The 55,756-nt window shown below is 71.8% G+C and carries 55 protein-coding genes, 2 tRNA genes, 1 other RNA gene and 2 pseudogenes (2 of these 60 running past the window's edge); 34 read left to right on the top strand and 26 right to left on the bottom strand.

Annotated elements, in window-relative coordinates; genetic code table 11:
- The 4 genes from ACIP67_RS16625 to ACIP67_RS16640 all read right to left on the bottom strand — a co-directional run.
- Positions 1-464: the 5' portion of a PPOX class F420-dependent oxidoreductase gene (locus ACIP67_RS16625; protein ID WP_401692390.1), read on the bottom strand. Its footprint begins 7 nt before the window's first position; the window shows 464 of its 471 coding nt (coding positions 1-464); its start codon is at positions 462-464; the stop codon falls past the left edge of the window.
- 49 nt (positions 465-513) lie between these two features.
- Positions 514-1,335: a YceI family protein gene (locus ACIP67_RS16630; protein WP_401692391.1), complete on the bottom strand. Its 822-nt coding sequence runs from the start codon at positions 1,333-1,335 to the stop codon at positions 514-516.
- Positions 1,336-1,439: 104 nt separating this feature from the next.
- Positions 1,440-3,977, bottom strand: a complete 2,538-nt coding sequence (locus tag ACIP67_RS16635; RefSeq protein WP_401692392.1) for an MFS transporter — start codon at positions 3,975-3,977, stop codon at positions 1,440-1,442.
- Between the two features lie 13 nt (positions 3,978-3,990).
- Entirely contained in the window at positions 3,991-4,509 is a 519-nt protein-coding gene (locus ACIP67_RS16640) for a MarR family winged helix-turn-helix transcriptional regulator (protein WP_401692521.1), read from the bottom strand.
- A 227-nt stretch (positions 4,510-4,736) separates the two neighbouring features.
- On the opposite strand from ACIP67_RS16640, the gene ACIP67_RS16645 reads away from it, so the two are divergent.
- Entirely contained in the window at positions 4,737-4,934 is a 198-nt protein-coding gene (locus ACIP67_RS16645) for a hypothetical protein (protein WP_401692394.1), read from the top strand.
- Between the two features lie 248 nt (positions 4,935-5,182).
- On the opposite strand, the gene ACIP67_RS16650 is transcribed toward ACIP67_RS16645, so the two are convergent.
- The 8 genes from ACIP67_RS16650 to ACIP67_RS16685 all read right to left on the bottom strand — a co-directional run bounded on the left by ACIP67_RS16650 (position 5,183) and on the right by ACIP67_RS16685 (position 10,245).
- Complete coding sequence (locus ACIP67_RS16650) at positions 5,183-6,097, bottom strand: RNA polymerase sigma factor SigF (protein ID WP_401692395.1); 915 nt, start codon at positions 6,095-6,097, stop codon at positions 5,183-5,185.
- A gap of 315 nt (positions 6,098-6,412) precedes the next feature.
- Complete coding sequence (locus ACIP67_RS16655) at positions 6,413-7,270, bottom strand: RNA polymerase sigma factor SigF (RefSeq protein ID WP_401692397.1); 858 nt, start codon at positions 7,268-7,270, stop codon at positions 6,413-6,415.
- Positions 7,271-7,779: 509 nt separating this feature from the next.
- Positions 7,780-8,073, bottom strand: coding sequence for a Dabb family protein (locus tag ACIP67_RS16660; protein WP_401692398.1), 294 nt, complete (start codon positions 8,071-8,073; stop codon positions 7,780-7,782).
- Between the two features lie 43 nt (positions 8,074-8,116).
- A complete protein-coding gene (locus ACIP67_RS16665) occupies positions 8,117-8,293 on the bottom strand; it encodes a hypothetical protein (protein WP_385076999.1) in 177 nt (58 codons plus the stop codon).
- Positions 8,294-8,435: 142 nt separating this feature from the next.
- Positions 8,436-8,520, bottom strand: a tRNA-Ser gene (locus ACIP67_RS16670).
- Between the two features lie 45 nt (positions 8,521-8,565).
- Entirely contained in the window at positions 8,566-8,997 is a 432-nt protein-coding gene (gene tadA, locus ACIP67_RS16675) for a tRNA adenosine(34) deaminase TadA (RefSeq protein WP_401692523.1), read from the bottom strand.
- A 209-nt stretch (positions 8,998-9,206) separates the two neighbouring features.
- A complete protein-coding gene (locus ACIP67_RS16680) occupies positions 9,207-9,725 on the bottom strand; it encodes a hypothetical protein (RefSeq protein ID WP_401692525.1) in 519 nt (172 codons plus the stop codon).
- 325 nt (positions 9,726-10,050) lie between these two features.
- Complete coding sequence (locus ACIP67_RS16685) at positions 10,051-10,245, bottom strand: hypothetical protein (protein WP_389518895.1); 195 nt, start codon at positions 10,243-10,245, stop codon at positions 10,051-10,053.
- Positions 10,246-10,382: 137 nt separating this feature from the next.
- Here ACIP67_RS16685 and upp point away from each other — a divergent pair, with 137 nt between their 5' ends.
- The gene (upp, locus tag ACIP67_RS16690) at positions 10,383-11,018 is read left to right on the top strand and encodes a uracil phosphoribosyltransferase (protein WP_401692400.1); all 636 of its coding nucleotides are present in this window, start codon (positions 10,383-10,385) and stop codon (positions 11,016-11,018) included.
- A gap of 206 nt (positions 11,019-11,224) precedes the next feature.
- On the opposite strand, the gene ACIP67_RS16695 is transcribed toward upp, so the two are convergent.
- Both ACIP67_RS16695 and ACIP67_RS16700 read right to left on the bottom strand, forming a co-directional pair.
- Positions 11,225-11,863 carry a LytR C-terminal domain-containing protein gene (locus ACIP67_RS16695; RefSeq protein WP_401692402.1) on the bottom strand — a complete coding sequence of 213 codons (639 nt, stop codon included), beginning with the start codon at positions 11,861-11,863 and terminating at the stop codon, positions 11,225-11,227.
- Positions 11,864-12,031: 168 nt separating this feature from the next.
- Positions 12,032-12,328 carry a type II toxin-antitoxin system VapB family antitoxin gene (locus ACIP67_RS16700; RefSeq protein ID WP_004943146.1) on the bottom strand — a complete coding sequence of 99 codons (297 nt, stop codon included), beginning with the start codon at positions 12,326-12,328 and terminating at the stop codon, positions 12,032-12,034.
- A gap of 229 nt (positions 12,329-12,557) precedes the next feature.
- Here ACIP67_RS16700 and ACIP67_RS16705 point away from each other — a divergent pair.
- Positions 12,558-12,962: pseudogene (locus tag ACIP67_RS16705) on the top strand (helicase HerA-like domain-containing protein); the annotation flags it as partial.
- An 18-nt stretch (positions 12,963-12,980) separates the two neighbouring features.
- On the opposite strand, the gene ACIP67_RS16710 reads toward ACIP67_RS16705, so the two are convergent.
- The 4 genes from ACIP67_RS16710 to ACIP67_RS16725 form a co-directional block, all read right to left on the bottom strand.
- Positions 12,981-13,115, bottom strand: coding sequence for a hypothetical protein (locus ACIP67_RS16710; RefSeq protein WP_401692403.1), 135 nt, complete (start codon positions 13,113-13,115; stop codon positions 12,981-12,983).
- Between the two features lie 75 nt (positions 13,116-13,190).
- A complete protein-coding gene (locus tag ACIP67_RS16715; protein ID WP_401692404.1) occupies positions 13,191-13,523 on the bottom strand; it encodes a hypothetical protein in 333 nt (110 codons plus the stop codon).
- Positions 13,524-13,763: 240 nt separating this feature from the next.
- Positions 13,764-14,360, bottom strand: a complete 597-nt coding sequence (locus ACIP67_RS16720) for an HhH-GPD-type base excision DNA repair protein (protein WP_401692405.1) — start codon at positions 14,358-14,360, stop codon at positions 13,764-13,766.
- Between the two features lie 124 nt (positions 14,361-14,484).
- Positions 14,485-15,207 (bottom strand): siderophore-interacting protein, encoded by a 723-nt coding sequence (locus ACIP67_RS16725; protein ID WP_401692527.1) that lies wholly within the window; start codon positions 15,205-15,207, stop codon positions 14,485-14,487.
- 95 nt (positions 15,208-15,302) lie between these two features.
- Between ACIP67_RS16725 and ACIP67_RS16730 the strand changes: the two genes are divergently transcribed.
- The 5 genes from ACIP67_RS16730 (at position 15,303) to ACIP67_RS16750 (ending at position 21,695) form a co-directional block, all read left to right on the top strand.
- Positions 15,303-17,498: a penicillin acylase family protein gene (locus ACIP67_RS16730; protein ID WP_401692528.1), complete on the top strand. Its 2,196-nt coding sequence runs from the start codon at positions 15,303-15,305 to the stop codon at positions 17,496-17,498.
- 142 nt (positions 17,499-17,640) lie between these two features.
- On the top strand, positions 17,641-18,219 hold the full coding sequence (locus tag ACIP67_RS16735; RefSeq protein WP_401692530.1) for a GNAT family N-acetyltransferase: 579 nt from the start codon (positions 17,641-17,643) through the stop codon (positions 18,217-18,219).
- A 47-nt stretch (positions 18,220-18,266) separates the two neighbouring features.
- The gene (locus ACIP67_RS16740; RefSeq protein ID WP_401692531.1) at positions 18,267-18,707 is read left to right on the top strand and encodes a cupin domain-containing protein; all 441 of its coding nucleotides are present in this window, start codon (positions 18,267-18,269) and stop codon (positions 18,705-18,707) included.
- Positions 18,704-19,468, top strand: a complete 765-nt coding sequence (locus tag ACIP67_RS16745; protein WP_401692406.1) for an SDR family NAD(P)-dependent oxidoreductase — start codon at positions 18,704-18,706, stop codon at positions 19,466-19,468. The genes ACIP67_RS16740 and ACIP67_RS16745 overlap by 4 nt, the downstream gene beginning before the upstream one ends.
- Before the next feature lie 292 nt (positions 19,469-19,760).
- Complete coding sequence (locus ACIP67_RS16750) at positions 19,761-21,695, top strand: copper resistance protein CopC (RefSeq protein ID WP_401692407.1); 1,935 nt, start codon at positions 19,761-19,763, stop codon at positions 21,693-21,695.
- A 45-nt stretch (positions 21,696-21,740) separates the two neighbouring features.
- Here the strand turns inward: ACIP67_RS16750 and ACIP67_RS16755 are convergent, their stop codons facing one another.
- Both ACIP67_RS16755 and ACIP67_RS16760 read right to left on the bottom strand, forming a co-directional pair.
- Positions 21,741-22,622, bottom strand: coding sequence for a hypothetical protein (locus tag ACIP67_RS16755; protein ID WP_401692408.1), 882 nt, complete (start codon positions 22,620-22,622; stop codon positions 21,741-21,743).
- 299 nt (positions 22,623-22,921) lie between these two features.
- Positions 22,922-23,443, bottom strand: a complete 522-nt coding sequence (locus ACIP67_RS16760) for a hypothetical protein (RefSeq protein WP_401692409.1) — start codon at positions 23,441-23,443, stop codon at positions 22,922-22,924.
- A 155-nt stretch (positions 23,444-23,598) separates the two neighbouring features.
- On the opposite strand from ACIP67_RS16760, the gene ACIP67_RS16765 reads away from it, so the two are divergent.
- Positions 23,599-23,856, top strand: coding sequence for a hypothetical protein (locus ACIP67_RS16765; RefSeq protein ID WP_401692411.1), 258 nt, complete (start codon positions 23,599-23,601; stop codon positions 23,854-23,856).
- A gap of 203 nt (positions 23,857-24,059) precedes the next feature.
- Here ACIP67_RS16765 and ACIP67_RS16770 read toward each other — a convergent pair whose 3' ends face one another.
- The 3 genes and pseudogenes from ACIP67_RS16770 to ACIP67_RS16780 all read right to left on the bottom strand — a co-directional run bounded on the left by ACIP67_RS16770 (position 24,060) and on the right by ACIP67_RS16780 (position 28,765).
- Positions 24,060-24,368: a hypothetical protein gene (locus ACIP67_RS16770; protein WP_401692412.1), complete on the bottom strand. Its 309-nt coding sequence runs from the start codon at positions 24,366-24,368 to the stop codon at positions 24,060-24,062.
- Between the two features lie 373 nt (positions 24,369-24,741).
- Complete coding sequence (locus ACIP67_RS16775; RefSeq protein ID WP_401692414.1) at positions 24,742-25,977, bottom strand: SWIM zinc finger family protein; 1,236 nt, start codon at positions 25,975-25,977, stop codon at positions 24,742-24,744.
- Positions 25,974-28,765, bottom strand: a pseudogene (locus ACIP67_RS16780) (DEAD/DEAH box helicase). The gene ACIP67_RS16775 and the pseudogene ACIP67_RS16780 overlap by 4 nt, the downstream one beginning before the upstream one ends.
- A 437-nt stretch (positions 28,766-29,202) precedes the next feature.
- Between ACIP67_RS16780 and ACIP67_RS16785 the strand changes: the two are divergent.
- From ACIP67_RS16785 to ACIP67_RS16800, 4 genes are all read left to right on the top strand, one after another.
- Complete coding sequence (locus ACIP67_RS16785) at positions 29,203-29,451, top strand: hypothetical protein (protein WP_401692415.1); 249 nt, start codon at positions 29,203-29,205, stop codon at positions 29,449-29,451.
- Entirely contained in the window at positions 29,448-29,849 is a 402-nt protein-coding gene (locus ACIP67_RS16790; protein WP_401692416.1) for a DNA-binding protein, read from the top strand. Before ACIP67_RS16785 ends, ACIP67_RS16790 begins: the two co-directional genes overlap by 4 nt.
- 644 nt (positions 29,850-30,493) lie before the next feature.
- Entirely contained in the window at positions 30,494-31,132 is a 639-nt protein-coding gene (locus tag ACIP67_RS16795) for a hypothetical protein (RefSeq protein WP_401692417.1), read from the top strand.
- Complete coding sequence (locus ACIP67_RS16800) at positions 31,101-32,294, top strand: helix-turn-helix domain-containing protein (protein ID WP_401692418.1); 1,194 nt, start codon at positions 31,101-31,103, stop codon at positions 32,292-32,294. Before ACIP67_RS16795 ends, ACIP67_RS16800 begins: the two co-directional genes overlap by 32 nt.
- Positions 32,295-32,429: 135 nt before the next feature.
- Here ACIP67_RS16800 and ACIP67_RS16805 read toward each other — a convergent pair whose 3' ends face one another.
- Both ACIP67_RS16805 and ACIP67_RS16810 read right to left on the bottom strand, forming a co-directional pair.
- Positions 32,430-33,236: a hypothetical protein gene (locus ACIP67_RS16805; protein ID WP_401692419.1), complete on the bottom strand. Its 807-nt coding sequence runs from the start codon at positions 33,234-33,236 to the stop codon at positions 32,430-32,432.
- A 2-nt stretch (positions 33,237-33,238) separates the two neighbouring features.
- Positions 33,239-34,084 carry a sigma factor-like helix-turn-helix DNA-binding protein gene (locus tag ACIP67_RS16810; protein ID WP_401692420.1) on the bottom strand — a complete coding sequence of 282 codons (846 nt, stop codon included), beginning with the start codon at positions 34,082-34,084 and terminating at the stop codon, positions 33,239-33,241.
- A gap of 410 nt (positions 34,085-34,494) precedes the next feature.
- Between ACIP67_RS16810 and ACIP67_RS16815 the strand changes: the two genes are divergently transcribed.
- From ACIP67_RS16815 to ACIP67_RS16885, 15 genes are all read left to right on the top strand, one after another.
- On the top strand, positions 34,495-34,674 hold the full coding sequence (locus tag ACIP67_RS16815) for a hypothetical protein (protein WP_401692421.1): 180 nt from the start codon (positions 34,495-34,497) through the stop codon (positions 34,672-34,674).
- Between the two features lie 107 nt (positions 34,675-34,781).
- Positions 34,782-35,051, top strand: coding sequence for a DUF6284 family protein (locus ACIP67_RS16820; RefSeq protein WP_401692422.1), 270 nt, complete (start codon positions 34,782-34,784; stop codon positions 35,049-35,051).
- Complete coding sequence (locus ACIP67_RS16825) at positions 35,048-35,497, top strand: Pycsar system effector family protein (protein ID WP_401692423.1); 450 nt, start codon at positions 35,048-35,050, stop codon at positions 35,495-35,497. The genes ACIP67_RS16820 and ACIP67_RS16825 overlap by 4 nt, the downstream gene beginning before the upstream one ends.
- Positions 35,494-36,351: a protein spdB gene (locus ACIP67_RS16830; protein WP_401692424.1), complete on the top strand. Its 858-nt coding sequence runs from the start codon at positions 35,494-35,496 to the stop codon at positions 36,349-36,351. The genes ACIP67_RS16825 and ACIP67_RS16830 overlap by 4 nt, the downstream gene beginning before the upstream one ends.
- Complete coding sequence (locus tag ACIP67_RS16835; protein WP_401692425.1) at positions 36,348-37,172, top strand: phosphoadenosine phosphosulfate reductase; 825 nt, start codon at positions 36,348-36,350, stop codon at positions 37,170-37,172. Before ACIP67_RS16830 ends, ACIP67_RS16835 begins: the two co-directional genes overlap by 4 nt.
- A 38-nt stretch (positions 37,173-37,210) precedes the next feature.
- A complete protein-coding gene (locus tag ACIP67_RS16840; protein WP_401692427.1) occupies positions 37,211-37,528 on the top strand; it encodes a hypothetical protein in 318 nt (105 codons plus the stop codon).
- A gap of 116 nt (positions 37,529-37,644) precedes the next feature.
- Positions 37,645-39,774, top strand: coding sequence for an FtsK/SpoIIIE domain-containing protein (locus tag ACIP67_RS16845; RefSeq protein WP_401692428.1), 2,130 nt, complete (start codon positions 37,645-37,647; stop codon positions 39,772-39,774).
- A 249-nt stretch (positions 39,775-40,023) separates the two neighbouring features.
- Entirely contained in the window at positions 40,024-40,329 is a 306-nt protein-coding gene (locus ACIP67_RS16850; protein ID WP_401692430.1) for a hypothetical protein, read from the top strand.
- 10 nt (positions 40,330-40,339) lie between these two features.
- Positions 40,340-40,570 (top strand): hypothetical protein, encoded by a 231-nt coding sequence (locus tag ACIP67_RS16855; RefSeq protein WP_401692432.1) that lies wholly within the window; start codon positions 40,340-40,342, stop codon positions 40,568-40,570.
- An 89-nt stretch (positions 40,571-40,659) separates the two neighbouring features.
- Positions 40,660-41,391: a DNA methylase gene (locus ACIP67_RS16860; RefSeq protein WP_401692433.1), complete on the top strand. Its 732-nt coding sequence runs from the start codon at positions 40,660-40,662 to the stop codon at positions 41,389-41,391.
- Positions 41,388-42,266 carry a DNA primase gene (locus ACIP67_RS16865; protein ID WP_401692434.1) on the top strand — a complete coding sequence of 293 codons (879 nt, stop codon included), beginning with the start codon at positions 41,388-41,390 and terminating at the stop codon, positions 42,264-42,266. The genes ACIP67_RS16860 and ACIP67_RS16865 overlap by 4 nt, the downstream gene beginning before the upstream one ends.
- A 65-nt stretch (positions 42,267-42,331) precedes the next feature.
- Entirely contained in the window at positions 42,332-42,589 is a 258-nt protein-coding gene (locus tag ACIP67_RS16870; protein WP_401692435.1) for a hypothetical protein, read from the top strand.
- Positions 42,586-44,142 (top strand): YfjI family protein, encoded by a 1,557-nt coding sequence (locus tag ACIP67_RS16875; protein ID WP_401692437.1) that lies wholly within the window; start codon positions 42,586-42,588, stop codon positions 44,140-44,142. Before ACIP67_RS16870 ends, ACIP67_RS16875 begins: the two co-directional genes overlap by 4 nt.
- Before the next feature lie 342 nt (positions 44,143-44,484).
- Entirely contained in the window at positions 44,485-44,712 is a 228-nt protein-coding gene (locus tag ACIP67_RS16880) for an excisionase family DNA-binding protein (protein WP_401692439.1), read from the top strand.
- An 84-nt stretch (positions 44,713-44,796) separates the two neighbouring features.
- The gene (locus tag ACIP67_RS16885; RefSeq protein WP_401692440.1) at positions 44,797-46,077 is read left to right on the top strand and encodes a tyrosine-type recombinase/integrase; all 1,281 of its coding nucleotides are present in this window, start codon (positions 44,797-44,799) and stop codon (positions 46,075-46,077) included.
- A 62-nt stretch (positions 46,078-46,139) separates the two neighbouring features.
- On the opposite strand, the gene ACIP67_RS16890 is transcribed toward ACIP67_RS16885, so the two are convergent.
- A tRNA-Ser gene (locus tag ACIP67_RS16890) sits at positions 46,140-46,227 on the bottom strand.
- 72 nt (positions 46,228-46,299) lie between these two features.
- Here ACIP67_RS16890 and ffs point away from each other — a divergent pair.
- The 6 genes from ffs to ACIP67_RS16920 form a co-directional block, all read left to right on the top strand.
- An RNA gene (gene ffs / locus ACIP67_RS16895) (signal recognition particle sRNA small type) lies at positions 46,300-46,398 on the top strand.
- Positions 46,399-46,631: 233 nt separating this feature from the next.
- Positions 46,632-49,013, top strand: coding sequence for a DNA polymerase III subunit gamma and tau (locus ACIP67_RS16900; RefSeq protein WP_401692441.1), 2,382 nt, complete (start codon positions 46,632-46,634; stop codon positions 49,011-49,013).
- A 624-nt stretch (positions 49,014-49,637) separates the two neighbouring features.
- Positions 49,638-50,903, top strand: coding sequence for a phosphoribosylamine--glycine ligase (purD, locus tag ACIP67_RS16905; protein ID WP_401692443.1), 1,266 nt, complete (start codon positions 49,638-49,640; stop codon positions 50,901-50,903).
- Positions 50,904-51,213: 310 nt separating this feature from the next.
- Positions 51,214-53,046 carry a hypothetical protein gene (locus tag ACIP67_RS16910; protein WP_401692533.1) on the top strand — a complete coding sequence of 611 codons (1,833 nt, stop codon included), beginning with the start codon at positions 51,214-51,216 and terminating at the stop codon, positions 53,044-53,046.
- A 428-nt stretch (positions 53,047-53,474) separates the two neighbouring features.
- Entirely contained in the window at positions 53,475-54,974 is a 1,500-nt protein-coding gene (locus tag ACIP67_RS16915) for a N,N-dimethylformamidase beta subunit family domain-containing protein (protein WP_401692445.1), read from the top strand.
- Positions 54,975-55,190: 216 nt separating this feature from the next.
- Positions 55,191-55,756: the 5' portion of a phosphoribosylaminoimidazolesuccinocarboxamide synthase gene (locus tag ACIP67_RS16920; protein ID WP_401692446.1), read on the top strand. It continues 334 nt past the right edge of the window; the window shows 566 of its 900 coding nt (coding positions 1-566); the start codon lies at positions 55,191-55,193; the stop codon falls past the right edge of the window.

Genomic DNA, 55,756 nt, shown 5'->3' on the forward strand with positions numbered 1-55,756 from the left:
TGCGGAGCCAGCCGCGCCGGGAAGCCGCCCGTCGCCACCGGGCCCCACCGCTCCGGCGTGATCCGGAGGAGCGACTTCCCCTGCTTCAGCATCGCCGCCCGGTACTCGTCCCAGTCCGGGTGCTCACCGGCGATGTTGCGGTAGTACTCCACCAGCGGCTCGACGGAGTCCGGCGCGTCGACGACCTCGGCCGTGCCGTCGACCTGCACCCACGGTCCGTTCCAGTCGTCACTCAGGACGATCACGCTGACCCGCTCGTCCCGACGGGCGTTGCGGGTCTTGGCGCGCTCCGGGTACGTGGACACCACGATCCGGCCCGAGTCGTCGACCCCGCAGGTCAGCGGCGAACCCTGGGGGCTGCCGTCGGCCCGCCGGGTGAGCAGGATCGCGCGGTGGCGGGGGCGGACGAAGTCCAGCAGCTCGTCGAGGGTGACGGAGGTGTTGGTCGCGATGTTCGGTGCCATGGGGCCAGCGTAGGCGCGAGGCCGGCCGGTGGTCCTGACCCTGTCCGTCCTACGCCTGGGGAAGCGCGTCCCCCTGCACCGCCTGGATGTCCAGCTCCACCTTCAGCGTCGTGCCGATGGCGGCGATGCCCGCCTGGACGACCTGGTTGTAGTTCATGGCGAAGTCCTCGCGGTGCAGTTCCGCGGTCGCGCGGAAGGCGGCGCGGACGCCGCCCCACGGATCGGCGCCGGTGCCGAGGTAGGCGAGGTCCAGGTCGACCGGGCGGACGACGCCGCGCATCCCCAGCTCCCCGTGGACGGTCCACCGGTCGGGGCCCGCCGCCGTCAGCCCCGCCGAACGGAAGGTGATCTCCGGGTACGTCTCGACGTCGAGGAAGTCGGCGGAACGCAGGTGGGTGTCGCGCATGCCGTTGCCGGTGTCGATGGAGGCGGCCCCGATGACCGCCTCCACCCGGGACTTGGTGACGTCGTCGGGGGCGATCTCGACGCTCGCCGAGAACTCCGTGAACCGGCCGCGCACGCTGGAGATGCCCAGGTGCTGGGCGACCGCGCCCACCGTGGAGTGGGCCGGGTCGACGGTCCACACGCCGGGCGGCGGCAGTTCGGTGCCGCCCTGCCGGGCCAGCGTCACCGTGCCGACCTCGGCGCGTCCGCTCGCGGTGACGAGCGCGCTGGAGGCGGCGGGCGCGTAGCCCACGGCCGTGACGATCACGACGTACGCGCCCGGCGCCAGGGCCGTCGTGTCGCGGACGGCGCCCTCCGTGTCGGCCTCGGCGCGCAGCACCTGCGTGCCCGTCATGTCGGTGACGGTGACGACCGCGTGCGACACGGCCCATCCGTCCCGGGTGCGGATCCTGGCGGTCAGTGCCATCTCGGGTAACTCCTAGGAGAAGGACCGGCCCGTGGCGGACGCGCCTCCGCTCAGTGCGCGCCCGGCACGGGCCGGGGTTCAGTGCTGCCGGTACTGTCGGCCGGTCACTCGCCGGGGTGGGCGAGCTGGATGTCGTGGCCGTCGACGCCGGTGCCGGCGACGGTCAGCGCGGTGGCCACCGGCGGGTAGCCGGTCGCGATGACGGTGTACTCGCCGCCGTCGAGGTCGGCGAAGGCGTACGCGCCGTCCGCGCCGGTCGTGGCGGTGCCGACCACGTTGCCCGCCGCGTCCACCAGCGTGACCCGGGCGTCGGCCAGCGGGCCGTGCGGTGCCCGGACGACGCCCTGGAGCTGCGCGCCCGCGTCGAGGACGGCCTCCACCCGGGTCACACCGGTCGCGCCGATCTCCACGGGCAGCGCCCGCGGCCGGAACCCGGCGGCGTTCACCGCGACGGTCACGGCACCCGGCACCAGTTCCGCGAAGGAGAACGCGCCCTGTTCGTCGGAGGTTCCGGTGGCCAGCAGGTCGCCGCGCACATCGGTGACGATGACCATGGCGTCCTTGACGGGATCGCCCGACTGCGCCGCCCGCACCACACCGAGGAGTCCGCTGGTGCCGCTGAGCAGGATGTCGTAGGCGACCGGCTCGCCGTTCACCACGATCGTGGACGCCTGCGGCTGGAACCCGTCGGCGGAGGCGATCAGGACGTACGAGCCCGTGCCCGGCGCGTCCAGCAGGTAGGAGCCGTCGGCCTGCGCGACCGACCGGCCGAGCTGCCGCCCCGCGAGGGAGATCAGGGTGACGGCGGCCTGCGGGACGGGCGTGTTCTCCGCGCCGCGGACGAAGCCGTGGACGGGGATGCCGCCGTTGCCGGTGGACGCCGTGGGCGCGTCGAGGGTGGCGACGGCCGCGAGCCGCTGCGTGCCCGAGGGACTCGCTTCGGTGCCCGCCTCGGTGGCGGAGGCGACGACGAACCGGTCGGAGGACTGCTCTTCGGCGGAGGCCGGCGCCGCGGCGGCGGCCGGGGCCTCCTGGGCGGCCGTGGCCGCCTGCGCCATCGCGCCCGCGGTCCGCAGCGGGACCTCCTTGATGAACAGCGTGATGACGAAGGCGAGCAGCGCCATCACCGACGCGATCAGGAAGACGTCCGCGATGCCGTGGCCGTACGCGCTCTCCATGACCGTGCGCAGCGGCGCGGGCAGCGCGTCCATGTCCGGGATGGACCCGGTGGAGCCGGAGCCCGAGGCCAGGGAGGCGTACTCCGGGCCGAGGCCGGCGATGCCGTCCTTGGCGTAGTCGGTGATCCGGTTGGCCATGACGGCGCCGAGCGCCGAGACACCCATCGCACCGCCGAGGGAGCGGAAGAAGGTGACGGTCGAGCTGGCCGAGCCGAGGTCCTTCGGTTCCACCTGGTTCTGTGTGGAGAGCACCAGGTTCTGCATCATCATGCCGACGCCGAGGCCCAGCAGGGCCATGAAGACCGCGGTCTTCCAGTAGTCGGTGTCGTAGCGGATGGTGCCCAGCAGCCCGAGGCCGGCCGTGATGAGCACACCGCCGCTGACCAGCCAGGCCTTCCACTTTCCGGTGCGGGTGATGAACTGCCCGGAGACCGTGGAGGAGACGAACAGACCACCGATCATCGGGATGGTCAGCACACCCGACATGGTCGGGGACTCGTCGCGGGCCAGCTGGAAGTACTGGGCGAAGAAGACCGTGCCGGAGAACATCGCCACGCCCACGAAGAGGGAGGCGATCGACGACAGGGTGATGGTCCGGTTGCGGAACAGCCGCAGCGGGATGATCGGCTCGCTCGCCCGGGACTCGACGAACACGAAGAGCAGGGCGAGCGCGACCGAGCCGGCCACCATCGTGTACGTCTGCCAGGACAGCCAGTCGTACTTGTCACCGGCGAAGGTGACCCAGAGCAGCAGCAGCGAGACGGCGGCGGAGATGAAGAGCGCGCCGGCCCAGTCGACCTTCACGTCGCGCTTCACGACGGGCAGGTGCAGGGTCTTCTGGAGCACGATCAGGGCGATGACGGCGAAGGGCACGCCGACGTAGAAGCACCAGCGCCAGCCCAGCCACTCGGTGTCGGTGATGACACCGCCGAGCAGCGGACCGCCGACGGTCGCGACCGCGAACGTGGCGCCGAGGTAGCCGGAGTAACGGCCGCGCTCGCGCGGGGAGATCATCGCCGCCATCACGATCTGGGCGAGGGCGGAGAGACCGCCGACGCCGATGCCCTGCACCACGCGGCAGGCGATCAGCATGCCGGCGTTCTGCGACAGGCCGGCGGCCATCGAGCCCAGGACGTAGATGACCAGGGCTATCTGGACGAGCGCCTTCTTGTTGTAGAGGTCGGCGAGCTTGCCCCACAGGGGGGTGGCCGCCGTCATCGCCAGCAGGGTGGAGGTGACGACCCAGGTGTAGGCGGACTGGCCGCCGCCGAGGTCGCCGATGATCTCGGGGAGGGCGTTGGAGACGATCGTGGACGACAGGAGCGCCACGAACATGCCGAGCAGCAGCCCGGACAGGGCCTCCATGATCTCCCGGTGGGTCATCGGCGCGTCGCCGGAGCGCCCGGAGGAGCCTCCCCCGTGCTTGGCGTGGGCCCGCACACCGGCTGGTGTGGTCGTTGCCATGGGCTTCCTTCTCTTACGTAGCTTGTGCGGGTGTACGGGTGGTCGATTCGCGTACGGGAACGTGGGGCGGGGGCTGGGCCCGGTGCGGGGCCGAGCGGCAGTCGCCGAAACTGGCGCGCAGCCGGGTCATCAGCCGGATCAGCTGTCCGACCTCCTCCTCGGTCCAGTCGCCCAGTCGCTCCGCCAGCAGGTCGGTGCTGCGACGGGAGAGTTCGAGGAGCATCGCCCGGCCCTCGGGGGTGAGGCGCAGGATGCGGGAGCGCTTGTCCGCCGGGTCGGGGGACCGGTCGATCCAGCCCCGCTCCGCGAGGTGCGCGGCGTGCCGGCTGGTCACCGACATGTCCACGGAGAGCAGCTCGGACAGGGCGCTCATACGGAGGTCGCCGTGGCGGCCGAGCAGCGTCAGCACCGCCGCCGAGCCTGCCGAGCAGTCGGGCGGAAGGATCCGCCCGAGGTCTCGCTTCACGGCCCCGACGGCGCTGAGCTGGCGCACCAGTTCCTCGTACTGCTCGTACTGCGCCTGCCCGGCCATCACACCTCCCACGTTTTGTTGCTTAGGGCAACCATAGAAGAGCTTGGTTGCTACAGGCAAATAAAACGGTGGTGAGCCTCGCAAAAAGTTGGCAAAGGCAAGTATTGCGGGAGTAAATGCGCTGGTGGGGCGGGGTGGAGCGGACGGTCCCCTGCGGGGCGTGGGGAACGGGGCTGTGGCGACCCCCACTTGGGCCGTCCCCGCCGTTTTCGCTAGTGTCTCGGGGCATGGCTAACACGCAGGGCCCCCAGGGCACCCACGACCCCGCAGGCAGCACCCAGATGTTCCGCGCGTTCGTCGACGAGGGCGCCCCTCAGTCCTCCCGCCCGGCCCCCGCGTCGGCCGGTCCCCGCACCGGTCTGATCGTGGGCGTCGTCGTCGCGGTGGTGGTCGTGGCGGTGGTGGCCTGGCTGGCGCTGAAGTAGCACACCGGCGGCGAGCCGGGCTCGCCGCTTCTCCTCCCCGCCGCACCGGCACGTCCCCGCCCCACCGCACGACGAAGGCCGCCGGCGCGCCCGGTACGGCGCGTCGGCGGCCCTTTTTCGTGCCGTCCGTCTCGGCGAAACTCCCTCAGGCTCCGCGGCGGAGGTTCACCCCGGCGTCCTGTCGCCGGGGCTTCTCCTCGGTGTCCTGCCGGCGGAGGTTGCGTCGCTGTCGACGGCGGTTCCGTCGTCTAGTCGGAGATCAGGCCCTCGCGGAGCTGGGCCAGCGTGCGGGTCAGCAGCCGGGAGACGTGCATCTGGGAGATGCCGACCTCCTCGCCGATCTGCGACTGGGTCATGTTGGCGAAGAAGCGCAGCATGATGATGCGGCGCTCGCGGGGCGGGAGCTTGGCCAGCAGAGGCTTCAGCGACTCCCGGTACTCGACGCCCTCCAGGGCGGTGTCCTCGTAGCCGAGACGGTCGGCCAGGGAGCCCTCGCCGCCGTCGTCCTCGGGGGCCGGGGAGTCCAGGGACGAGGCCGTGTAGGCGTTGCCGACGGCCAGGCCGTCCACCACGTCCTCCTCCGACACGCCCAGCACCGCGGCGAGTTCGGCGACCGTCGGGGAGCGGTCCAGCTTCTGGGAGAGCTCGTCGCTGGCCTTCGTCAGGGCCAGGCGGAGCTCCTGGAGGCGGCGCGGCACGCGCACCGACCACGAGGTGTCGCGGAAGAACCGCTTGATCTCGCCCACGACCGTCGGCATCGCGAACGTCGGGAACTCCACGCCCCGTTCGCAGTCGAAGCGGTCGATCGCCTTGATCAGGCCGATGGTGCCGACCTGGACGATGTCCTCCATCGGCTCGTTGCGCGAGCGGAACCGGGCCGCGGCGTAGCGCACGAGCGGGAGGTTGAGCTCGATGAGCGTGTCCCGGACGTAGGCACGCTCGGGGCTGTCCTCGTCGAGGGCGGCCAGCCGCAGGAACAGGGAGCGGGACAGGGTGCGGGTGTCGATGGCCCCCGTGGTGGCCGGGAGGGCCGGGGCCGGCGCGGCCTCGAGGGCCGTGACGTCGTCGAGCAGGTCGGGCTCGACGGGCGTGACGGGCTCGACGGGCGCGGACTCGCTCTTCGTGAGCGTGAGCACCTTCGAGCTGCCCTGGTCTGCGGACATGCCACCCCCTTTGGGTCGCGGGACGGTCGCGGCGGACTCTTCCGGGGAGGAAGGTCAGCCTTCACCTGAATACCGGAGCCGAAGCCTCGGCAAACGCGCTTCCCGCAGAATGTCACATGTCGGCAACACGCTGTAGTGACATGTCGACATCCAGGTCATGAATCGGCCCTGGAAAGAGGGGGTGTGACGGTGTTTCAGCACGGATCTGTCGGGATCCGCCGAGGTGAGCGATTCGCCCGCACCGGTGATCACTCGATCCGGCGTTCGGTTACGGATCACCACCCGGACGGAGCACGTGCCGCGGCCGCCGGCCGGTCAGGCGTCGATCCGGTTCGCCGAGCGCAGCCGCTGGAAGCTGCGCGCCAGGAGCCGTGAGACGTGCATCTGGGAGACGCCGAGCTCCGCGCTGATCTGTGACTGGGTCAGGTTGCTGTAGTAGCGCAGCAGCAGGATCCGCTGTTCCCGCTCCGGGAGCTGGACCAGCAGGTGGCGTACCAGGTCGCGGTGCTCCACCCCGTCCAGTGCCGGGTCCTCGTAGCCGAGGCGGTCCAGCAGGCCGGGCAGCCCGTCGCCCTCCTGGGCGGCCTCCAGGGAGGTGGCGTGGTACGACCGGCCCGCCTCGATACAGGAGAGCACCTCCTCCTCGCTGATCCGCAGCCGCTCGGCGATCTCGGCCGTGGTCGGGGTACGGCCGAAGCAGGTGGTGAGGTCCTCGGTCGCGCTGTTGACCTGCACCCACAGTTCGTGCAGCCGGCGCGGTACGTGGACCGTGCGGACGTTGTCACGGAAGTACCGCTTGATCTCGCCGACGACGGTCGGCATCGCGAACGTCGGGAACTGCACGCCCCGGTCCGGGTCGAAGCGGTCGATGGCGTTGATCAGGCCGATGGTGCCGACCTGGACGACGTCCTCCATCGGCTCGTTGCGGGAGCGGAAGCGGGCGGCCGCGTAGCGCACGAGCGGGAGGTTGGCCTCGATGAGCGCCCCGCGCACCCGGTCGTGCTCCGGCGTGCCCGGCTGGAGCTCCTTGAGCTGGGCGAAGAGCACCTGGGTCAGTGCCCGGGTGTCTGCGCCGCGACGCTTCTCCGGGACGGGGGGAGGCGGGGGTGCCTCCTCCTGGGGCGGCGCAGTACTGGCCGACACGGTCAACGCCACCTCTTCATCGGTCCTCATCGGTCTTTGTCGGGCTGCATCGAACGTCGTCGGCCCACTCATCCATCAAAAGCGGTCATAGCATCACAAGACATGTGCACTGTGTGCAAGCACCCCATAAGTCCGTGTTGAGGGACAAGTTGAGGGGGGCCGGGGAGGCGTGTGGGGGCGCCGGGAGGGGGGTGGAGGAGGAGGCGGAAGGGATGGGCGGCGTGCAAGGGGGAGCAAGGGGCGGAAGGGATGAAAGGTGCGCAAGGGGAGAAGGGGGCAGAAGGTATGGAAGGGGCCCAAGGGGAGGAAGAGGTGGAAGTGATAGAAGCGATGGAAGCGATGAAGCGATGGAAGGGGCGTGTGGGGGCGGAGGGGCGCGGGCAGGCGAAAGCCCCCCGCCGTTTCCGGTGGAGGGCTCGGGGTGCGCCCTGAGGGGCGCTGAGCGGCGCCTGGGGGCGGTGGGCGGCGGCACGTGCGCGCCGGGTGCGCGCCCTGGGCGGGCGGCGCGTGGGCGGGCGGTGTGCGTGGTGCGGTGCGGTCTAGAACTCGTAGTCCGCGACCACCCAGGTGGCGAACTCGCGCCACAGGGCGACGCCCGCCTGGTGGGCCGGGTGCTCGAGGTACCGCTTCAGGGCGTCGGCGTCGTCGACCGCCGAGTTGATCGCGAAGTCGTAGGCGATGGGGCGGTCGCTGATGTTCCAGCCCAGCTCCCAGAAGCGCAGCTCCTCGATCTGGTCGCCCAGGGCCCGGAAGGCCGCCTCGCCCTGCACGACCCGGGGGTCGTCGCGCTCGACGCCCTCGTTGAGCTTGAAGAGGACCAGGTGGCGGATCATGGGCACTCCCAGCGTTGTGCGAGGGTTGCGGCCGCCCCTTCCGCTACTGCGCCCCGTCGGCGAGCCAGGTGAAGAAGTCGCCGATGGCCTTCGCGGCGTCCGATATGCCCTCGAACCCTATCTGGACGTAGTCCGCGGCCTTGGCCGGGTCCGTGATGATCACGTAGAGCACGAAGACCACGAGTAGGTAGACGGCGATCTTCTTTGCGTTCACCGCCACCGCGGCCTCCCCTGTGAGTGCTGCCTGCGGGGCGTTGCGTGCTGGTGCTGCGGGCCCCCTGTTGCCGGGCGCGAGTGTAACCGTCATGACGTCCGAAAACGATGAAGGACCCGGTCCGATGGACCGAGCCCTTCACTTCGAGCGGTAGCGGAGGGATTTGAACCCTCGGTGACTTGCGCCACACTCGCTTTCGAGGCGAGCTCCTTCGGCCGCTCGGACACGCTACCGAGGGAGACCTTACAGTACGGCGGGCACTGCTTCGAAATCGCTTCTCAGCGGGAGCGGAAGAACTCGGTGAGCAGCCCCGCGCACGCGTCCGCGAGGACGCCTTCGATCACTTCGGGCCGGTGGTTGAGCCGGCGGTCGCGGACGACGTCCCAGAGGGAGCCGGCGGCGCCCGCCTTGTCGTCGCGGGCGCCGTAGACGACCCGGTCCACGCGGGACTGGACGAGGGCGCCCGCGCACATCGTGCAGGGTTCCAGCGTGACGACGAGGGTGCAGCCGGTCAGGCGCCACTCGCCCACGCGCGCGGCGGCCCGCCGCAGGGCGAGGACCTCGGCGTGGGCCGTCGGGTCGCCGCCGGCCTCCCGCTCGTTGCGGCCGGTCGCGAGGACGGTCGTGCCGTCGGCGGCCAGCACGACGGCACCGACGGGAACGTCACCGCCCCGGCCGGCCCGGACGGCCTCCTCCAGGGCGAGCCGCATCGCGGCCCGCCAGGGGTCGCGCACGGGGTCGCGCACGGGGTCGGAGACGGGGTTCCGTCCCTGTCCGGTGTCGCGTGCGGGGTCACCGGCGTGTGCCGGACCGGGGTCCCGTACGAGGTCGGCGTCGTGTACGGGACCGGAGGCCACGGAGGTGCCGTCGGCCTCGGTGGCCCTGTCGGTCTCGGTTCCCCGACGCGGGTCGGGTGCGGTCAGCGGACGGTCTCCAGGACCTCCGAGGCGCCCAGGGCCTCGGCGATCTCGGTGAGCGCGTCCTCCGACAGCGACTTCAGCTCCTTCTCGCTGACGCCGAGGTCGTCGAGGACGGCGGCGTCACCGACCGGGCCGTGCGGTACGGCCTCGGCGGCGGAACCGTCGTCCTCGCCGTCGTCCTCGCCGTCCTCGGTGCCGTCGAGGTCGAGGGAGTCGAGGTCGTCACCGGACTCCGTGTCCCGGCCGAGCAGTTCGTCGGTGAGCAGGATCTCGCCGTACGAGCTGCGGGCGGCAGCTGCGGCGTCGGAGACGTAGATGCGAGGGTCGTCCTCGCCGTCGATGCGGACGACCCCGAACCACGAGTCCTCCTGCTCGATGAGCACGAGCACCGTGTCCTCGTCGGGAGAGGCTTCCCGAGCCAGGTCGGCCAGATCCGACAGGGTCTCCACATCGTCGAGCTCTGTGTCGCTCGCTTCCCACCCGTCTTCGGTGCGCGCGAGCAGTGCGGCGAAGTACACCGTGACTCTCCCACTGGTCATAGGCGTGCCGGTTGGGGGTCCCCCCGGCGGAGGTTACGGGCGGAGAGAGCTGCGCTCCGAGCCCCACCCACTCGGAATCGTGGCAGAAACAAGGCGTCCAGGGGACGTCTTCGGCTCCCTGTGTCCGGCTGTTTTGATCGCGGGCCGGCGCGTACGTCGGTGCGCACGTCCGCAAGCAACCCACCAGCGCACTCGTTGCCGCCACGTGCGGATCGTACGCGGCTTTCGGATGCGTCCACGCACGCCCACCCCCGCGACGCCCATGGCATCGGCGATCTTTCCCGTGCGGGCAACGGGCGGGCGGCTACCAGCGGAACGTTCGCATGCGCATCGCGTGTCGCAGGCGGGCGGTCTTGGCGCGGCGGGGCTGGACCCGGTCGCGCAGCGCGCGGGCCTCGGCGAGTTCGCGCAGGAACCGGGCGCGTCGTCGGCGGCGCTCGGCGTCCGTCTCCGGCGGCTCGCCCGCGTCGTGCGCCGCGCGGTCTGGCAGGTCAGGCATAGGTCCACCACCCTGGTCCGTCCCCACCACCTTCCCCCGCTCGGGGGGATTGATGCCGACGAACGGCCCCACCAGGGGGGAGAGGGGCACCGTGCGTGCGGACGCCGGGCCGGTGGGGCCCGGTTAATGTTGTGGACATGCGTCTCCACGTCGTCGACCACCCCCTGGTCGCCCACAAGCTCACCACGCTGCGCGACCAGCGCACGGACTCCGCGACCTTCCGCCGTCTCGCCGACGAGCTGGTCACCCTGCTCGCCTACGAGGCCACCCGCGACGTGCGGACCGAACAGGTCGACATCACCACCCCGGTCGCCACGACCACCGGCGTCAAGCTCTCCCACCCGCGTCCGCTGGTCGTACCGATCCTGCGGGCCGGCCTCGGCATGCTGGACGGCATGGTCAGGCTGCTGCCGACCGCCGAGGTGGGCTTCCTGGGCATGATCCGCAACGAGGAGACGCTGGAGGCGTCCACGTACGCCACGCGCATGCCGGAGGACCTCTCCGCCCGCCAGGTGTACGTCCTGGACCCGATGCTGGCCACCGGCGGCACGCTGGTCGCGGCGATCCGCGAGCTGATACGGCGCGGCGCCGACGACGTCACCGCCGTGGTGCTGCTGGCCGCGCCGGAGGGCGTGGAGCTGATGGAGCGCGAGCTGGCGGGCGCCCCGGTCACCGTCGTCACGGCGGCCGTCGACGACCACCTCAACGAGTTCGGCTACATCGTCCCCGGTCTGGGCGACGCGGGGGACCGGCTGTACGGGGCCGCGGAGTAGCTTCCGGATAGAAAGCAGCTTCCGGCCGGGACGAGTTTCCGGCCGGGAGGAGCTTCCGGCCGGGAGGAGCTTCCGGCCGGGAGGAGCTTCGGGCCGGGGACGGTCAAGGGCTGCTGGAGGTAGCTGGGGGCTGCCGGGGCTGCCGGAGGTAGCTGGGGGCTGCCGGGGGCTGCCGGGGATCGGTCCGTCCGGTGGGCGGCTGTGCGTCAGCAGTGCTTGGTCGGGGTCGCCGTGGGCTGCGGCGAGGCCAGGGCGGTCAGTGCCCGGGTGGCCTGCGCCTGGCCGGTCAGGGCCTTGAAGCCGTTGCCCAGGATCAGATCGATCGCGGTGCCCGTGCGGGCGGCGTCGGTGCGGCGCTCGGCGGTCGTGAGCTGGGTGGCGAGGACGGGCAGCGAGGTGTTCAGCGAGGACGCCGGGCCGAGCAGTACGCCGGTGCCGGCGACCTTCTTGTCGTACTCCTTGCCGGCGTTGCCGACCTCGCCGATGACGAAGCCACGCTTCTTCAGCTCGTCGGCGGTGGTCTTGGCGAGGCCGCTGCGGGTGGTGGCGTTGAAGACGTTCACGGTGATCTGCGCGGGCCGGGGCAGTGCGGCGGGGGAAGCGGTGGCCGCGGATCCGGACCTGACCGGGCAGGCGGTCCCCGAGCCGGCCGCCGAGGCCTCGCTGCCGCCGGAGAAGACGTCGATGAGCTGCACCGTGCCCCACCCGGCCACGCCGAGCACGGCTCCGCAGCCGACGACCACGCCGACCAGCCGCCCGCGCCGCCGGTGGGGCCGCATCCTGGGGTACTTGTCCCCCGTGATCCGGTACTTGCCGCCCATGCCGGGGGGAGTCAGCATGCTCATGAGCGCAGCGTAGTGGGCCTGGACCGCCGTGCCTACTAGATGATCATTCGACACCGCGCAGGACGACCCGAAAGGGTCAACCGGGAAACGGCTGAGGGCCGCCCGGGAGTCGGCCGGGGGTCGGCTGAGGGTTCCCTGGGCGTGGGCTGAGGAGGGGCGGCCGGAGGCTCAGTCCAGTTCGAGGACGCGTGCGTGCAGCACCTGGCGCTGCTGGAGGGCGGCACGCACCGCGCGGTGCAGGCCGTCCTCGAGGTAGAGGTCGCCCTGCCACTTGACGACGTGGGCGAAGAGGTCGCCGTAGAACGTCGAGTCCTCGGCGAGGAGCGTCTCCAGGTCGAGCTGCTGCTTGGTGGTCACCAGTTGATCGAGGCGGACCGGGCGCGGCGCGACGTCCGCCCACTGGCGGGTGCTTTCCCGGCCGTGGTCGGGGTACGGCCGGCCGTTTCCGATGCGCTTGAAGATCACACGGAAAGCCTACCGGGCCCGACGTTCCGGGCGCAGCCATGGCGACCGAGTGCGGCGCTGGAAAAGACGTGGCGAACGGGGGCAAAAGGAGCGAGGGGTCCTCGATGTACGCGCCGACCAGTGCCGCCGGGATCGCTGCCGGGTACGCCTTCACCGGCCCGGTCCTCGAACTGGGCGCCCTTCTGCGGGACGCGGTGTGCGAGCCCGGCGCGCGCGTCCGCGTGCCCCTGCCCGGACTTCCGTCGCCGCGACCCGTCTGCGCGCCCCCGAGTCCCTGGTGGGCCCGGTCGACGGGACGGCCCTCGACCGGGCGGTGAGGGCGTCCCCGCTGTACGGACGGTATGCACAGGCTGTGGACGGAGAGTCGGCTTGCGAGGGGCTGGCGGACCGCGCCGGCGCCCGCGAGCCGGAGCCTGAACCGGCGCCGCGGCACGAGCCTGCACCGAAGTCCGGCTCGCGGTCGGAGCCGGGGGCGCGGTCGCCGTCCGAGCGGGACGATCCCTCTGTCGTCGAACAGGTCGTCGAACAGGTCGTCGGCAGCGGTGTGTTCCGGTCGCTCGCACGGTCCATCGGCACGCAGATCGGCCGGGAGATCAGCCGCTCGCTCTTCGGCACCGCGCGGCGGAGGCGGTAGCCCGCCTCCGCCGGAGTGTCAGCGGCCCCGGTCGCTCTTCGGGGCCTGCTGCGGCTTCTCCTGGTCGGTGACCTTCAGCTGCGGCTTCGGCGTACTGCGCACGGCCTCGGCGCGCAGCAGGGCGCGCAGGACCGCGTAGGGGTCGGTGGGCATGGCTGGGTTCCCTCGCATGTTTCCTCGCATAGTGCTGGCTGGTCCCTGCCCGGCCGGGTGGCGGGCGGAGGCCGGTCAGCAGCGCAGGACGACGGTGCGCAGGGCGTCCAGGGCGTCGGGGGCGTACGGCGCCCCGTGCGGCGGGGGGACACGGCGGCCCGGGAGGACGGCGGGCGTCGGCGTCCGCCCGGGCGTGGAGCGCGGCGGCGGGGCGACCGTGCGGTGGAAGCCGCCCACGGTGGGGCGCAGCGCCGTGTCCAGGGCGTCGAACTCGAAGGTCTCCGCGGCCGCCACGGCCGGTGCCGTGGCCGTCCCGGTGGGGGTGCCCGGCACCACCAGGACGACGAGCAGCAGCACGACGATCCGTAGCCAGGCGGGGCCGAACGGGAGGCTTCGTGTGCTGCTCATGGGAGGTGGTCTCCCCGCGACACGCCGACCGTTCAGCATGGTGGGGGCGAGAACCACCCGTTCGGATCACAAGGGGGCGAAGGGGTGGGAAGGGCGGTGAAGAGGAGTGAATGGGGTGAGAGAGTGAAGTGCCGTGAAGTGCCGTGAAGTGCGGTGAAGTGCGGTGAAGTGCCGTGAAGTGCAGTGAAGTGGGGTGAAGTGTGGTGAAGGAGGTGCAGGCGTGGGACGGCCTGGCCGCCGTCAGCTGCCCGAGGCCTGCTTCCTCGCCTTGGCCGCCGCCTTCATCTCCTGCTTGTGCGCCCGCACCTTGGCCAGCGACTCCGGTCCGGTGATGTCGGCGACGGAGCGGAAGGAGCCGGACTCGCCGTAGGCGCCGGCCGCCTGCTGCCAGCCCGTCGGCCGCACGCCGAGCTGCTTGCCGAGGAGCGCGAGGAAGATCTGGGCCTTCTGCTTGCCGAAGCCGGGCAGTTCCTCCAGCCGCGCGAGCAGCTCCGTGCCGGTGCCGATGCCTTCCCAGACGGCGCTCGCGTCACCGTCGTGGTGTTCGACGAGGTACTGGCACAGCTGCTGGATGCGCTTGGCCATGGAGCCCGGGTAGCGGTGCACCGCCGGCTTCTCGGAGAGCAGGGCGGCGAAGGCCTCCGGGTCCTGGGCGGCGATCTCGTGGGCGTCGAGATCGTCGGCGCCGAGCCGGTCGGCGATCGTCCGGGGCCCCTTGAACGCCCACTCCATGGGCACTTGCTGGTCCAGCAGCATCCCGACCAGCGCGGCGAGCGGCGAGCGCCCGAGCAGCGCGTCGGCCTCGGGGTCCTGGGCGAGGTGAAGAGTGACGTCCATGGTCCGATCATCCCGCGCGCGAGGGCGGCGTGCCCGCCGGCGCCTCGGTGGCCGACCTGGTGGCGCCTCGGAAGTCGACCTGGTCGACCTGGTGGTCTGGTGGGTCTGGTGGGTCTCGCCGGCCTCAGCCCGCCCGCCAGTACCCCAGCGCGTGCGTCCGCTCCTTGGGCACGCCCAGGTCCCTGCGCACGTGGGCCGAGAGCGTGCGGGTGGTGCGCGTGTCGCAGGCGATCCAGACGTACGGGTGCGGGGTGGCCGTCAGGAGGTCCGGGAGTTCCGCCTTCACCCGGTCCACCAGCGCGGCCCCCGCCTCCCGCCGGGGCACGCGCCGCACCTCGTGCCGTACGGGGTCGACCCGGAGGGGGAGGTCGTCGGCGCCGCCCTCGAACCAGACGGTCGCCGGGGCGGAGCCGAGGGCGCCGAGCAGGGAGTTGATCGCGGGGAGCGAGGCCGGGCCGCCGACCGCCAGAACGTGGGACGGCGCGGGCGCGGGCTGTTCGAAGCCGGTGCCCTGGACGGTCGCCTCGATGGTGTCACCGGGCTTCGCGGTCCGCGCCCAGTCGCTCGCGGCGCCGGCGTGCAGGGCGAACTCCAGACGGAAGGTGCCGGCCGCCGGATCGGGGTCGACCAGCGTGTACGCCCGTTGGTGCGGCTTCCCGGCGTCGGCGAACCACAGCCGCACCCACATCGTGGGATGGACGCCGGTCGCGGCGAGCAGGCCGCCGTCGGTGAGGTGCAGCCTGCGATAGTGCGGGGTGACGTCCTCGGCGCCCGTGACGGTGAGGGTGAAGTCCTTCGCCCGCATCAACTTGAGGACCGCGCCTTCCCAACCCCGCCCCTGCGCCATGGCGTCTTCACCCCTCACGTACGATTCCTCCACGAATTGTTAGGTAAGGCTAACCTAAAGATGCGAGGAGCTGCAGGGTGACGAGCGAGACCGACATGCCTGACGGCGTCTTCCGGGACCCCTGGGGCATTCCGCACCTGCGTGCCGGCAGCGCCCGGGACCTCGCCCGCCTCCAGGGACGGGTGACCGCGCGCGACCGCGCCTGGCAGCTGGAGGTCGAACGCCACCGCGCCCGCGGCACCTCGGCGTCCTTCCTCGGCCCCGAGGCGCTCTCCTGGGACCGCTTCGTGCGCCGCGCCCGCCTCGACGACACGGCCCGGCGCTGCTTCACCACCCTGGAGGAGCGGGACCCGGAGACCGCCGACTGGGTGCGCGCCTACGTCGACGGCGTCAACGAAGGCCTCGAAGGTGTCCGCGCAGCCCTCGACGGCGTCGGCGCGGGCCTGGACGGTTTCCGCGCAGCCCGGGACGGTGTCGGGACAGGCCTGGACGGTGTCCGCGCAGGGCTGGACGGTGCCCGCGCGGGCCTGGACCGCGTCGGCGGCCCGGCGCCCGAGTTCGCGCGCGTCGGCCTCGCACCCGGCCGCTGGGAGCCGTGGACCCCGCTCGCCGTCTGGCTGTCCACCCACATCCTCTTCGCCGGCTTCCCGGCCAAGCTCTGGCGCGAGGAGGCCGTCCGCCACCTCGGCCCGGACGCCGTCGGCCTGTTCGCCACCGACGGACCCGGCACCTCCGGGAGCAACGGCTGGCTGGTCGCCGGCGAGCGCACCCGCACCGGACGGGCCGTCATCGCCGGCGACCCGCACCGCTTCATCGAGGATCCCGGTGTCTACCAGCAGATCCGGCTGGCCTGCGACGAGTTCGACGTCGTCGGGCTCGCCGTGCCGGGCGTCCCCGGCATCGCCCACTTCGGGCACACCGGTACGGTCGCCTGGGCCATCACCAACGCCATGGCCGACTACCAGGACCTCTACCGCGAACGGCTGCGCCGCACCGGCGCCGGCGTCGAGGCCCTCGGCCCGGACGGCGTCTGGCGGCGCGTCGCCCGGCACACCGAACTGGTCCGCGTGGCGGGCGAGGAGACCGTCGAGGTGGAGGTCCTGGAGACCGAGCGCGGCCCGGTGATCGCCGGCGGCCCGGAGGGCCTCGACGACGGCACCCCGCTCGCCCTCGCCCTGCGCTACCCGCCCCGTGTCACCGGCGACCTGGGCTTCGGCGCCCTGCTGCCCCTGCTGCGCGCCCGCCGGGTCGCCGACGTGGACCGCGCCTTCGACGTCTGGGCGGAGCCCGTCAACGTCGTCCAGGCCGCCGACACCGAGGGCGGGCTCCTGCACCGGGTCGCGGGCCGCGTCCCGGTCCGCTCCGAGGCCAACCGCACCCGGCTCGTGGCCGCCTGGGAACCCGGCCACGAGTGGACCGGCTGGCACGAGACCCCCCGCGCCGGACTCACCGACGGCATCGCCGTCATGGCCAACCAGCGCGGCCCCGCCGGCCCGCTCGGCGTCGAGTTCGCCCCGCCCCACCGCGCCGACCGCATCCGGGCACTGCTGGACCGGCGCCGCGACTGGTCCGCGGCCGACATGCCCGAGATCCACACGGACACCCACCTGGCGTCCGCGGCCCCCCTGCTGGACCGCCTCGCCGCCCTCGACGACCTGACCGGCCCGGCGGCCGACCTGCGCGAGTGCCTCCTGCGCTGGGACCGCCGCATGGACGCCGGCAGCCAGGACGCCGCACGGTTCGCGGCCCTGCGCGGCGCACTCGTCCGCCGCCTCGCCGCCCAGCCGGCCTTCGCCCCGCTGACCGCCCCGCCCGCCTACCCCGAGGTCTTCCTGCCCTGGCTGGCCCTGCTCCCCCGGGTCGGCTTCGCCCTCGAACACCTCCTGCGCGCCGAGGAGCTGTACGGCATCGACCGGACCGCCCTGCTCCGGGAGGCCGTCGAGGAGGTCGCCGGGCGGCCGGCCGCCCGCTGGGGCGACACGCACCGCCTCGCGCCCTGGCGGGCCCTGCCCGACCCCGCGCAGGAGGCCCCGGCCCTCTCCGGCGACCACGACTGCGTGCTGTGCACCTCCGCCGTGCCCGGCTGGACCGACCTCGCCGCCCGCGGCCCGGCCGCCCGCTACGTCTGGGACCTGGCCCGCCGCGAGGACAGCTCCTGGATCGTGCCCTACGGTGCCGACGGCCACCCCGACAGCCCCCACCACCACGACCAGCTGCCCCTGTGGCTCACGGGCGAGCTGGCCCCGGTCGTCACCGACTGGGCGCAGCTGAAGAAGGAGAGCGATGTCTGACCGCCCCGGGACCGGGACCACGTCCGAACACCCGTCCGAACACTCGTCAGGACAGACCCCGTCCGAACACTTGTCGGTACAGACCCCGTCCGGGCAGCCGTCCGGGCACCCCGAGAGGGAGTCCGAGCACCCGCCCGCCTACCTGTTCGAGCGGAGGGCCGACGGCTTCGGCACCGTCGGCATCCGGTCCCTCGACGCCGAGGGCGACGCGGACGTCGTCCACGGCTGGGTGCGCGAGGAGCGGGCCGCGTTCTGGGGCATGACCGGCCTGACGCGCGACCAGGTCGCCGAGACCTACGCCCACATGGCCGGCCTGGACACCCACCACGCCTTCCTCGTCGAGCTGGACGGCACCCCGGTGGCCCTGCTCCAGACGTACGAGCCCACGGAGGACCGGGTCAGCGAGTGCTACGACGTCGCGCCCGGGGACATCGGCATCCACCTGCTCCTCGCGCCGGCCGGCGGCGACGGCCCGCGGCCGGGCTGGACGTCGGCGCTGCTGGACGCCTGCACGGCGTACGCGCTGCTCGGGCTGGACCGGCGGCGGATCGTGGTGGACCCCGACGTGCGCAACGAGAAGGCGGTCGGCCGTTTCCTGCGGCACGGATTCGAGGCCGGGCCGCTCGTCACGCTGCCGGAGATCGACCTGCCGGACGTGTACCTGCCGGAGAAGAAGGCGCAACTGGCCTTCCTCCGCCGGGAGGTAGCCTTCCCCGGGTGACCTCCCCAGGCCCGGTGACCCCCGAAGACCTCGTCGCCCACTACGGGATGGAGCCGATCCCCCGTGAGGGGGGACTGTTCCGCCGTACCTGGACGGGCCCCGAGGGGCCGGACGGCCGGACCGCCGGTTCCGCGATCGTCGCCCTGCTCACCGCGGACGACTTCTCGGCCCTGCACCGCCTGCCCGCCGACGAGGTCTGGCACCACTACCTGGGCGACCCGCTGGAGCTGCTGCTCCTCGCCCCCGACGGCACCTCCCGGACGGCCGTGCTCGGCCCGGACGTCCTCGGCGGCCAGCATCCGCAGCTCACCGTCCCCGCGCGCACCTGGATGGGCGCGCGGGTCACGGCGGACGGCGCCTGGACGTTCTTCGGCTGCACCATGGCCCCCGGGTTCACCTACGGGGACTACGAGCACGGCGACGCGGCCGGCCTCACGGCGCGCCACCCGGACCGGGCGGCCCTGATCGCGCGACTCTGCCGTCCATGACGTTGCTGACGGGCCGTCTGGCCCTGATCACGGGAGCGAGCGGCGGACTCGGCCGGGGAATCGCGCTGCGGTTCGCCCAGGAGGGCGCGGACGTGGCGCTCCACTGCCACCGGGGCGTGGAGGCGGCGCGTGACGTCGCCCGCGCGGTCGCCGGGACGGGCCGCCGGGCGGTCGTCCTCCAGGCCGACCTGTCCCGCCCCGAGGACTGCCGGCGGCTCGTGCGGGAGGCCGCCGAGTGGGGCGGCGGACGGCTGACCGCCCTGGTCAACAACGCGGGCGTACAGCCCGTCCAGGCGCTGGCGGACATGTCCGACGCCGACTGGCGGGCCGTTCTCGACACCAACCTGACCAGTGTCTTCTCCTGCACCCAGGCCGCCGCCGAGGTCATGCGCGGACAGGACGGCGGCGGCACCGTCACCCACATCGCCTCGGTCGAGGCCGGACGGCCCGCCGAGCACCACGCCCACTACGCCGCCTCGAAGGCGGCGGTCGTGATGCACGCCCGCGCGGCGGCGCGGGAGTACGGCTCCTGGGGCATCCGCGTCAACACCGTCTCGCCCGGCCTGATCGAACGGGAGGGCCTCGCCGAGGTCTGGCCCGAGGGCGTGCGGCGGTGGCGCGAGGCGGTCGCCGTCGGCCGGCTGGGCCGCCCGGAGGACGTCGGCGACGCCTGCGTCTTCCTCGCGTCCCCGCTCGCCTCCTGGATCACCGGCCACGACCTGGTGGTGGACGGCGGGGTCTCGGCCCGGCCGTCGTGGTGAGCAGGACCGCCCCGCCGTCCGTACGTATCCCCGAGCACACGAGTCCGAGGTACGGAGCGGTTGCGTGAGCGAAGGGCACGACGACGGACGACGGGACGGGACGACGGCGACCGCGGGAACCCCGGGAGCCCGAGGAGCAGCCCGAGGAGCAGCCCGAGGAGCAGCCCGAGGAGCCGCACGGACGACCGGCAGGCGGTGCGGAGCCGGCCGGAGCGGCACGGGGACCGGGGCGGCGGGTCCACGAGGCCGACGGGGTCCACGGGGTCCACGGGGCCGACGGCTTCAGGGGCTGGTGCTGCTGGGCGCCCTGCTGGTCCTGCTCCTCCTCCCGGGCGCGGGCCGGGCATCCGCCCACGCCGCCCTCCGCGACGCCGATCCCGCCGACGGATCCGTCGTCCGGTCCGCGCCCCGCGCCGTCACCCTGACCTTCACCGAGTCCGTCGGCCTGCTCGACGACTCCTTCCGCGTCCTCGACCCCGACAACCGGCGCGTCGGGACGGGCCCGGCACGACACGCGCGGGACCGGGCGGACACCGCGCGGATCACCCTGCCCGCCACGCTCGGCGACGGCACCTACACGGTGGTCTGGCGGGTGGTGTCCGCCGACAGCCACCCGATCGGCGGCGCCTTCACCTTCTCCGTCGGCGCACCGTCCGCGACCCGCGCCACCCCGCCCGCCGGCCCCGCCGAGGACCCGGCCACCGCCGGCCTCTTCAAGATCGGCCGCTATCTGGCGTACGGCGCGGCGGCCGTCCTCATCGGTACCGCGGCGTTCCTCGCCGTCTGCCGCCCGCCGGACCCCCGTCCCCTGCGCCGGCCCCTGCTGGCGGGCTGGGCCGTCCTCACCGGCTCGACGGTCCTGCTGCTCCTGCTGCGCGCCCCCTACGAGACGGGCGCGGGCCCGGCGCGGGCCCTGGACCCGTCCGGCCTGACCCGCACCCTGACCGGCCGCCCCGGCCTCGCCCTGGCGGTACGGCTGGCCCTGCTGGCCCTGGCCGCCGTCCTGTTCGTACGGCAGCGCGGGCACACGCGGATCCCCCGGACGACCCTCGCCGCCGGCGCCGTCCTCGCCGTGGCCCTCGCCCTGACCTGGGCGGCCGCCGAACACGCGTCGGCCGGCATCCAGGTCCCGGCGGCGATGGCGTCGTCGGTGCTTCACCTGCTGGCGACGGCGGCCTGGCTCGGTGGCCTGACGGCCCTGCTGACCCTGCTCCGCCGGGACGCCCTCCCGGCCCGCGTGGCGGCCCGCTTCTCCCGACTGGCCGCCGCCTCGGTCGCCGTCCTGGCGGTCACCGGCGTCTACCAGTCCTGGCGCGGCCTCGGCTCCCTCGGCGCGCTGACGGACTCCCCCTACGGCCGGCTCCTGCTCGCCAAGCTGGCCGCGGTGGCACTGCTCCTCACGGCGGGCGCACTGTCCCGACGATGGACCGCACGGCTGGCGGAGGCGGAGGCGGTCGCGGAGACCGACACGCCGCCGACGGACCGGAGAACGGCACCGGCGGAGACGGAGAGGCCTGCGGCGATGGCGGCGATGGTGAAGGCACCGGCGACGGCGACAGCGACAGCGACATCGACAGCGCACGCAGGCACGAGCCTTCGGGCACAGGTGCGGGACGGTGTCCCGCAGCCCGCCGACGACCCCCCCTCGGGCAGCCGGCCCTCCCCGCCGGACACGCTTCCGCCGGCCGAGCCGCCGCTCACGCCGCCCGGCGAGCCGCCGCTCATGCCGGTGGAGGACGCCCACCGGCGTGCCCTGCGCCGTTCGGTCCTGGCCGAGGTCGTCGTCTCCGTGGTGGTGCTCGGGCTCACCACGGTGCTGACGGGCACCCTGCCGGCCCGCGCGGAAGCGGAGGCGGCCACCGCAGGGCGGTCCACCGGCCTGCCCGTCGCCTCCGTCACCACCGTTCCCTTCGACGCCGGAGCCACCGGCGGCCGCGGCACGGTCCAGCTCACCCTCGATCCCGGCCGTGTCGGCGGCAACTCCGTCCAGGCCGTGGTCTACGGCCCCGACGGCGGCTTCGCGGCCGTCCCCGAACTCCGCGTCTCGTTCACCCTCCCCGGTCAGGACGTCGGCCCCCTCGACGCCAGGCTCACCGACCGCGGCGGCTACTGGACCGCGCCGTCCTTCAATCTGCCCGTCCCCGGCACCTGGGAGATGAAGGTGACGGTACGGACGTCGGAGGTCGACCAGGTGAGCGAGACGGCGAGGGTGCGGATCGTACGGTGAACGGACCCCCCGCCCGACCCCGCGCGCCGACAGGCCCCGTACGGGTCAGGAGGCGCCGACCGGCGTGTGGTCCTCCACGAACACCTTCAGCGCCCCGCGGTGTTCCTCGGCGTGGGCCGTGGCCGTACCACCCAGCTTCCGGACCCGGAGCAGGGTGCGGTCGAAGAAGTCCCGGCCGGCGGGCACGAGGACGGACAGTTCCAGGTCCTCGTAGAACGCGGTGAGCGTGTCGCCCTCGGCGCGGAGGGTGACGGGGAACGCCTTCCGGCCGGTCCGGCGGAGCAGTTCGTCGTGAGCGCCCTCGCTGTACGACGTCCAGTGGCCGGTGAACGGCAGGATCAGCTCCGGCCGGATCCTCCGCGCGTACGCGACCGTCATGGCCTGGAGGTCCTCCCACCAGGGCAGCCGCAGCCGCAGGGAGCCCACCGAGTACGTCCGCCCGGCACTCCGGACCCGCAGGAAATGGCCGGACTCCTCGCCCTCCTCCTGCTGCTCCTGCTCGTCCCGGCGATCGTGGTCGTCGACCTCCCCGACCTCATCAACCTCATCGACCTCGACGATGCCGTAGCAGCCGACCGGACGGTCGCCGAGGGCGGCCAGAGCCCGGACGGGGCCCCCGAGAGACACCAGGTTCCGCTCGTACAGGTAGCCCATGTGCCGTTCGTGGTCCGTCCCGCCCAGCGTCGGGGGAGCGGCCACGCTGATCGCCGCGGGGTTGTAGTCGTTGTCCGGCCGGGGGACGAGCTGCACCAGCACGGGCAGCAGCGTCTGCCGGTGGCCGCGCCCGGCCACGGACGCCCGGAAGACGTCCTTCTCCCAGCCCTCCGTGAGCCTGCCGCGAAGAAACGACCGGTACGCGGCGTCCGCGTCGTCCCACAGCGCCACCCCGATGGAGAACTTGGCCTCGGCGGCGGGGATCAGCACCATCCCGCTCCCGGGGTCCTCGGCTATCGAGCCGCCCCTCACATCCACTGCGCCCGCCGTTCTCTCGTACCTGTTCACCGCCCCCTCCCCACCCCTGCTGACCAGGGAGAACGGGCGGCAGCGACGTTATCGGACGGCCTGACGGCCGCAGTGACGGGCCGGGGCCGCACGCCCACCGCCTCCGCGGCCGCGCGGTACGGTCGGCGGGCGGTTGCCCTGGGCTGCGACTACGACTGCGACTGCGACTGCGACTGCGACTACGACTGAGACTGCGACTGCGGCCGGGCCGCGGGCCGGTGCGTTCACCCGTGTCCGACCCGGTCGCCGTCGTGACTGGGCGCCAGGGGGACGAACGGCAGCTCCGCGATCCCGAGCTCCTCACGCATGGCGGCCGCCGTGTCCTGGACGGCCACGAAGTACGTGTGCTGCGCGGTCTGGAAGGTGCCGCCCGTCACCTGCTCGCCGTCCGCCAGCAGGTCCCGCATCGTGCGGACCGTGCGGAACGCCTCGACGCCCAGCTCGACCACGCGGGGCGGAGCGAGCATCGTCAGCGCGAAGCGCTGCTCGAACAGACCGGATTCGGAGAACGCCGCACGGACCGCGCGCCTGCGCTCCTCGGACGTCTCGTAGGTGGCCTCCGCGGCGAAGCGCATGCCTTCGGTGGCACGGGCCAGGTGGGCGAGATAGCTCACGAAGGCCTCCCGCAGAACGATCTGTGCCTCCGCCTTCTGCGCCCGCCTCCAGCGGTCCCGGTCCACGACGAACGTGGCGACGATGCCGGCGAGCGCACCGGCTATGGCGCTGAGGGGCGCGGTCCAGTCCATGCGGGGACTGTAGGGGGCACGCGCCGGCCGGCGCACACCACCCGACCTGGACGCCGCCCACCGCTCTCGTGCGTGAACCGATCGGAGGGGCTCGTGCGATGAGGGAGTGAACGCCGCTCCGAGACGGAGCCCGAGTCCGAGCAAGGAGAAGACGGATGCTGCACATGATGGACCTGCCGACCCTCGTGCTGATCGCCCTCTCGGCCGCCATCTCGCTGTGGGCGCTGATCGACTGCGCCCGCACCCCCGCGGACCGCGTCCGCTTCGTACCGAAGCTGCTGTGGCTGTTCTGCCTGCTCAGCGGCTCGCTCTTCGCCGCCCTCGTCTGGTTCTACCTCGGCAAGAAGCCGATAGCGGACACCGCGAAGGGCCCGGCGGCCCAGCGGACCGAGCCCTCCGCCCACGTGCGGTAGCGGAGGGAGCGTGGCTTCGACCTTGCGGACCTGATCCTCGGCGTTCCCGATGCCGTGATCGAATCGATCACGGGTTGGGAGCCCGGGGGAGCGGCGCGGATGCGCGCCCGGTACTGCACGTGACGGGGACCATGCTCCGCAAGGTCGCGCCCCAGGTCGGCGACGCGCTCCGGGGCGATGTCTTACGCCCCCTGGGGGGCGACTCAGTGGGTCGCGAGGATCAGGCTCAGTGCCAGCAGGGCAAGTCCTGCCACGGCTACGACACTGCCGATGAGCTTGAAGAATCCGGGGCCGAGGCTGTCGGTCTCTGCGAGGCTCAGATCGCCCGTCCGCTGGCCCCTCAGCTCCAGAGCGGCTCGTCGGCGCGCCAGCGTCGCATCAACGGCACCGCGCAAGTTGAAAGCCAACCTGGCTCCCATGAAGACGGCTGCGGCACCCAGGGCTGCGAGGAAGATCAGGACTCCCGTTGGGTCGGATGAGGTTGCGGCCGACGTCGTGGCGATCATGAACATGGCACGCAGCATTGCATCCGGCTGAACCGGATGTCGGCAGATCGGTGAACTGAGACGGAAACTGAGACGGACAACGTCGAAGGACCCCACCGCGAACGGTGGGGCCCTTCGACATCGTGCCCGGTGAGGCACTGGCGGAGGATACGAGATTCGAACTCGTGAGGGGTTGCCCCCAACACGCTTTCCACATGTTCGTCTGGGGGTCCTGGGGCGTGCGGGGGCGTTCTGACCTGCGGTGCAGCTGGTCCGGGCGGGGGTTCTGAACGGTGCTGTACGCCGGTGAATGCGACCAGAACTGCAACTACGGACGTGGGAGCAGCGTGAGTGTGTCCAGCTTCTGCTCGTGGTTCCTGGCCAGCGGGGAATCGCCTCCTTACTCCCCGTTCTGCGACCAGGCCGCGGTGAGCGCGGTGACCGGGTCACTGTCGGCTGGTGCCGTGGGCCACCATTCGCCGTCGTCGTCCCGGAGGTAGGGGTACCAGCGGGCGTCAGGGCCCAGACGCAGCTGGATGCCGTGGTGGGTGAGGGTGAGGCGGTTGCGCCAGGTTCTGAGGTGTGTGGGGGAGTCGGTCATCTCGGCGAGGGCCGCGTCCACGGCGGTACGGGCGGTCCTCATCACCGTCGGATCGGGGGCGTAGGGCTGTTCGGCGACGGTGATGCCCGTGGGACCGCCGTGGCGCCAGGCGCGGGTGAGACGTGCGAAGGCAGTGGGTTTGGCGCCGGTGTTCTGGATCAGGTGGTGGAACCACTCAGGTCCGGGGTTGCTTGCGGCGATGCGGACGGCGTCCTGGTGCTGGGTCAGGTGCAGGTCGGCGGTGTCGCCCGCGAGGAGCCGGGCGGCGCGCGCGGTGGCATCGGCCATGAGGCGTGCCAGGTCCGCGGCGGCCAGGCCGGTGCCGGGGGGCGGGGCGACGGGCAATGCTGTGGTGTAAGCGGCGGGTTCCGGGAGTTCGGGCAGTGCGGGGGGCTCTTCGGCCCAGTGGGCGTACGCGGCGGCGGCCGGGGTGCCGGCAGGTGCCGGTGGGGCGGCGGTCTCCTGCGCTGCCGTACGGCGTGCGCGTAGCTGGGCGAAGACCTCCTCGCGACCGCGGCCGCGCAGCGTGAAGAGAACGAATGGGTCGGTGTCGATGGTGGCGGCGATGGCGTAGCAGAGCGCGGCGGCGTGCTTGCAGGGGTGTCCCCAGTCGGGGCAGGAGCACTCCGGATCGAGCTCGGTGGGCAGTGGGAGCAGTGGGACGCCTGCGTGCCGGGCGTCGTCTACGAGTTCGGCGGACATCTCGTCGTCGAGAAGTGCCGCGAGATGTCCGGCGCGGGCCGCGATCGTGTCGAACAGGGCGTCCCACTGAGGGTCAGTGAGGACGGGCAGGTGGACGGCGCAGCGGTAGGGGCGGGGCCTGCTGCCCTGGACGGCGGCTTTGACCTGGCCGGGGGCGATGGTGACGGCGCCGACCATGCCCTGGCGTGCGTAGGTGCGTCCGCGGGACAGGCGTCCCGAGTCCAGGGTGGAGTCCTCCAGGGCCGTCACCCATGCCCGGCCCCACCAGGTCGCGGCGAAGGCATGCCTGCCGCGGGCGGGCGCGCGGCGCTGGCCGGGAAACGAAGGGCTCATGTCTGCCTCCCCAAGGCGACGAGTTCGGCGAGGTCGGCATCGGACAGTTCGGTCAGGGCAGCCTCACCGGAGCCGACGACGGCGTCGGCGAGCGCGCGCTTGGACTCGAGAAGCTTCGCCACCTTGTCCTCCACGGTGCCCTCCGCGAGGAGTTTGTGGACCTGTACGGGCTTGTCCTGGCCGATGCGGTAGGCGCGGTCGGTGGCCTGGTCCTCGACGGCCGGGTTCCACCAGCGGTCGTAGTGCACGACGTGGGTGGCGCGGGTGAGGTTGAGGCCGGTGCCCGCGGCCTTGAGGGAGAGCAGGAACACCGGCACCTCGCCGCGCTGGAAGCGGTCCACCATCTCCTCGCGCGCGGCGACGTGGGTACCGCCGTGCAGGAAGAGGGTGGGGACTCCTCGCTCTGCGAGGTGCTTCTCCAGCAGGGTCGCCATCTGCTTGTACTGGGTGAAGACCAGCACCGACTCGCCCTCGGCGGTGATGGTGTCGATCAGTTCGTCGAGCAGGTCGAGCTTGCCGGACCGGCCGCGCAGCGGTGTCGACTGGCTCAGGTACTGGGCGGGGTGGTTGCAGATCTGCTTCAGCGCGGTGAGGAGCTTCAGAACCAGACCGCGGCGGGCGATGCCCTCGGCTTCGGCGATCTTCGCCATGGTTTCGCGGACCACTGCCTCGTACAGGCTTGCCTGCTCGGCGGTCAGAGGTACGACGCGGTCGGTTTCGGTCTTGGCGGGCAGTTCGGGTGCGATGCCCGGGTCGGACTTCCTGCGGCGCAGCAGGAACGGGCGGACAAGACGGGACAGCCGGTCGGCAGCCTGTGGGTCCTCGCCCGACTCGATCGCTCGGGCGTGCCGGTCGCGGAAGGCCGTGAGCGGGCCGAGGAGTCCGGGGGTGGTCCAGTCGAGGAGCGCCCACAGTTCGGAAAGATTGTTCTCCACGGGGGTGCCGGTGAGGGCGACGCGGGCGCGGGCGGGCAGGGCGCGCAGCTCACGGGCGGTGACGGCGTAGGGGTTCTTGACGTGCTGTGCCTCGTCGGCGGCGATCAGCGACCATGCGTGCTCGGTGAGGGTCTCCCGGTCGCGGCGCAGGACGCCGTAGGTGACCAGGACGATCTCGTCATCGGCGAGGTCCTTCAGGTGGCGGTCGCCGCCGTGGTAGCGGCGCACGGGGATGGAAGGCGCGAACCTGGCCGCCTCGCGCTGCCAGTTGCCGAGCAGGGAGGTGGGGCAGACGACGAGCGTGGGGCCGGCGGTGGCGGGGTCGGTCTGGCGGTGCAGGTGCAGAGCGAGCAGGGTGATGGTCTTGCCCAGGCCCATGTCGTCGGCGAGGCAGCCGCCGAGGCCGAGTGCGCACATCTCGGCCAGCCAGGCCAGGCCCCGCTTCTGGTATGCGCGCAACGTGGCCCTGAGTGCGGTGGGCTGGGGCACGGGGTGCGGGACTCGGGATCGCGGATACGAGCGACCAAGTCGCCGAGCGCACCAACCGCCGCACAGGGGACCCGGTCACCGTCCTGCTCGGCCTCGCCGGTCAGCGCGGCGCTCAACGCCTCCATGGGGGTGAGCGGTTCCATCCGGCGTCGCTTGGCACGGGCCACGAGCTTCGGGTCGGCGACCACCCACTGGTCGCGAAGCCGGACGAGGGGACGGCGTGACTCTGCGAGAGCGTCCATCTCGGCCTCGGTGAGCGGCTCGCCGCCAAGGGAGATTTGCCAGCGGAAGTCGAGGAGGGCCTCGGTGTCCAGCAGGCCGCCCGCGGTGGAACCGGGGGCGGTGCGCTGCCCGATCTCCGCGGTCGCGGTGAGCGCCTTGACCAGGTCACGCGGCCAGTGCACGTCGACACCGGCCGCGCGCAGCGCGTTCGTGGCGTCCCCGAGGAGATCGAAGGCTTCGTCGTCGGTCAACCGGAGCTGATCGGGAGCGGCATCGTTGAGCAGCCTCCGCAGCGGGTGCCAGGCGCGGGCGCCGCGGCGCAGGGCGAGAAGGGTCTCGGTCTCGGCGCGTGGGCCGAGCAGCCGCTCTACTTCGGTCGGCTCGCTCCAGAGTCGTGCGGCCTCGATGACGAGCGCCGGGTCCGCCGCGGTGTGCAGTTGCAGGACGGCACGGAACTGCCGTCGGCGTCCTACAGGTACATCGACGCGCAGGGAGACACCGACCTCGGCGGTGAGCGCCGCCTGGGTTTCCTCGGCCCATTCACGCAAGGTGGGCACGGCGCGGGTCTCGCGCCAGGCGTACGGCAGCGCTCCCATGGCGAGCGGCGCGGCCGGCGTACGGACCAGATCATCGGCGACCGCGTCGCAGAACTGGCGTACCAGCGCAGCCGGTTCGGCGATCCGTACCGGAGCAGGGCCAGGCTCGGGCAGGCAGTGGGCGTGTGGCGGGAAGGCGGCGGCCAGGGCGTCCAGCGCCTGGCGCTGGGCGGCGGTGCAGGGACCCACCCGCCAGGTGTCGTAACCGGCGGGGGTGAGCGCCGGGTGGAGGCGGCCGTCGGCGAGCAGCCGCAGCGCGAAGCGAGTGGCGGCCTGCCAGGCGGCGCCGGAGGGATGCGTCGGCTCCGCATTGGCCAGGGCGGAGACAGCGACGGCGACAGGCAGCGCATAACCCTCGACCCTGCGCCGCCTGACCGAGCGGCCGTGCGGCAGAACCAGCTCCACCGCCTCGGTCTCAAGGCCAGTGGGCGCCATACTGTCTCCGGCTGCTGCCCCGGTCGGCTTCCACAGCAGCAGCCGCCCAAGGCGGGCGGGCTCACCGGGCAGGAACACCGCCGCCCAGCCTGCGCCGAGCAGCTCCCTCACGAAGGCGGACGTTTCCTGCCGGGCCAGCGGCGGTGCGCTCTTCGAGCCCGTACTCGGCTCTTGTACGACGACTCGTGCCACTCTCTTCCGCCCTGTCGCTTGCCGGACCCTCCCCTGGCCCGCTCACTACCGAACCCCACCAGGCAACGTCACACGCTGGCAACCGTGGGCCTTGGCTTGACTGCTGGCGACAGCGCCACGACGGATACGCCGCTGCTGAACACACTGGTCCTCAACCGTACGGTGCGGCGCTACGGCGAGGCCATGAGCACCTGGGACCCAGCCGCGCTGAGAGGCGTTGATCGAAGAGGCCACCGTCGACGCCTACGGCGAGGATGAGCCCAGCTCACCGGCTTCTGGACCGGCCGCTGCCTGTTCCCGCCCCGAGGGCTGGAACTGGCAGCACGTAGCGCGCATACCGCAGTATGCTTGCGGCTATGGCAGACACCACGCGCATCACGGTGACACTCCCCACCGAGCAGGTGGCGGAGCTGAAGAAGATCACGGACAACATCTCCGGCTACGTGGCCGAAGCGGTCGCCAGGCAGATCCGGCACCAGCTCCTGGGGGCCGACCTGCGCAACCATACAGACGAGTACGGGGCCTTCAGCGAGGAAGAGCTGGCCGAGGCGCGGGCGCGGATCTTCGGTACGACGCCGGCCGCCGGCGGCGCGAGCGCCGCGTGAGCGGGCACATTGAGACCGTCGTCCTGGACTGTGAGGGGCTGTCGGCCTGGGTGGCGCAGGACCGGAAGGTTCTGGCGATGTTCCAGGTGTTCCACGACATGGGAGCGGACCTTGTCGTCAGCGCCAACACCATCGTGGAGGTGAGCCACGCCAGGGTGAACCCGCCCCGACTGCAATGGGCGCTCTCCCGGGTCAAGGTGGAGCCGATCACGGAGGCGGCGGCGAAGGCGGCGGCACAACTGCTCAAGGTCTCCGGTCTGCACGGACACAAGTACGCGATCGACGCCACTGTCGCGGAAGTGGCCTTGCGCCAGCCTGGCCCGGTCGCCATCCTCACGTCGGATGTCGACGACATGACCCGGCTGTGCGGCAGCAAGGTCCGGATGATCGGGCTATGACCGGGCGATATCGTCCCGGGACCATGGACAGATCCGCGATCTGCCGAGAACCGGAGTCGCCGCAGGCCAGCCCGCGATGGGTGAACAACGCATCGACGGATGCGGCCGCGTTCGGTGTCAAAGCTCCTCAGGGTCTTCGCCGGTCGCCCTGTAGGGCGTGAGCGTGCGCCTTGCCTGCTTGAGGAAACGTCCTAAATGTCGCATATAAGCGCAACCGAAACTGCAACCACGGCATGCCGAAGAGCTGGACCGCTATGAGCGGTCCAGCTCTTCGTTTCGCCTGTTCAGGCGGCTGCGGAGGATACGAGATTCGAACTCGTGAGGGGTTGCCCCCAACACGCTTTCCAACTGTCCGCGCGGCTGTACGGGGACGTCCGTGGACGTTCACACGGCAGGTCAAGCGGGGGGCGTGTACGGCGGTGAACGGTGGCGGCCGTCAGCGCACTGGACAAGGACCAGGACAACGAGCAGCACGGGAAGAGCCAGGCTGACACGGTCCTCATGCCCGCGCCGGGCAGCGACCTCTGCCCCTTCGGCTAAGGGGGACTGTCGGTGCGGTCTGTTCAACTGGAGGTGGCGCTCCTTCAAGTGGCGCCTGACGTAGGCGCTAGACCCTTAATTTTGCCTGTGATATTTTCGTGGCTATGGTTAATGCCGAGGTGGAGCGGATCTGCGGTGCCATGGCGGATCTGTGCGAGCCCCTGCACGACGCCTTCGCGCGTGCGGGTGAAGAGAACAAGAGGCGCAACGGTGATCTGACCGGCCGTGACTACGGTTGGCTCGCCACGCACAACGTCCGTGGCCGTGCCCACCTCTACCTGACCGAGGCGGAACTTGGGGTGTGGAGGCTCACTGGCATGCACCGGCGCAACGGCGAGCTGTGGGTGTCGGACGGTAATCACAGGGCTCGCGTCCTGCATGCCCCTTCGGAAAAAGACGTGCCCGCGCCGGGGCACAACGCCCAACGGCGTGCCTTCTATGCAAACGACCCGTTGTCCACCTTCGAGGGCATGGAACCCCTGTGGGGGCCCGTCAATGATCGCCTGCTCGTCCTGTGGCGCCTCGACGCCGAGACGGGTGCGCCGGCGTTCCGTGTGGTGCGGCCGATCGGCGCGTGGAAGTACGGCCGGAAGGAGAAGATCGACATCGACTTCCCGTTGCCTCAGACTGCCTCTGCCATGAGTGATCTGGCGTTCCAGCCTACGGATGCAGGTATCCACCTGAACATCCCTGCGAGCAAGGAGGAGGGCAATGCCTACGGTGCTGGCGGCATCTCCGGGTGAACGCCTGCGCACGCTTCGAGAGCTGCTGGGCCTGACGCAGGCCCAGCTTTCGAAGATGTCTGGGGTTGGCGCGTCGTGGATTTCTGAGGTCGAGAACGGCTACAAGGACCACGACGATGCCAAGCTTCAAATGATCGCCGATGGGACTGAGACGCCCTTCGGATTCTTTTACGTTCAGCCGAAGTCTGTCCCCCTCGACTCACTTCGGTTCCGAAAGCTGGCTTCTGCCAAGCGGACGGTAACCAAGCGCGTGCACGCGTTTTACAGCGAAAGCTATCGGGTCTCCGAGGACATGTTGACCTCGGAGCGATATCCGACCCCTCCCCTGCCGTACGCCACGGCAGATGAGGTAACTGACGAGGAGATTGAAGAACTAGCTAATCTTACGCGGCAAGCACTCCGATTGGCGCCAGACCAACCCATTCCGCACCTGACTCGTGCGCTAGAGCGGGGTGGCATTGCGGTGGCTCCAATCGTGCTGAAAGATCCAGCTGGCGGGGAAGGTCAGGCCACTAGTAACCATTTCGGCGTCTCGTATTGGGGTGGCTTGGGTGATGTGGCGCTTATCGGATACTTCCCGGGAAGTCATGGGGATCGTGACCGTTTTACCCTTGCCCATGAGGTTGGGCACCTAGTGCTTCATACTTTCCGTCCGCGTGCGGAAGACCCCGAGGGTGAGGCTAATAGATTCGCCTCAGCATTGCTAGTGCCGCGCGAGCGTGCAATAGAGGCAATCTCGGAACGCATGACATTGACTGAATATGCTCGCCTTAAAGCAACTTGGGGCGTTTCTATTCAGTCTTTGATCATGCGCGGGGCGGCCGTTGGCGTCATCGACGAAACGAGAAAGCGTTCACTCTACGTGCAGCTTTCTCAGAGAGGTTGGCGCAAGCAAGAGCCAGTTCATGTCGGCAAGGAGGAGCCGCTTCTCTTGTGGACGCTATTGTCCCGTCAGTTTGGGGTCAAGCCCTACGTTCCTGCTGCTGAGAAGCTGGCAATTCCGCCTACCGTCTTGCGCTCAATTGCGCCAACGCCAGAGAAGACCCGGGTGGATTATCCGCCTCCGCCTGTCTCGCGTAAAAGTGTTGCTCAACGGAACGTCGTCGACTTTCGGTCGCGGAAGCTCCGGTCAGGTCAAGAGAGTCCCCGCATGGTTCAATGAGTAATAAGTCTATGCGGAGATTCGGTGACGGCCTCTTCGTGAGGCTATTTCATTTTGACCGGTAGACGCGCGTAGAAGATGAGGGGCCCGGACGCGATGTCCGGGCCCCTCGCAGTCTATAAGGTGATAGATCGCTCACCGCTGACAGAAGGCCACGGAAGCATCGTCACCGGACTTGTAGCGTGGCCATCGTTGGCCGTTCGGGTCTGTGGCCTCCACCTGTCGGACGTTGTTGATCAGCTCTTGCGGGCCTCCTGCTCGAAGTACCGTAAAAACTTCGGGCCAGGTCGCCATGCCATAGTCCGTCACAAGGCAGGCCGCACCGTCAGACAGTAGAGCGGCGGCGCGCAGGTCTTGAGTGGGAGTACTGCCGGTCAGCGCATATTCCGCCGCTTCTGGGCTGGCAGCCGCGACCCAATATCCAGTTGCCGTGTTGCGGGTCTGTCGCTGCGCGATTACCAAGCGGCGTAGGGCTTCCTCGTGCTCTGCCGTATGGTTCTCGTGCCGTCCGACTTCGGCTCTCAGCTCAGGCAAGATTTGGTCCACACGGAGATCAGTGATCACCGAGAAACCCTGATTTCCTTCAAGCACGATGGGTGAGTCCGCCAAGACCAGGTAATCAAAGGATTCTTGGCTTTGGCGGAGGACCGCGACTGTGGCCGATGGCGTCCCAGGGTTCGCCAAGTCGCACTCTGGGTGCAGTGCCGCCACCCGTTCGAGCGCACTCGCCAAGCCAGCCTTAAGCGAGACGCCCGGGTCCGTAAGAGCAGCCATAAGCTGACTGCCCAGGTGGGCCACGTACCACGGGACGCCATGGTGGCATCCCGTGTCCAGACCCACCGTGCTGAGTCCGTCCAGCACGACGGCAAGAGTCGGTGTGGCGCCCACCCAGTCTTCGTTGGGAGCGGCTCCACCGGGTTGGGTGTCAATGGCGACGCGCATGCTCAGCCTTCGTGTCGGTAAAACGGGGTGACGCGTCGACTCTCTAGCACTTCGAGCGTCTCTGGGTTGTAGCGGCATGAGATCAGAGTGGAGAAGCGGCGCGTGCGGACTTCCCGGTAGAGCTCTGCCAAGTTGTTCTCCAGGAAGTGGACGACTCCGTTGGCTCCGATGGCGTGGATACCAGCGACGTAGAGGAATGTCCCCTTGCCATCCAGTCGGGGGAGTCGCCCCAGATAGCCAATGTCGCCGGCCGACCCGTCCTCGTCTTGAGGGGATCGGTATTCCTTGCCTGCCGCGTGGTCGACCAGGTGCCACGCTCGGTCTTTCGCAAACCGAAGGTTGTCGTCACCTTCGAGCACCTGCGCCACGATCGGGGACAGACGGGGGCCGCAGACGACGACGTGGTTGTCCCGGTTGAGGTTGACGATGCCGGTGGGCGGAATCACCTCGTACTGAGTCTCCAACTTCATGCCACCTAGCAACTTGCGCAGGTGCTCGAAGTTGTTGAGGTCCTCCCGAGTGACTACCTCGCTGGGGTGCTGGTCGGCTGCCTTCCCCGCTTCGTACTTGCCACCAAGTGACACCGTGACCAGGTCCGTGCCGAAGAACGCGCGCTCTGGCGGGGGGCCGGACGAAGCGAGCTGACCTACGCGCCCCCGACTGACGCCGAGTCGCTTCGCGATCTCGGCTTGGGTCATGCCCGATCCCTGGGCCTCTTCGATCGCTTCCCGGCGGACGCGGGACAGCTCGTTCACGTGGCTTTGGTACCGCGCCATCAGGTCGATTGCGGCTCTGGCGCGGTCAACGGGGTCCGTGATCCCGGAGACCTTCTCCATGTCGTCCTGCACGTCTCTCCGATCGTCGCCTAGGGGGGCTATCTGACTCTATCGCGAGAGGGGGTTGCGCGCAGCTTCGAGTTTGCCTACCGTACCTATCAAGCGGCTCGGCAACCCCCCCTAGGCAAGATGGAGGAGTGGTCCGTTGTAGCGGCTTGACCTGCACGAAAGCGTCCGGAGGAAAGCCCGAAGGGGTGAGTACAAAGCGAGCGCCTGCGGCTTGAGAACTCAACAGAGTGCCTGGGAGGCCGTCCCTCCCCTGCCAGCAAGAGGACGGATGCGTGCGGGTGCGTCCCGTACGCGACAGCGCGACTCAATCCCGCAGCGCTTCGCTGCGGCCGGTTGCCTCCGCTGCTCGTCTCGTACGAGCAGCGCTGAGGGGAGCCGGAACGGGCCGGACCCGGAACCGAGGGGAGAACCTCGTGCCGAAGTGCAGCTTCACCGCCGAAGAGATCGCCGACCCCCTGACCCCTGGGGAGAGCACGAGCGCGAGCGGCACGTTGAGCGCATCCTCGCCGCAGGCCACCAAGAAGGCGGTCGAGCGCAGCTTGCGCAGCAGGGGATACGAGCCGATCGACAAGATCACGATCACCCAGAAGTAGGCATACCTGCCTGCCCACCTACACCCGATGAACGGCGCGAGCCCCCGGAGGTGCAACTCCGGGGGCTCTGTTCGGGCCGTTTCACCTGCTAGGGAGACCACGACCCAATGAACCACATCGTCACTGTTCAGGACGCTGTTACGGCGTTCGCCGACTGGATCGAACCGACCAGTGCGGAGCTGGACGCGATCGAGCAGGAGATGCCCGTCGTCCTGGCGGACGTCGACCTGCTCGACGCGCACATCGCCACCCTCGACCGCATCCCGTCCGAGCTGGACGTGCGCCGCATCCGCCGGGCCCGTCGCCGGGCGCTGGCCGCGCGGGTCGCGCTGGTCAACCGCGCGGCTGGTACGAGCCTGCCGGGGGGTGCCGCGTGAGCGCCACCGACCGGGACCTGATCACCGCGCACGCGGAGGTGAAGGCGGAGATCGCCCGCACGGACGCGAAGACGGCGCTGCTGCTGGCGTTCGTCGGCGCGGTCCTCGCCGGGACCTGGACCGTCGCCCGCGACGTCCCGCTGAACCTCGCCGCCTGCCTCACGGGCGGTGCCGGTCTGGCGCTGCTGGTCGGCGCGGCCTGGCTGCTGCTGCGGTCGGTGCGCCCGAACCTGAGCGGCCGGCACGGCTTCCCCCTGTGGGCCACTCTCACCCCGGACGAGGTCACCGCCACCGTCAACGGCGGGGACCTCGCCGCCGACATCGCCGGCCTGTCCCGGCTGGCGGTCGCCAAGTTCACCTGCCTGCGCCGCGCGGTCGACCTGACCTGCGCCGGCGGGGCGCTGCTCATCCTCGCCGTCCTGCTCGCCGTAGGGGGTGCCGTGTGAAGGCGAAGACCGTTCTGCCGGCCGTGGCCATGACGGCGGTGTCCATGGTGCTCACCCTGGCCGTGGTCGTGATGTGGCTGGGCGGTGCGATGCCGTGGCCGGTCGCCCTGGTCGTCGGTCTCGGCATCGACGGGGGATGGCTCGCCACCCTCGCCTATGAGCGCCGTCTGGCCGCGCAGGGCGACCACAGCCACGCCGTGACCGCCGTCGGGTGGGGCTTCGGCCTCATCGCCACGGGCGTCCTGGTCGCGCACGCACTGACCGCCGAGCACTCCGCCGGCGCGTGGCTCGCGGTGGCGTGGCTTCCGGTCGCTGCCAAAGCCTTGTGGCTGGTGCACGGGCTGTGGGAGCGGACCGCGCTCACCCCGGGCGCCCTCGGAGCGATCCGCGGCATTCAGCAGGAAGCGCGCGACGAGGCGGCGGTGGCCCGCGCCCGGTTGCGGGCGGAGGCGGCCACGGAGGAGACGCGGCTGACGGCCGTGACGGCGGCCGGCGCGCGCGTCGCACGCGTCCAGGCCCGGACCGCCGCAACGCTCGCGGGGGCGTGGTCGACGCTGGAAACGGCCCGGACCGGTGAGGACACCGGCAGGGCGCTGACCAGCGTGACGGGCCGCGTCACACCCGGCGTCACGCCCCGGTGGGAGCTTCCCGTGTGGGGGCCGACGGAGCCCGTTCCCGCGCTGGAGGCGGGGCCCGCGCTCACCGATGCTCAGCTTGACGCGCTGGTCGACGAGATCCGTCACAGCGAGACGCCGGCTCTGTCCTACCGGGAGATGGCCGTGCGCTTCCGGGCGGCCGGCCACTCCGCCAGCGAGGTGCGCCTGCGGGCCGCGTGGAAGCGGGTGGTCGCATGAGCACTATCGGTACGACGCTGGTGAAGTCGTTCAGCTTCGGCGGGGGTGTGCAGTCAACGGCTGCTCTCGTCCTGGCGGCCCGGGGTGAGCTGGACTACCGCACGTTCCTCATGGCGAACGTCGGCGACGACTCCGAGCACCCCGGCACCCTGGCATACCTGCGCCAGTACGCCATCCCCTACGCCGAAGCCAACGGGCTGGAGCTGGTGGTTCTGGACCGGGTGATGAAGCGCTCGGGTGAGGTCCGCACGCTGTATCAAGACCTCACCCGGGAGGGCTCGCGGTCGCTGAAGATCCCAGTACGTATGTCGAACGGGGCCCCCGGCACCCGCTCGTGCACCGCCCAGTTCAAAATCAAGGTCATCGCCGACGAACTCAAACGGCGCGGCGCCACCAAGGAGGCGCCGGCCACGGTCGGTATCGGCATCAGCCTCGACGAAATCCACCGGGCGAACAACCGGCGCTGCGAGCCGCACGAGCGGATCGAATACCCGCTGCTGGAACGCGGCATCCGCCGTATCGACTGCGCCCGCATCATCCGCGCAGCGGGCCTGCCGGTGCCGCCCAAGTCGTCGTGCTGGTTCTGCCCCTTCCACCGGCCCGAGACCTGGCACGACATGCGCCGCAGTGAGCCCGAGCTGTTCGAACGCGCCTGCCAGCTCGAAGAACTCCTCAACCGCCGCCGTGACGAACTCGGCAAGGACCACGTCTGGCTGACCCGGTTCAACCGGCCACTCCGCAAGGCCATCCCGGACGGCGTCGACACCCTCCCGTTCGACGAATGGGACTCCGGCTGTGACTCCGGCTGGTGCATGACCTGACCCCATCGCACCCGACCCTCATCAAGGAGAAGTCAGGCATGAGCAACTCCGAGATCCGCCGCCTTGACCGTGAGATCGAAAAGGCCACAAGGAAGCTGGATGCGGTCCGGCGGGGTGAGTGGTGGCCGCTGAACGGCAGCGAGCGCCGGGCCATGGCCCGCGCGCTGGCGGGCGGCGCCTACCAGATCACCCGGGGCCGCAGCGCGGGCCGTGCCGAGCAGCGCATGGACACCACCGGCACGACCGCCGAGACGCGGCTGACCGCCGAACTGGCCGCGCTGCACGCCGAGCGGCAGCGGCTGATCACGGAGGCGGCCCGCGCCAAGGCCGCCAAGAAGTCGTCCGGCTGGTGGTGACCAGCCCCACCCCCGTGCACGCCGGGGTGGCCGCTCTTTCCACGGACCCGGCCACCCCGGCACCTGCACTCCCCTTTACTCCCGCCCCGCAGGGGCAGTCAGGAGCAGTACCCAGCATGTCTGAGAACGTCGTTCACCTCCACAAGCCCACCGACCCCCCGACCGACGGCATGGCACCGACGGTGCTCACCGTCGTGCCGGACCCGTCGCCGGCGCCGCCCGTGCCGCTGTGGGTGCGCTCGGGGCGCGCGGTGCGCACGGCCGTCCGCCACGAGACGACCCGCGCGACTGTGCGGGCGGTGGCCCGGCACAGCCTCTACACGTTCAACGGCGGGCGGATCGTGGCCCGACGCACCTGGGACGGCCGCACCGGGGCCCGGTACGAGCGGATGATCCGCGCGGCGGAAGCCGCGGGGAACCTGGAAGCGGCGCAGGAGTGGGAGGAGCGTCTGACGCGGTTCCGTGCGGCCCGTCACCACCGCCGCATGGACCTGCTCCACTCGCCCGTGGACGCCGCCAAAAGCGTCGCCGTTGGCGCGGGCATGAGCGTCGGTGCGCTGGTCGCCCTCGGTGTCGTCATGGCGATCAGCACCGGTGAGGTGCGGGACGTGGTCACGCCGCTGTCCGCGACCATCGACTTCATCGCCCTGCTGATCCGCATCGTGCAGATCGTCTGGGGACCGGCGCTCACCATCGGCCCGTTCCTCGCCCTGCTGGCCCTGTGGTCGGTCGGACGCAAGCAGCACGCCGCCCCCGCCTGGGCACTGCCCGCGAACGTCCGCTCGGGTGAGGGCGAGCCGATCACCCCGTCCATCGTGGTCAAGGCACTGCGTGACCTCGGTGTCCCGGCCCTGGCACGGGCCATCAAGGAGATGGGCGACGCCGGCGCCTCGATGCTCGGGCCGATCAGGATCGCCGGATGCGGCGTGGAAGTCGACGTCACCCTGCCCTCTGGGGTGGCGACGAACGAGGTGCAGCAGCGCCGCCGCAAGCTCGCCGAGAACCTCACCCGGCACGAGCACGAAGTGTTCATCACCATCCCCCAGGCCGCGCGCACGGTCCGGCTGTGGGTCGCCGATTCCGGGGCGCTGGACGAGCCGATCGGCCCGTCGCCGCTGGTCACCGACGAGACGATGACCGCGAACTACAAGACCGGCAAGGCGCCGTGGGGGCAGGACCTGCGCGGCGACGCCGCCGCGATCAGCCTGTATCAGCGTCACCTGCTGGTCACGGGCCTGTCCAACCAGGGCAAGACCGCCGCCCTGCGCGCGCTCGCCCTGTGGCTGGCCCTGGACCGGTCGGTGCAGTTCTGGATCGCCGACCTCAAGGGCATCGGTGACTGGGCCATGTTCGACGGCATCGCGCAGGTGCTGATCGAGGGACCGTCCGACGACCACGTCATCCAGGCGACCGAGATGGTCGAGGACGCGGTGGAGGAGATGAACCGGCGGATCGAGGAACGCCGCCGGGACCCGAGCATCGTGTTCGAGCCGCTGATCGTGGTGGTGGACGAGGCACAGTTGGCGTTCATGTGCCCGGTCGTCGGCGACGACAAGCGGCCCTACGGCGGCTCCAAAGCAACCTCCCGGTACTTCATGGCGGTCCGCAAGGTCCACAACCAGGGGCGTGCGGTCGACGTGCTGATGTGGCAGGGCACGCAGGACCCCACCGACCAGAACCTTCCCAAGCTGGTCCGCGAGGGCGCGCACACCCGCGCGTCCCTCGTGCTGGGCACCGAGTCACAGGCCCGCATGGCGCTGGGAGACAAGGCCGTGGACGGCGGCGCCGCCCCGCACCTGCTGCGCCAGGGTCTGGACAAGGGAACCCTCGTGGTCGCCTCCGACGGCATCACGATCCCCGCCGGGCAGGCGTCCATCACCGTGCGGACCCACTTCATCGACGACGAGCCGGCCGCCGAGATCGCCGACCGGGCCAAGGCCCTGCGCGACGGCCTCACCACCCTGCGCGTGGTCGACCAGGGCGAGGAACGCGACGCGCTCGCCGACGTCGCCGCCGTCCTCGGAGACGCCCCGCGGCTGCGGACCAACGAGGTCCTCAAGCGGCTGCACGCCCTGGACTCCAGCGTCTACGGCGACCAGTGGACCAACGACCGGCTCAAGCGGCTGCTGGAGGAGCACGGCGAGGAGCCGAAGAAGTCGAACGGGGTCATGGTCGTCCACCGCGATCACGTCCTGCGGGCCCTCGCCCACCGCGACACCGAAGGTTCCGCTTCCACCACCGACTAGCGGGGAGCAACAGCCGTCCGGCCCGGGGAGGCGGGGAGAACTCCCCAACCCCCTCCCCACTCCGTCTCCCCCACGTTGATCAGCGAAAACACCGTTTCGGGGAGGCAGGGAGGCACCCCAGCTCAGCCCCCTGAAACCCCCACCGGAAGCCACCGGCAGGGGGTGTCCCTGCCTCCCCGGTCAAGCGCCGGAACGCATTCCGCATCACTCCGCACACGCCCCCTCCGGGGCGTCTCCGTAGGAGGTTCGATGACCCACCGCGACCCGCCCAGCATCGCCCCGCACATCCCCGCCGACGCCTACCACCGCGCACAGGCCACCGGGCAGCCGGTCGTGATCGTCGTCCACACCACCGACCACACCCACCGCCCCCTCGCCCACTACCTCTACCCCCTCGCCATCGCCGGCGCGAGCGCCATCGGCGTCTTCGCCACCGTCGCCGCGCTGCTCGCCCTGCTCGACTTCGCCGTCCACACCGCCGTCCAGATCGCCGCCGCCACCGGACCCATCAGCGTCTGCGGCCTCACGTTCAAGCTCTTCGGCTCCAAGCGCTGACAGGAGACCCATGCCCTACCGCGACAACGACCCCATCTCCGACGCCCCGCTCGACAACGCCCCGTTCGGCTACTCGCCCGAGTCCCTCCAGCGCGAAGCCCTGTACGCCGAACTCGACACCGCCGGCGTCGCCCTGGGCACCTACGACCGGCGCATCGTCGACTGGATCGCCCACTGGGACTACCCCACCGTGGCCACCATCTCCAGCCTGATCCGCCGCGCCGCGCGCAACCCCCACTAGCTACGCCAAGGGCGACCCCCACCTCTCGCCAAAGAAACCGGGGTCGCCCTTGTCAGCCAGCACCCATCCAGGAACTGGAGACATCCAGCATGACCCAACCCACCCTCATCCGGCGAGGAGCCGACCGACGGCCGCGCCTGTTGGACCTGTTCTCGTGCGCCGGCGGCGCCGCCACGGGCTACGACCGGGCCGGGTTCGCCGTGGACGGCTGCGACGTCGCCCACCGCCCGAACTACCCCTTCCCCTACCACCGGGGCGACGCCCTCGCCTACCTCGCCGCGCTCATCGCGTCCGGGGAGATCGAGCGGTACGCGTTCGTGCACGCCTCCCCGCCATGCCAGGACAAGTGCTCGCTGACCGTGGGCACGAACCGCTCCCAGGGATGGGGCGGCACCCACGAGGACCTCGTGGCACCCACCCGTGACCTGCTCGACGCGACGGGCCTGCCGTACGTGATCGAGCAGCCCAACGGCCGCGCGGAGATCCGTAAGGACCTGACCCTGTGCGGAGAGATGTTCGGGCTGGGGGTGATCCGGCACCGCAACTTCGAGTTGGGCGGCTGGAGCATCGAGCAGCCCGCGCACGTCCCCCACCGGGGACGGGTGCGCGGCTACCGGCACGGCCAGTTCTACGACGGCCCGTACGTCGCCGCGTACGGCAACGGCGGTGGCAAGCCGACCGTCCCGGAGCTTCAGACCGCGATGGGGATCACGTGGACCGACGTCCGCGAGGAACTGACCGAGGCCATCCCGCCCGCCTACACCGAGTGGATCGGCCGCGCCTACCTCGCCGCCGCCGCGACGTTGGGAGCGGCGGCATGACCGGGACGCCCGAACCCCTGCGCACCGCACTCGCCCTCGCGGCGGCCAGCGTCCCGGTGCTTCCGCTGCGGCACGGCAAACTGCCGTTCGGCAACTGCCGCACCTGCAAGGACAGCGCCTGTGGGGACCGGCCGCACATGAAGGCTGCGGGCCCCTGTTGCTGCCCGGCCCCGTGCCACGGATGGGCCGCCGCCACCACCGACCCGCACGTCCTGACCTCGCCTGCGTGGGCGGCGGCATGGCGACGGGCCGTGGCGGTCGCCTACCACCCCGGTGGGGCCGGGGTGACCGTGGTCGACTTGGACGACGCGGCGGCCGTCGCGTGGGCCCGTGAGACCCTGCCCGCCACACGGACCGTGCGGACGACGCGGGGGGAGCACTGGATCTACCGGGGCACCCTGCGTTCTGCGAACGCCGTCCGGCCGGGCGTGGACGTCAAGTCGCTCATGCAGTACGCCCGGTGGCTCGGGCCCGGCACCGGCCGGATGAGCGGCCTGCCGGCGGCCGTGCGCGCCCTCGCGGTGAAGGAAGACACCACCCCCGCGCGCGGCGACGTGGTCTCTTCCCTCCCGGAACGCGCCACCTGGGACCGGACGGTGGCCACCGGGTGCCGCCACACGGAACGGTATGTGCGCACCGGTCTGGAACGCGGCCTCGCCCTCGTACGCTCCCGCACCGAATCCGGCGCAGGATCACAGGCGTTCGGCGTCGCCCGGTTCCTCGCCGCGCAGCACGCCGCATGCCCCGGCCCCTGCGCGCTGGAGGTACTCGGGGAGGAGATCGTGGCCGCCGCCGTCTCCGTCGGCGTCCCCGAGACCTACGCCCGCCGCGCCGTCACCAACGGCCTTGAGGCGGCCTTGAGGCGTGCGGCATGAACAAAGCATCCCTAACCCCCGCGAACGGCCGTCAGGGCGCCGCACAGGGCCCGACACGGCTATCCGTGGGCGAACCGAAGGGCGTCGCCCGCAAGGGCGTCCGTATCGCTGTTCGCTCTGCCCCGCAGACGGTCACGGTCACCGGCATCCGCCCCGGACTGCACATCCGGTGCGAGGGCGTGACCGTCGCGGACTGGCTCTGCTCGTGCGGGCGCCACGAACGTGCCCGCGGCCGTGCTGCCGTCATCGCCCTCGCCCGTCGCGCCGTCGTCGGTACCTGCCCCCACACCGCACCCGCCGCCGAAGGGAGGGAAGCAGCATGACCACACAGCCTGTGGACAACGACCTGTGGGCGGGACTGCCCACCCTGGAAGAACCGCCCGGCGAGGACGACGCGGCACCGGACGTGTGGGAGGACCCCATTCCCCTCACCGGTCGGCGCGAGCGTCCTGCGTTCCCCGCGCACGTCTTCCCCGCATGGATGGGGGAGTTCGTGGCGGCCGTCGCGGAGGAGACGCAGACCCCGGTGGACCTCGCCGGATCGATCGCGCTCGCCGTGCTCGCCACGGCGGCCGGCGGCCGGTCCGTGGTCCACGTACGCGGGAACTGGCGAGAGCCCACCAACCTCTACACCGTCGTGGCGCTCCCGCCCGCCAATCGCAAGTCCGCCGTCTTCGCGCTGCTAACCAACCCTCTTTATGAGGCGGAGAAACAGCTCAAGGCCGCGATGAAGCCGGTCATCGTCGAGGCGGAGCTGACGGCGCGACTGGCCAAGGAAGCGGCGGACAAGGCCGCCGCCAAGGCCGCGTCCGCCGACACGGACAAGCGGCAGGAGATGGTGGCCACCGCCGTCGGTCTCGCACAGACGGCCGACACGCTCACCGTCCCCGCCGAACCCGTGCTCCTGGCGGACGACTCCACCCCTGAGACGGTCACCTCACTCATGGCCGAACAGGGCGGGCGGCTGTCCGTGATGAGCGCGGAAGGCGGCATCTTCGACATCATCGCCGGCCGCTACTCCGGCGCCCCGAACATGGAAGTCTTCCTCAAGGGGCACGCGGGGGACCGGCTGAGGGTCAACCGGCAGACCCGCCGCGAGTACATCGACGCACCCGCCCTGACCATCGGTCTCGCCGTACAGCCGGACGTGCTGTGCGACATCGGCAAGGTCAAGGGGTTCGAGGGGCGCGGACTGCTGGCCCGCTTCCTGTACTCCCTCCCGGCCTCCACGGTCGGCGAACGCCAGATCATCACCGACCCGGTCCCCGAGCAGACGGCCGCCACCTACACCGCGAGGGTCATCGACCTGACCCTGTCCCTGGCTGAGTGGACCGACCCGGCCGTCGTCCAGCTCAGCCCGGAAGCTGACGCGGTCCTGATCGCCTATCAGAAGCGCATCGAACCGCAGCTCAAGGCACGCGGCGGCAAGCTGGGCCACATCTCCAACTGGGCCGGAAAGCTCGCGGGGGCGACCGCCCGCATGGCCGCGCTGCTGCACCTCGCCGAACACGGCGGCAACGGCTACGCCCACCCCGTCACCGACACCACCATGAACGCGGCCATCAAGCTGGGGGAGTACTACACCGCCCACGCCCTCGCCGTGTTCGACGTCATGGGCGCCGACCCGGTCCTGTCCCGCGCCCGCAGCGTGCTGGAAGCCGTCCGGGACAACCGGTGGGAGGACGTCAGCCGGCGGGACGTCTTCACCGCCCTGTCCCGCAGCGAGGTCCCCACCGTCGCCGACCTCGAACCCGCCCTCGCGCTGCTGGAAGACCACGGATATCTGCGCTCCTACCAGCCCGAGCGCACCGGCAAGCGCGGACGCCCCCCGGCACCCCGCCTACTCGCCCACCCCTGCCTGAGGGGCGGCCGGTGACCCCCGGACACGCCCCCAATCCCTTCCGCACAAACCGCACAATCGCAAAAATCCCCGGACACCCCCACTGACCTGCGGCGGGACCCCCAAGCCGACCCCGGCGAGGGGCCCGCCGCACAATCCCGCGATATTCCGCAAAAAACGAGCGGCGCCCCACCCTCCGGGGCCGTCCGCCGGCCGTCCCTGATTTTTGCGGAATATCGCGGGTTTCTGCGGAGCACCACCCACCACCACCCGCACACGCCATCACCGCAGGTCAGCGGCCCTGACCGGCTTTTCTGCGGATTTTGCGGTTTGTGCGGCGGCATCCGCCCCCTGACCTCCACCCCACCGGAGTGAGCCTTGGACGACCACGGCACCCTCACGACCCCCGCCGACGACGACTCGACGCTTGTCCTCCTCACCGTCGAAGAGGCCGCCCGCCGCCTCCGTATCGGCCGGACCACGTGCTTCGCACTCATCCGCACCGGAGAGCTGGAGTCCATCGACGTCGGCCGACTCCGGCGCGTTCCCGCGGACGCGCCCGCCGAGTACGTCGCCCGCCGGCGCGCGGCCAAACGAGCCGCTTGACGACGCCCGGGGCGGCGGCACTCCCGGACAGGACAGCCCGCCGCCCCGGCCCCCATCCCGACACCGAGAAACAGGAGCCTGCCTGTGGCAGAGGAGAAGAAGCGCACCCGCCGGGCCAACGGCGAATCGGCGATCTACCTGGGAAAGGACGGCCGATGGCACGCACGCGTGCCGATGGGCTACAAGGACGACGGAACGCCGTACCGCAGGCACCTGACGCGCCCGACCCGCAAAGAGCTGGTTGACGAGGTGCGGCGGCTGGAGAAGCAGCGCGACGAGGGTTCGGCCCGACAGCCGGGGAAGCCGTGGACCGTCGCGAAGTGGCTGGAGCACTGGGTCGAGAACATCGCCAAGCCGGTCATCAGCGAGAACACCTACGCCGGCTACGAGGTGGCCGTCCGGGTGCACCTCGTTCCGGGCATCGGCAAGCATCGTCTTGACCGGTTGGAGCCGGAGCACTTGGAGAGCCTGTACCGCCGGATGCAGAACGCCGGAAGCAAGGCGGGTACCGCCCACCAGGCCCACCGGACGGCCCGCACGGCTCTGGGGGAGGCGGTGCGGCGTGGCCACGCGGCCAAGAACGCTGCCGCATTGGCCAAGCCGCCGCGGATGGAGGAAGACGAGACCGAGATTGAGCCCTACTCGGTCGACGAGGTGCAAAGCCTGCTGCTGGAAGTCAACAAGCGCCGCAACAGCGCCCGATGGATGCTGGCACTCGCCCTCGGACTGCGGCAGGGCGAGACACTCGGACTCCGGTGGGCTGACGTCGACCTGGACAACGAGTACCTGAAGCTGCGCCGGAACCGGCTGCGACCGAGGTACGAGCACGGTTGTGCCGATGCGGCCCTCTGCGGCCGGAAGCCCGGGTACTGCCCGGAACGGGTGCAGGTGCGGCGCGAGACCAAGAACACGAAGTCCCGGGCGGGACGCCGTGCGGTGCCGCTCCCGGGTCCCCTGGTCGTGATGCTCCGCTCCCACCAGGACGCCCAGGCGCGCGAGCGCGAGACCGCCGGCAACCTCTGGGCTGAGTCGGAGTACGTGTTCACCAAGCGGCTGGGTGGCCCGCTCAGCCCGAACACGGACTACCACGACTGGAAGCGGTTGCTGGAAGACGCGGGGGTTCGCGACGGCCGGCTGCACGACGCTCGCCACACGGCCGGCACGGTCTTGATGCTGCTGGGTGTCCCGGACCGGGTCATCGACCAGATCATGGGTTGGGAGCCGGGTGGGGCCGCCCGGATGCGAGCGCGGTATCTGCACGTGACCGATCCCATGCTCAAGGAAGCGGCCCGGAAGATCGAGCGAGCTATCTGGGGAACGCCGGACGCACCCCCTGTGGACAAAAACCAGGACAACGGGGGGTGAGCAACGTCGAAGGGCCCCACCGCGAACGGTGGGGCCCTTCGACATCGTGCCCGGTGAGGCACTGGCGGAGGATACGAGATTCGAACTCGTGAGGGGTTGCCCCCAACACGCTTTCCAAGCGTGCGCCCTAGGCCTCTAGGCGAATCCTCCGGTGGGAACATTACATGACCGAGAGGAGTGCTCGCGAACTCGTTCCCTGCCCCTGACATCAGGTAGCCTTGGCGCAGCCCCTCACGCGGCGCTATCTGACTGAACTCCCCCAGGGCCGGAAGGCAGCAAGGGTAGGTCGGCTCTGGCGGGTGCGTGGGGGGCGCTTGTTTTCCCCCGGGTTTTCGCGCCTGCTGTGAGCTTCTGCTGGGCGGGTGGTGTCCCCGGCGAGCCGCGCTGAGGCCATGGACCTTGGGCGCCCGCCCGGACCCGGAGCCTGTCGGTCGGGATCGGGATTGGGACCTCGGGGTGGCGGGGTGGCGGAACGCCGGGGCGGTTCGGGCGGCCCGGTCGTCTCGGGGCTCGGGCGAGTCCGGTTGTCGGTGGGCGCCTATAACCTCGTATGCGTGTCGTCTCTCGCGTTGTACCGCCGCTACCGCCCGGAGTCCTTCGCCGAGGTCATCGGGCAGGAGCATGTCACCGACCCGCTGCAGCAGGCGCTGCGGAACAACCGGGTCAATCACGCGTACCTGTTCAGCGGGCCGCGCGGATGTGGCAAGACGACCAGCGCGCGCATCCTGGCCCGGTGCCTGAACTGCGAGCAGGGGCCCACGCCGACTCCCTGCGGGGAGTGCCAGTCGTGCCGGGACCTGGCGCGGAACGGACCGGGGTCCATCGACGTCATCGAGATCGACGCCGCCTCGCACGGCGGTGTGGACGACGCCCGTGACCTGCGGGAGAAGGCCTTCTTCGGGCCCGCCGGCAGTCGCTACAAGATCTACATCATCGACGAGGCCCACATGGTCACGTCGGCCGGCTTCAACGCGCTGCTCAAGGTCGTCGAGGAGCCGCCGGAGCACCTGAAGTTCATCTTCGCCACCACCGAACCCGAGAAGGTCATCGGGACCATCCGTTCGCGGACCCACCACTACCCGTTCCGCCTGGTCCCCCCGGGCACCCTGCGGGAGTACCTCGGCGAGGTGTGCCAGAAGGAGGACATCCCCGTCGAGGACGGGGTGCTGCCGCTCGTCGTGCGCGCGGGCGCGGGGTCCGTGCGTGACTCCATGTCCGTCATGGACCAGCTGCTCGCCGGCGCGGGCGCCGACGGCGTGACGTACGCCATGGCCACCTCGCTGCTCGGGTACACGGACGGCTCGCTGCTCGACTCCGTCGTCGAGGCCTTCGCCACGGGCGACGGGGCCGCCGCCTTCGAGGTCGTGGACCGTGTCATCGAGGGCGGCAACGACCCCCGGCGTTTCGTCACCGACCTCCTGGAGCGGCTGCGGGACCTGGTGATCCTCGCCGCCGTCCCGGACGCGGCGGAGAAGGGCCTCATCGACGCCCCCGCCGATGTCATCGAGCGGATGCAGGCCCAGGCCGGCGTCTTCGGCGCCGCCGAACTCAGCCGCGCCGCCGACCTCGTCAACGAGGGCCTCACCGAGATGCGCGGTGCGACCTCGCCCCGCCTCCAGCTCGAGCTGATCTGCGCGCGCGTCCTGCTGCCCGCCGCCTACGGCGACGAGCGGTCCGTCATGGCCCGCCTCGACCGTATCGAGCGCGGGGTGAACTTCTCCGCGAGCGGTGCCGCGGGGATGCCGGCCATGGGGTACGTGCCCAGTCCCGAGGGGCATGGGGGAGCGGCCGGGGTTCCCGCCGCCGCACCGATCCCGCCGGGCGGCGGCGCGGCGGCCGCCCGCGCGGCGGTACGCGGCCCAGGAGCCCAGCCCCAGCCCCAGGCCACCACTTCGCCTCCCGTTCCGTCCGCCCCCCAGCCCGCAGCACCGGCCGCCGCACCCGCGCCCGTCTCCGCTCCCCCTTCCGCCCCTGCGGCCGCCCCCGCGCCGGCCGAAGCCGCCCCGGCACCGGCTCCCGCCCCGGCCCCCTCGGCCCCCGCCCCGGGTGCCTGGCCCACGGCCGCTCCCGCGGGCAGCGGACGCCGCCCCGGCGGCTGGCCCACAGCTGCCCCCGCGGGCGGTGGCGCCCGCCCTTCGGCGCCCCCCGCGGTCCCGCCCGCCGGCTCCCCGGCCGCCGCGCCCCCGGCCGCCCCCGCGCCCGCCGCCTACACACCTCCGGCGGGCGGCCTCGACCCCCGCACGCTCTGGCCGAACATCCTGGAGGCGGTCAAGAACCGTCGCCGTTTCACCTGGATCCTCCTCAGCCAGAACGCCCAGATCACCGGCTTCGACGGCACCACACTCCAGCTCGGCTTCGCCAGCGCGGGCGCCCGCGACAACTTCGCGAGCAGCGGCAGCGAGGATGTACTGCGACAGGCGCTGGGCGAGCAGTTCAACGTCCAATGGAAGATCGAGGCGATCGTCGAGGCCGCAGGAGGCTCAGGCGGTTCCGGCGGCTACGGAGGACCTGCCTCTCCGGCCGGTGGCTACGGCGGGGCCGGTGGCCCGTCCGGCCCCGGTGGTCCCGGCGGCTTCTCCGGCTCCGGCAGCTCCTCCGCCTTCGGCAGCGGTGGCGGCGCCCCGGGCGGCGGCCAGGGCACGCCCGGCGGCTACGGCTCGTCGGGCGGCTACGGCGGTGGCGGCGGCGCTCCCCAGTCCGCCTCCCCGGCCATGTCCACCGGCCTGAGCACCGCCCCGGCCCGGTCCGCGGCCCCGGCGGCCCCCGCCCCGGCGGCACCCCACCCGCAGCCCTCGTCCGCCCCGGAGCCCGTGGCCCTCGAGGACGACATCCCCGAGGACGACGACCCCGACCTCAACGAGTCCGCCCTCTCCGGCCACGAACTGATCGTGCGGGAGCTGGGGGCGACGGTCGTGGAGGAGTTCACCAACGAGTAGCGGGACCGTACACCCGCCGGGACAGCCCGACCTTCCGGGACAGCCCGACCTTCCGGGACAGCTCGATCTGCGGGACCGCACATCCGCCGGGACCGCACATCCGCCGGGACCGCACACCCGGCCTCACGGCACACCCGCCCGGACAGCGCACCCGGCGGGACGGCCGAGCCGGACCGACCGGCGTGGCGAAACGCGCGGCGTCGCGTGGAGGGCCTGAAGGGCCGAGAAGCGGGGCGCCACCACGGCACGACCGGCTACACGGAACCGCCCGCAGGCCGAGCGCCGCCGGACCGGCGACACGGAACCGCCCGCAGGCCGAGCGCCGCCGGACCGGCGACACGGAACCGTCCGCAGGCCGAGCGCCGCCGGACCGGCGACACGGGACCGTCCGCGCGCCGAGCGCCGCCGGACCGGCGACACGGGACCGTCCGCGCGCCGAGCGCCGCCGGACCGGCAACACGGAACCGCCCGCGCACCGAGCGCAGGCAGACCGGCAACACGGAACCGTCCGCGCGCCGAGCGCCGCTGACACCCCTCCCCTCGGAGGAACCTACGAAGGATCCGCCCCGGCCCCTTCAGAAGCCCGCACAAACCGCTCCGTCCGCCGCCCGTTAGGCTGGCCCCGTGAACGTCCTCGTCATCGGCAGCGGCGCCCGCGAACACGCCCTGTGCCGCTCACTGTCCCTCGACCCTGCCGCCACCGCGCTGCACTGCGCCCCCGGCAACGCCGGCATCTCCGAGGTCGCCGAGCTGCACCAGGTCGACGCCCTGGACGGCAAGGCCGTGTCCGAGCTCGCCACCGAGCTCGGCGCCGACCTCGTGATCGTGGGCCCCGAGGCCCCGCTCGTCGCCGGGGTCGCCGACGCCGTGCGCGCGGCGGGCATCCCGGTCTTCGGCCCCTCCGGTGAGGCCGCGCAGCTGGAGGGCTCCAAGGCGTTCGCCAAGGACGTGATGGCCGCGGCCGGCGTGCCGACCGCCCGGTCCTACGTCTGCACCACGCCCGACGAGGTGGCCGAGGCCCTCGACGCCTTCGGCGCCCCGTACGTCGTCAAGGACGACGGCCTGGCCGCCGGCAAGGGCGTCGTGGTGACCGACGACCTCGAGGCCGCGAAGGCACACGCGGCGGGGTGCGAGCGGGTCGTCATCGAGGAGTTCCTCGACGGCCCGGAGGTCTCCCTCTTCGCGATCACCGACGGCGAGGCGGTCGTCCCGCTCCAGCCCGCCCAGGACTTCAAGCGCGCGCTCGACGGCGACGAGGGCCCCAACACCGGCGGCATGGGCGCGTACTCCCCGCTGCCCTGGGCCGACCCGGCACTGGTCGACGAGGTCAGGCGGACCGTGCTCCAGCCGACCGTCGACGAGATGCGGCGCCGCGGCACCCCCTTCTCCGGCCTGCTCTACGCCGGCCTCGCGATCACCGGCCGCGGTGTGCGGGTGATCGAGTTCAACGCCCGGTTCGGCGACCCCGAGACCCAGGTCGTCCTGGCCCGGCTGAAGACCCCGCTCGCCGGCGTCCTCATGGCCGCCGCCACCGGCACCCTCGGCGACCTCGCGCCGCTGCGCTGGAGCGAGGAGGCGGCCGTCACGGTGGTCGTCGCCTCCCACAACTACCCCGGCACCCCGCGCACCGGTGACCCGATCACCGGCCTCGCCGAGGTCGCCGCCGAGGACGCCCCGCACGCCTACGTCCTGCACGCCGGCACGCGGCGCGACGGCGACGCCGTGGTGAGCGCGGGCGGCCGGGTCCTGTCCGTCACCGCCACGGGCGACGACCTCACGCAGGCCCGCGAGCGGGCGTACCGGTCGGTCGCGCGGATCGGTCTCGACGGCTCCCAGCACCGTACCGACATCGCGGCGAAGGCCGCGGCGGAGGCGGCCGCGACGGCCTGACAGGCCGACCAGCAGGCACGTCCGGGCCCCGGTTCCAGCAGGTGAACACCTCTGGAATCCGGGGCCTTTTCGTTGCCCTCAGTCATACACCTTTCCCCAAAGCCATTCCATCGAGTGAGCGCTGCCGCATCCGGCTGACGGGGGCCGGAGGGCCAACTAGGGTGCGGCGCAAGCTCTCCGGCACTTGGCCCATCGGCATTGCGATGTCAGTCGCGGGTGCCACAGTGGGGGAGTGAGCGAAACGCAGCGGGCTGGGCCGGACAGGACAGCCGGGATCGAGGGGAGGGGGTGAGGTCCGGCCGTGACCGGTATGGGAAGGGAAGCGGGCGCGCAGGCCGCCAGGGCCCGGGCGCTGGCCGTACTGCGCATCCGCGGCTGGGCGCTGGCGGTGGCGCTGCTGCCGGCGGCGGCCGCCGCGATCCTGCTGGCCGGTGCCTCCTCCGGGCACCTGGTGGGCTCCGGCTGGGACGCCGCCCGCGGGGTCGTGTCCGCGCTCGCGCTCGTCGTGCTGACCGCCGCCGGTGTCGTGGCCCTGGTGGTCGCCCGCGCCCGCCCCGCCGTCAGCCCCACGGTCGCGATCGCCGAGAGCGCGGCTCCCGACCTGTACCGGCTGGTGCGCGACCTCGCCGAGCGGCTCGACGTCCCCGCGCCGTCGGCCATAGCGCTCACCCCGGACTGCGACAGCTGGCTGGAGGACCGAGCCCACCCGGCCCACGGCCCGCCCGCGCCGCGCGACCCGGACGAGATAGCCGGGCCGGGCCGCAACCTCCACCGCCGTACACCGACCGCGCCCGTCCTCGTCATCGGCTCGCCGTTCCTGTGGTGGATGCGGGTGGCCGAGCTGCGGGCCGTCCTCGCCCCGGTCGTCGCCGGTACGGGACCCTCGGCGCACCCCGACATAGCCGCCGCCCGGCGCTTCGTGCGGGGGCTGGACGCCGCGGTGGCCGTCTCCTCCGACCGCGGCCGCTGTCCCGGCGTACGCCTGGTCTGCGCGGGCATCGGCCGGGTCGCGCGGCTGCTGCTGCGCGGCTGCCAGGTCCACGCGGCGGAGATGGAGCGGGGGGTGGCCGCGGCGGCGGCCGAGCGCGCGCAGACCGTGGACTACGGCCTGCGGATCGTCGCACAGGAACAGGTGGGGCTGGCGTACGCGGGCTGGGACCGGCTCCTCACCCGGGTGGCACTGCCCGCCTGGCGGATGGGCCGGTGGCCGTCCCGGCTGGACGCGGGCGTCGTCGCCGCCCTGACCGAACTGTCCCGGCGGGACCGCCTCGCCGAGGGTTTCGCCTCCCGGCTCGGGGAGCGTCCCGCCTGCGACCTGCTGGAGGAGCCCGGCGCGGTCGACGAGGCCACTTCCCTGCTGGCCGCGCGTCTCTTCCACGGCGGCCCGGCGGAGCCCGGCCCGGACTGGTCCCCGGTGGGCTGGCAGGACTATCCGGACGAGGTCGTGGACCGCAAGTGGCGCACCGACGCGGCCCGCCTGCACCGCGTCCTGGACGCCCTGGGCGTCCGCCGCGTCCCCGACCGGCTGACGGGGGCCCCCTCCGACGGCCCCACGCTGGCCCGGGTCCTGGACCACCTGACGGGCGTGGAGCACGCGCTCCCCGGCCCGGGGGACCCCATGGCCCCCGGCCCGGAGGACCCCACGCCCCCGCACCCGGCCACCGCGCCCGGCACCCCCGCGCCCACCGCCAAGGCCGGCGAGGACGACGAGAACCTGCCCGCCCCCAACCCCCGCAGTGCCGCCCTCGCCGCCCGCCTCGGCGCCGAGCTGGCCCGGGAGGAGACCGACACCGGGCCGTCCCCGGCCGCCCCGGGACTCCCCGCGCCCGGACAGGGCCCTGACCCGGCCGCCCTCTGGGACGGCGGCACGCTGCCGCTCTTCCCCCTCCAGCCCCCGCGCACCGACCGCGAGCTCCTCACCGACCACGTCACCGCGATGGTCTGCTGCGCCGCGATGGACACGGTGGGGGCCACCCCGGGCCTGGACTGGCTGGACGGCCCGTCCCTGCTGGTCGACGGCGAACGCGTGACCGATCTGGCCCCCCGCGTGCTCAGCCTGGTGGAGGACGGCGACGCGGTCCCGCTGCGCAGCTGGCTGGTGGGGCTGGGAATACGCCCGGAGAAGCCGGTACGCCTCGGCTGACGCACCCCGGGCCAACCCCGCGCCACCCCCGGGCGACCCTGGGGCCAGCCCGGGGCCGCCCCGAGGCCAGCCCGGCGCCACCCTGGACCGCCTGGACCGCCCGGACCGCCGATGGAGCGGTTGATTCCACTTCCAGCCGATTCACGCCGAATAGTGACTGTCTGCGCGCGTTATGTGATGTGCTGGGACCGAACGAGCCCATGGCATGGGCGCGCGACATAGGACAAACGGACAACCACGTCACCCCACCAACAGCCAACAGCCAACAGCCAACAGCCACCGACACCGGCACCAAGCCGTCACCCGGGCCACCCCCCGTCACGACGGCGGACCACCCCGTCACGACGGCGGACCACCCCGCCACCACGGCGGACCGCCGCACCACCACCTGGCACGACCACCACGGGGGCCAAAGGGAGGGGAGCACCATGGGACAGGACCACATCCGCCGGTGGGAGTCGGGAGCGCTGGCGCACGCCGTGACGGACCCGTTCGGACAGGGCCCCCTCCCCTGGCTGCGCGGCAGCGAGACGTACTTCGACGACACCGGCCAGGTCGTCCCCTGGTACGTCGACCCGGCCCCCGCCCCGGGCCGCGCCCGGGACGCCGCTCCCCGCATCCCGTCCCCCCGCGCCTCCGGCGGCCCGCGCTCCGCCGACGACGTACGCCGCCAGATCAAGGGCTTCGTCTCGACCGGCGCGGTCGCCCCCGGCGACGCCCTCGACTTCCACATCACCGTCGACCCGCCCCAGGAATTCGCCGTCGACATCTACCGCATCGGTCACTACGACGGCGAAGGCGCGGCGAAAATCACCACCAGCCCCCGGCTGTCCGGCATCGTCCAGCCCCCGCCGCTGACCGCCGACCGCACGGTCTCCTGCCACCACTGGTGGCTCTCCTGGCGGCTGCAGGTCCCGTCGTACTGGAACATCGGGGCCTACGTCGCCGTCCTCACCACCGCCGACGGCCACCGTTCCCACATCCCCTTCACCGTCCGCGACAGCCGCCCCGCCGACCTGCTCCTGCTGCTCCCCGACATCACCTGGCAGGCCTACAACCTCTACCCGGAGGACGGCCGCACCGGCGCCAGCCTCTACCACGCCTGGGACGAGAAGGGCTGCCTGCTGGGCGAGGCCGACGCCGCCACGACCGTCTCCTTCGACCGCCCCTACGCCGGCGCGGGCCTCCCGCTCCACGTCGGCCACGCCTACGACGTCATCCGCTGGGCCGAACGCTACGGCTACGACCTCGCCTACGCCGACGCCCGCGACCTGCACGTCGGCCACATCGACCCCACCCGCTACCGCGGCCTGATCTTCCCGGGCCACGACGAGTACTGGTCGCAGGCCATGCGCCGCACCGTGGAGCGCGCCCGCGACAGCGGCACCTCGCTGGTCTTCCTCTCCGCCAACACCCTGTACTGGCAGGTGGAGCTGGGCCCGTCCCCGTCGGGTGTCCCCGGCCGCCTGCTCACCTGCCGCAAGCGCAAGGGCCCCGGCCGCCCCGTCCTGTGGCGCGAGATCGACCGGGCCGAGCAGCAGTTGCTCGGCATCCAGTACGCGGGCCGGGTCCCCGAACCCCGCCCGCTGATCGTCCGCAACGCCGGCCACTGGCTGTGGGAGGCGACCGGCACCCACGAGGGCGAGGGGATCCAGGGCCTGGTCGCCGGCGAGGCCGACCGCTACTTCCCCCGCACCCCGCTCCCGGACCACGAGGAGCGCACCCTCCTCGCCCACTCGCCGTACACCGACACGGCGGGCGTCCTGCGCCACCAGGAGACCTCCCTGTACCGGACCCGCTCGGGCGCCCTGGTCTTCGCCTCCGGCACCTTCGCCTGGTCGCCGGCCCTGGACCGCCCCGGCCATGTGGACCCCCGCGTCCAGCGCGCCACCGCGAACCTCCTGGACCGCATCTGCAAGCGCGGCTGAACCCGCCCGACGGGCCCGCGAAGACCGCGCCCTGCCCCCGCCTCCACCCCGCCCCTGCCCCCGCCTCCACCCTTCCCCCGCCCCCGCATTCACCCCGCCCCCGCCCCGCCTCCGCCCCGCCCCTGCCCTGCCCGCACCCCCGCCCCGACCCTCTGTCCTGATCGATCCCGGTCTAAGGGAGAATCAAGTCATTGGACAGAACCACGGGGAGGAACCGTGTCCGGATTCGTAGAAAAGCCCGAGCCCCTTCAGGTGCCGGGCCTGGTGCACCTCCACACCGGCAAGGTGCGTGAGCTGTACCGGAACGAGGCGGGCGACCTCGTGATGGTCGCCAGCGACCGTACGTCCGCCTTCGACTGGGTGCTGCCGACCGAGATCCCCGACAAGGGCCGCATCCTCACCCAGCTCTCCCTGTGGTGGTTCGACCAGCTGGCCGACCTGGTCCCCAACCACGTCCTCAGCACCGAGCTCCCGGCCGGCGCCCCCGCCGACTGGGCCGGCCGCACCCTGGTCTGCAAGTCGCTGCGGATGGTCCCGGTGGAGTGCGTGGCCCGCGGCTACCTCACCGGCTCGGGCCTCGCCGAGTACAAGGAGTCCCGTACGGTGTGCGGCCTCGCCCTGCCCGAGGGCCTGGTCGACGGCAGTGAACTCCCCGCCCCGATCTTCACCCCGGCCACCAAGGCCGCGGTCGGGGAGCACGACGAGAACGTCTCCTACGAGGAGGTGGCCCGCCAGGTCGGCGCCGACACCGCCGCCCAGCTGCGCCAGGCGACCCTCGCCGT

Source organism: Streptomyces sp. NPDC088812 (genome assembly GCF_044750285.1).
Lineage (GTDB): Bacteria > Actinomycetota > Actinomycetes > Streptomycetales > Streptomycetaceae > Streptomyces.

Bases quoted from the DNA above. Each gene is read 5' to 3' on its own strand.
- ACIP67_RS16645 (WP_401692394.1), top strand. From the start codon at position 4,737: ATGGCTAACACGCAGGGCCCCCAGGGCACCCACGACCCCGCAGGCAGC.
- ACIP67_RS16875 (WP_401692437.1), top strand. From the start codon at position 42,586: ATGACCACACAGCCTGTGGACAACGACCTGTGGGCGGGACTGCCCACC.
- ACIP67_RS16660 (WP_401692398.1), bottom strand. From the start codon at position 8,073: ATGATCCGCCACCTGGTCCTCTTCAAGCTCAACGAGGGCGTCGAGCGC.
- ACIP67_RS16635 (WP_401692392.1), bottom strand. From the start codon at position 3,977: ATGGCAACGACCACACCAGCCGGTGTGCGGGCCCACGCCAAGCACGGG.
- ACIP67_RS16745 (WP_401692406.1), top strand. From the start codon at position 18,704: ATGACGTTGCTGACGGGCCGTCTGGCCCTGATCACGGGAGCGAGCGGC.
- ACIP67_RS16655 (WP_401692397.1), bottom strand. From the start codon at position 7,270: ATGAGGACCGATGAAGAGGTGGCGTTGACCGTGTCGGCCAGTACTGCG.
- ACIP67_RS16840 (WP_401692427.1), top strand. From the start codon at position 37,211: ATGAGCAACTCCGAGATCCGCCGCCTTGACCGTGAGATCGAAAAGGCC.
- ACIP67_RS16725 (WP_401692527.1), bottom strand. From the start codon at position 15,207: ATGGCGCAGGGGCGGGGTTGGGAAGGCGCGGTCCTCAAGTTGATGCGG.
- ACIP67_RS16865 (WP_401692434.1), top strand. From the start codon at position 41,388: ATGACCGGGACGCCCGAACCCCTGCGCACCGCACTCGCCCTCGCGGCG.
- ACIP67_RS16845 (WP_401692428.1), top strand. From the start codon at position 37,645: ATGTCTGAGAACGTCGTTCACCTCCACAAGCCCACCGACCCCCCGACC.
- ACIP67_RS16850 (WP_401692430.1), top strand. From the start codon at position 40,024: ATGACCCACCGCGACCCGCCCAGCATCGCCCCGCACATCCCCGCCGAC.
- ACIP67_RS16915 (WP_401692445.1), top strand. From the start codon at position 53,475: ATGGGACAGGACCACATCCGCCGGTGGGAGTCGGGAGCGCTGGCGCAC.
- ACIP67_RS16685 (WP_389518895.1), bottom strand. From the start codon at position 10,245: ATGCCTGACCTGCCAGACCGCGCGGCGCACGACGCGGGCGAGCCGCCG.
- ACIP67_RS16860 (WP_401692433.1), top strand. From the start codon at position 40,660: ATGACCCAACCCACCCTCATCCGGCGAGGAGCCGACCGACGGCCGCGC.
- ACIP67_RS16765 (WP_401692411.1), top strand. From the start codon at position 23,599: ATGCTGCACATGATGGACCTGCCGACCCTCGTGCTGATCGCCCTCTCG.
- ACIP67_RS16795 (WP_401692417.1), top strand. From the start codon at position 30,494: ATGGTTAATGCCGAGGTGGAGCGGATCTGCGGTGCCATGGCGGATCTG.
- ACIP67_RS16800 (WP_401692418.1), top strand. From the start codon at position 31,101: ATGCCTACGGTGCTGGCGGCATCTCCGGGTGAACGCCTGCGCACGCTT.
- ACIP67_RS16740 (WP_401692531.1), top strand. From the start codon at position 18,267: ATGGAGCCGATCCCCCGTGAGGGGGGACTGTTCCGCCGTACCTGGACG.
- ACIP67_RS16805 (WP_401692419.1), bottom strand. From the start codon at position 33,236: ATGCGCGTCGCCATTGACACCCAACCCGGTGGAGCCGCTCCCAACGAA.
- ACIP67_RS16755 (WP_401692408.1), bottom strand. From the start codon at position 22,622: ATGGTGCTGATCCCCGCCGCCGAGGCCAAGTTCTCCATCGGGGTGGCG.
- ACIP67_RS16710 (WP_401692403.1), bottom strand. From the start codon at position 13,115: ATGCCCACCGACCCCTACGCGGTCCTGCGCGCCCTGCTGCGCGCCGAG.
- ACIP67_RS16760 (WP_401692409.1), bottom strand. From the start codon at position 23,443: ATGGACTGGACCGCGCCCCTCAGCGCCATAGCCGGTGCGCTCGCCGGC.
- ACIP67_RS16640 (WP_401692521.1), bottom strand. From the start codon at position 4,509: ATGGCCGGGCAGGCGCAGTACGAGCAGTACGAGGAACTGGTGCGCCAG.
- ACIP67_RS16910 (WP_401692533.1), top strand. From the start codon at position 51,214: ATGGGAAGGGAAGCGGGCGCGCAGGCCGCCAGGGCCCGGGCGCTGGCC.
- ACIP67_RS16835 (WP_401692425.1), top strand. From the start codon at position 36,348: ATGAGCACTATCGGTACGACGCTGGTGAAGTCGTTCAGCTTCGGCGGG.
- ACIP67_RS16715 (WP_401692404.1), bottom strand. From the start codon at position 13,523: ATGAGCAGCACACGAAGCCTCCCGTTCGGCCCCGCCTGGCTACGGATC.
- ACIP67_RS16775 (WP_401692414.1), bottom strand. From the start codon at position 25,977: ATGAGCCCTTCGTTTCCCGGCCAGCGCCGCGCGCCCGCCCGCGGCAGG.
- ACIP67_RS16650 (WP_401692395.1), bottom strand. From the start codon at position 6,097: ATGTCCGCAGACCAGGGCAGCTCGAAGGTGCTCACGCTCACGAAGAGC.
- ACIP67_RS16785 (WP_401692415.1), top strand. From the start codon at position 29,203: ATGGCAGACACCACGCGCATCACGGTGACACTCCCCACCGAGCAGGTG.
- ACIP67_RS16630 (WP_401692391.1), bottom strand. From the start codon at position 1,335: ATGGCACTGACCGCCAGGATCCGCACCCGGGACGGATGGGCCGTGTCG.
- ACIP67_RS16720 (WP_401692405.1), bottom strand. From the start codon at position 14,360: ATGGACGTCACTCTTCACCTCGCCCAGGACCCCGAGGCCGACGCGCTG.
- tadA (WP_401692523.1), bottom strand. From the start codon at position 8,997: ATGCGGCTCGCCCTGGAGGAGGCCGTCCGGGCCGGCCGGGGCGGTGAC.
- ACIP67_RS16820 (WP_401692422.1), top strand. From the start codon at position 34,782: ATGAACCACATCGTCACTGTTCAGGACGCTGTTACGGCGTTCGCCGAC.
- ACIP67_RS16770 (WP_401692412.1), bottom strand. From the start codon at position 24,368: ATGTTCATGATCGCCACGACGTCGGCCGCAACCTCATCCGACCCAACG.
- ACIP67_RS16730 (WP_401692528.1), top strand. From the start codon at position 15,303: ATGCCTGACGGCGTCTTCCGGGACCCCTGGGGCATTCCGCACCTGCGT.
- upp (WP_401692400.1), top strand. From the start codon at position 10,383: ATGCGTCTCCACGTCGTCGACCACCCCCTGGTCGCCCACAAGCTCACC.
- ACIP67_RS16695 (WP_401692402.1), bottom strand. From the start codon at position 11,863: ATGAGCATGCTGACTCCCCCCGGCATGGGCGGCAAGTACCGGATCACG.
- ACIP67_RS16855 (WP_401692432.1), top strand. From the start codon at position 40,340: ATGCCCTACCGCGACAACGACCCCATCTCCGACGCCCCGCTCGACAAC.